54 protein-coding genes (1 of these 54 cut by a window edge) are annotated in these 55,969 nt (G+C 59.8%); 12 read left to right on the forward strand and 42 right to left on the reverse strand.

From position 1 onward, the window contains the following. Window positions 1–275: 275 nt before the first annotated feature. The 5 genes from RDK48_RS07700 to hisI all read right to left on the reverse strand — a co-directional run bounded on the left by RDK48_RS07700 (window position 276) and on the right by hisI (window position 4,889). Window positions 276–1,007: a hypothetical protein gene (locus RDK48_RS07700; RefSeq protein WP_298995110.1), complete on the reverse strand. Its 732-nt coding sequence runs from the start codon at window positions 1,005–1,007 to the stop codon at window positions 276–278. Between the two features lie 2 nt (window positions 1,008–1,009). Beyond that, complete coding sequence (locus RDK48_RS07705; RefSeq protein WP_298995107.1) at window positions 1,010–2,272, reverse strand: sulfite exporter TauE/SafE family protein; 1,263 nt, start codon at window positions 2,270–2,272, stop codon at window positions 1,010–1,012. A 379-nt stretch (window positions 2,273–2,651) separates the two neighbouring features. Then, window positions 2,652–3,425, reverse strand: coding sequence for a YkgJ family cysteine cluster protein (locus tag RDK48_RS07710; protein ID WP_298995104.1), 774 nt, complete (start codon window positions 3,423–3,425; stop codon window positions 2,652–2,654). Between the two features lie 141 nt (window positions 3,426–3,566). Further along, a complete protein-coding gene (hisG, locus tag RDK48_RS07715; RefSeq protein WP_298995101.1) occupies window positions 3,567–4,460 on the reverse strand; it encodes an ATP phosphoribosyltransferase in 894 nt (297 codons plus the stop codon). 12 nt (window positions 4,461–4,472) lie between these two features. Beyond that, window positions 4,473–4,889, reverse strand: a complete 417-nt coding sequence (hisI, locus tag RDK48_RS07720; protein WP_298995098.1) for a phosphoribosyl-AMP cyclohydrolase — start codon at window positions 4,887–4,889, stop codon at window positions 4,473–4,475. Window positions 4,890–5,143: 254 nt separating this feature from the next. Between hisI and RDK48_RS07725 the strand changes: the two genes are divergently transcribed. Genes RDK48_RS07725 through RDK48_RS07740 form a run of 4 tightly spaced genes read left to right on the forward strand, consistent with a single transcriptional unit; the run spans window position 5,144 to window position 9,266 of the window. Then, window positions 5,144–6,889 carry a DEAD/DEAH box helicase gene (locus RDK48_RS07725; RefSeq protein ID WP_298995095.1) on the forward strand — a complete coding sequence of 582 codons (1,746 nt, stop codon included), beginning with the start codon at window positions 5,144–5,146 and terminating at the stop codon, window positions 6,887–6,889. Between the two features lie 42 nt (window positions 6,890–6,931). Further along, window positions 6,932–7,429, forward strand: a complete 498-nt coding sequence (locus RDK48_RS07730; RefSeq protein ID WP_298995091.1) for a hypothetical protein — start codon at window positions 6,932–6,934, stop codon at window positions 7,427–7,429. A gap of 41 nt (window positions 7,430–7,470) precedes the next feature. Then, window positions 7,471–8,397 (forward strand): bifunctional riboflavin kinase/FAD synthetase, encoded by a 927-nt coding sequence (locus tag RDK48_RS07735; RefSeq protein ID WP_298995088.1) that lies wholly within the window; start codon window positions 7,471–7,473, stop codon window positions 8,395–8,397. A 26-nt stretch (window positions 8,398–8,423) separates the two neighbouring features. Then, window positions 8,424–9,266: a histidinol-phosphatase gene (locus tag RDK48_RS07740; protein WP_298995085.1), complete on the forward strand. Its 843-nt coding sequence runs from the start codon at window positions 8,424–8,426 to the stop codon at window positions 9,264–9,266. A gap of 103 nt (window positions 9,267–9,369) precedes the next feature. Here RDK48_RS07740 and RDK48_RS07745 read toward each other — a convergent pair whose 3' ends face one another. The 27 genes from RDK48_RS07745 to RDK48_RS07875 form a co-directional block, all read right to left on the reverse strand. Beyond that, entirely contained in the window at window positions 9,370–9,987 is a 618-nt protein-coding gene (locus tag RDK48_RS07745) for a nitroreductase family protein (protein WP_298995082.1), read from the reverse strand. Between the two features lie 113 nt (window positions 9,988–10,100). Beyond that, window positions 10,101–10,958 (reverse strand): tRNA (adenosine(37)-N6)-threonylcarbamoyltransferase complex dimerization subunit type 1 TsaB, encoded by an 858-nt coding sequence (tsaB, locus tag RDK48_RS07750; protein ID WP_298995079.1) that lies wholly within the window; start codon window positions 10,956–10,958, stop codon window positions 10,101–10,103. Continuing rightward, complete coding sequence (gene rseP, locus RDK48_RS07755) at window positions 10,958–12,112, reverse strand: RIP metalloprotease RseP (RefSeq protein WP_298995076.1); 1,155 nt, start codon at window positions 12,110–12,112, stop codon at window positions 10,958–10,960. The genes tsaB and rseP overlap by 1 nt, the downstream gene beginning before the upstream one ends. Continuing rightward, entirely contained in the window at window positions 12,106–13,434 is a 1,329-nt protein-coding gene (gene dxr, locus RDK48_RS07760) for a 1-deoxy-D-xylulose-5-phosphate reductoisomerase (RefSeq protein ID WP_298995073.1), read from the reverse strand. Before dxr ends, rseP begins: the two co-directional genes overlap by 7 nt. 204 nt (window positions 13,435–13,638) lie before the next feature. Next, a complete protein-coding gene (locus tag RDK48_RS07765) occupies window positions 13,639–14,454 on the reverse strand; it encodes a phosphatidate cytidylyltransferase (protein WP_192112229.1) in 816 nt (271 codons plus the stop codon). Further along, the gene (locus RDK48_RS07770) at window positions 14,444–15,166 is read right to left on the reverse strand and encodes an isoprenyl transferase (protein ID WP_298995069.1); all 723 of its coding nucleotides are present in this window, start codon (window positions 15,164–15,166) and stop codon (window positions 14,444–14,446) included. Before RDK48_RS07770 ends, RDK48_RS07765 begins: the two co-directional genes overlap by 11 nt. A gap of 116 nt (window positions 15,167–15,282) precedes the next feature. Beyond that, window positions 15,283–15,843, reverse strand: a complete 561-nt coding sequence (gene frr, locus RDK48_RS07775) for a ribosome recycling factor (RefSeq protein WP_298995066.1) — start codon at window positions 15,841–15,843, stop codon at window positions 15,283–15,285. Between the two features lie 21 nt (window positions 15,844–15,864). Further along, window positions 15,865–16,578, reverse strand: a complete 714-nt coding sequence (pyrH, locus tag RDK48_RS07780) for a UMP kinase (protein ID WP_022657672.1) — start codon at window positions 16,576–16,578, stop codon at window positions 15,865–15,867. Window positions 16,579–16,773: 195 nt separating this feature from the next. After that, complete coding sequence (locus RDK48_RS07785) at window positions 16,774–17,082, reverse strand: DUF4911 domain-containing protein (protein ID WP_298995062.1); 309 nt, start codon at window positions 17,080–17,082, stop codon at window positions 16,774–16,776. Continuing rightward, entirely contained in the window at window positions 17,082–17,432 is a 351-nt protein-coding gene (locus RDK48_RS07790) for an AzlD domain-containing protein (RefSeq protein WP_298995059.1), read from the reverse strand. The genes RDK48_RS07785 and RDK48_RS07790 overlap by 1 nt, the downstream gene beginning before the upstream one ends. Beyond that, complete coding sequence (locus RDK48_RS07795; RefSeq protein WP_298995056.1) at window positions 17,429–18,229, reverse strand: AzlC family ABC transporter permease; 801 nt, start codon at window positions 18,227–18,229, stop codon at window positions 17,429–17,431. The genes RDK48_RS07790 and RDK48_RS07795 overlap by 4 nt, the downstream gene beginning before the upstream one ends. Before the next feature lie 307 nt (window positions 18,230–18,536). Further along, complete coding sequence (locus RDK48_RS07800) at window positions 18,537–19,076, reverse strand: HPP family protein (RefSeq protein ID WP_298995053.1); 540 nt, start codon at window positions 19,074–19,076, stop codon at window positions 18,537–18,539. 75 nt (window positions 19,077–19,151) lie between these two features. Next, window positions 19,152–20,540: a 4Fe-4S binding protein gene (locus RDK48_RS07805; RefSeq protein ID WP_298995051.1), complete on the reverse strand. Its 1,389-nt coding sequence runs from the start codon at window positions 20,538–20,540 to the stop codon at window positions 19,152–19,154. A 67-nt stretch (window positions 20,541–20,607) separates the two neighbouring features. After that, entirely contained in the window at window positions 20,608–21,060 is a 453-nt protein-coding gene (locus tag RDK48_RS07810; protein ID WP_298995048.1) for a pyridoxamine 5'-phosphate oxidase family protein, read from the reverse strand. Between the two features lie 31 nt (window positions 21,061–21,091). Beyond that, on the reverse strand, window positions 21,092–21,673 hold the full coding sequence (locus RDK48_RS07815; protein WP_298995045.1) for a flavodoxin family protein: 582 nt from the start codon (window positions 21,671–21,673) through the stop codon (window positions 21,092–21,094). 168 nt (window positions 21,674–21,841) lie between these two features. Then, on the reverse strand, window positions 21,842–22,528 hold the full coding sequence (locus tag RDK48_RS07820) for a Crp/Fnr family transcriptional regulator (RefSeq protein ID WP_298995042.1): 687 nt from the start codon (window positions 22,526–22,528) through the stop codon (window positions 21,842–21,844). Between the two features lie 475 nt (window positions 22,529–23,003). Further along, entirely contained in the window at window positions 23,004–23,957 is a 954-nt protein-coding gene (locus tag RDK48_RS07825; protein ID WP_298995039.1) for a 4Fe-4S dicluster domain-containing protein, read from the reverse strand. Beyond that, window positions 23,950–24,333 carry a hydrogenase maturation nickel metallochaperone HypA gene (locus RDK48_RS07830; protein ID WP_298995036.1) on the reverse strand — a complete coding sequence of 128 codons (384 nt, stop codon included), beginning with the start codon at window positions 24,331–24,333 and terminating at the stop codon, window positions 23,950–23,952. Before RDK48_RS07830 ends, RDK48_RS07825 begins: the two co-directional genes overlap by 8 nt. A gap of 26 nt (window positions 24,334–24,359) precedes the next feature. Beyond that, window positions 24,360–25,442: a nickel-dependent hydrogenase large subunit gene (locus tag RDK48_RS07835; RefSeq protein WP_298995033.1), complete on the reverse strand. Its 1,083-nt coding sequence runs from the start codon at window positions 25,440–25,442 to the stop codon at window positions 24,360–24,362. Beyond that, window positions 25,435–25,974: an NADH-quinone oxidoreductase subunit C gene (locus tag RDK48_RS07840; RefSeq protein WP_022657683.1), complete on the reverse strand. Its 540-nt coding sequence runs from the start codon at window positions 25,972–25,974 to the stop codon at window positions 25,435–25,437. The genes RDK48_RS07835 and RDK48_RS07840 overlap by 8 nt, the downstream gene beginning before the upstream one ends. Window positions 25,975–25,997: 23 nt before the next feature. After that, a complete protein-coding gene (locus RDK48_RS07845) occupies window positions 25,998–26,576 on the reverse strand; it encodes a 4Fe-4S dicluster domain-containing protein (RefSeq protein ID WP_022657684.1) in 579 nt (192 codons plus the stop codon). A gap of 1 nt (window position 26,577) precedes the next feature. Then, complete coding sequence (locus tag RDK48_RS07850; protein WP_034604940.1) at window positions 26,578–27,012, reverse strand: NADH-quinone oxidoreductase subunit B family protein; 435 nt, start codon at window positions 27,010–27,012, stop codon at window positions 26,578–26,580. A gap of 25 nt (window positions 27,013–27,037) precedes the next feature. Continuing rightward, entirely contained in the window at window positions 27,038–28,009 is a 972-nt protein-coding gene (locus RDK48_RS07855; RefSeq protein WP_192112241.1) for a respiratory chain complex I subunit 1 family protein, read from the reverse strand. After that, complete coding sequence (locus tag RDK48_RS07860; RefSeq protein WP_298995026.1) at window positions 28,009–31,722, reverse strand: complex I subunit 5 family protein; 3,714 nt, start codon at window positions 31,720–31,722, stop codon at window positions 28,009–28,011. The genes RDK48_RS07855 and RDK48_RS07860 overlap by 1 nt, the downstream gene beginning before the upstream one ends. Before the next feature lie 768 nt (window positions 31,723–32,490). Beyond that, window positions 32,491–33,486 carry an NAD(P)H-dependent glycerol-3-phosphate dehydrogenase gene (locus tag RDK48_RS07865; protein ID WP_298995023.1) on the reverse strand — a complete coding sequence of 332 codons (996 nt, stop codon included), beginning with the start codon at window positions 33,484–33,486 and terminating at the stop codon, window positions 32,491–32,493. 7 nt (window positions 33,487–33,493) lie between these two features. Continuing rightward, window positions 33,494–35,059, reverse strand: coding sequence for a M99 family carboxypeptidase catalytic domain-containing protein (locus RDK48_RS07870; protein WP_298995020.1), 1,566 nt, complete (start codon window positions 35,057–35,059; stop codon window positions 33,494–33,496). A 299-nt stretch (window positions 35,060–35,358) separates the two neighbouring features. Next, the gene (locus tag RDK48_RS07875) at window positions 35,359–35,556 is read right to left on the reverse strand and encodes a heavy-metal-associated domain-containing protein (protein ID WP_298995017.1); all 198 of its coding nucleotides are present in this window, start codon (window positions 35,554–35,556) and stop codon (window positions 35,359–35,361) included. A gap of 80 nt (window positions 35,557–35,636) precedes the next feature. Here RDK48_RS07875 and RDK48_RS07880 point away from each other — a divergent pair, with 80 nt between their 5' ends. Both RDK48_RS07880 and RDK48_RS07885 read left to right on the forward strand, forming a co-directional pair. Further along, window positions 35,637–37,970, forward strand: a complete 2,334-nt coding sequence (locus RDK48_RS07880; RefSeq protein WP_298995014.1) for a cation-translocating P-type ATPase — start codon at window positions 35,637–35,639, stop codon at window positions 37,968–37,970. 166 nt (window positions 37,971–38,136) lie between these two features. Further along, the gene (locus RDK48_RS07885; protein WP_298995009.1) at window positions 38,137–39,333 is read left to right on the forward strand and encodes a nitrate/nitrite transporter; all 1,197 of its coding nucleotides are present in this window, start codon (window positions 38,137–38,139) and stop codon (window positions 39,331–39,333) included. 52 nt (window positions 39,334–39,385) lie between these two features. Here RDK48_RS07885 and RDK48_RS07890 read toward each other — a convergent pair whose 3' ends face one another. From RDK48_RS07890 to RDK48_RS07915, 6 genes are all read right to left on the reverse strand, one after another. Further along, entirely contained in the window at window positions 39,386–39,712 is a 327-nt protein-coding gene (locus tag RDK48_RS07890; RefSeq protein ID WP_192112247.1) for a multidrug efflux SMR transporter, read from the reverse strand. After that, window positions 39,709–40,593: a tRNA (adenine-N1)-methyltransferase gene (locus RDK48_RS07895; RefSeq protein ID WP_298995005.1), complete on the reverse strand. Its 885-nt coding sequence runs from the start codon at window positions 40,591–40,593 to the stop codon at window positions 39,709–39,711. Before RDK48_RS07895 ends, RDK48_RS07890 begins: the two co-directional genes overlap by 4 nt. A 68-nt stretch (window positions 40,594–40,661) precedes the next feature. Continuing rightward, the gene (ade, locus tag RDK48_RS07900) at window positions 40,662–42,383 is read right to left on the reverse strand and encodes an adenine deaminase (protein ID WP_298995003.1); all 1,722 of its coding nucleotides are present in this window, start codon (window positions 42,381–42,383) and stop codon (window positions 40,662–40,664) included. A 182-nt stretch (window positions 42,384–42,565) separates the two neighbouring features. Then, on the reverse strand, window positions 42,566–45,004 hold the full coding sequence (locus RDK48_RS07905; protein ID WP_298995001.1) for a penicillin-binding protein 1A: 2,439 nt from the start codon (window positions 45,002–45,004) through the stop codon (window positions 42,566–42,568). Between the two features lie 204 nt (window positions 45,005–45,208). Continuing rightward, a complete protein-coding gene (locus RDK48_RS07910; RefSeq protein ID WP_022657697.1) occupies window positions 45,209–45,526 on the reverse strand; it encodes a TusE/DsrC/DsvC family sulfur relay protein in 318 nt (105 codons plus the stop codon). 257 nt (window positions 45,527–45,783) lie between these two features. Continuing rightward, on the reverse strand, window positions 45,784–46,434 hold the full coding sequence (locus tag RDK48_RS07915) for a CBS and ACT domain-containing protein (protein ID WP_298994998.1): 651 nt from the start codon (window positions 46,432–46,434) through the stop codon (window positions 45,784–45,786). Between the two features lie 142 nt (window positions 46,435–46,576). Here RDK48_RS07915 and RDK48_RS07920 point away from each other — a divergent pair, with 142 nt between their 5' ends. The 3 genes from RDK48_RS07920 (at window position 46,577) to RDK48_RS07930 (ending at window position 49,411) form a co-directional block, all read left to right on the forward strand. Continuing rightward, window positions 46,577–47,737 carry a LarC family nickel insertion protein gene (locus tag RDK48_RS07920; protein WP_298994996.1) on the forward strand — a complete coding sequence of 387 codons (1,161 nt, stop codon included), beginning with the start codon at window positions 46,577–46,579 and terminating at the stop codon, window positions 47,735–47,737. Between the two features lie 160 nt (window positions 47,738–47,897). Then, entirely contained in the window at window positions 47,898–48,326 is a 429-nt protein-coding gene (locus RDK48_RS07925) for a hypothetical protein (protein WP_298994994.1), read from the forward strand. Between the two features lie 275 nt (window positions 48,327–48,601). Beyond that, window positions 48,602–49,411, forward strand: a complete 810-nt coding sequence (locus RDK48_RS07930; protein ID WP_298994991.1) for a DJ-1/PfpI family protein — start codon at window positions 48,602–48,604, stop codon at window positions 49,409–49,411. A 137-nt stretch (window positions 49,412–49,548) separates the two neighbouring features. Here RDK48_RS07930 and RDK48_RS07935 read toward each other — a convergent pair whose 3' ends face one another. The 4 genes from RDK48_RS07935 to RDK48_RS07950 all read right to left on the reverse strand — a co-directional run bounded on the left by RDK48_RS07935 (window position 49,549) and on the right by RDK48_RS07950 (window position 53,128). Beyond that, the gene (locus tag RDK48_RS07935; protein WP_298994988.1) at window positions 49,549–50,754 is read right to left on the reverse strand and encodes an FprA family A-type flavoprotein; all 1,206 of its coding nucleotides are present in this window, start codon (window positions 50,752–50,754) and stop codon (window positions 49,549–49,551) included. A gap of 98 nt (window positions 50,755–50,852) precedes the next feature. Next, window positions 50,853–50,990, reverse strand: a complete 138-nt coding sequence (locus RDK48_RS07940; protein WP_022657703.1) for a rubredoxin — start codon at window positions 50,988–50,990, stop codon at window positions 50,853–50,855. A gap of 80 nt (window positions 50,991–51,070) precedes the next feature. Beyond that, entirely contained in the window at window positions 51,071–51,451 is a 381-nt protein-coding gene (locus tag RDK48_RS07945) for a desulfoferrodoxin (RefSeq protein ID WP_192112255.1), read from the reverse strand. Between the two features lie 222 nt (window positions 51,452–51,673). After that, on the reverse strand, window positions 51,674–53,128 hold the full coding sequence (locus tag RDK48_RS07950; protein ID WP_298994983.1) for a phosphodiester glycosidase family protein: 1,455 nt from the start codon (window positions 53,126–53,128) through the stop codon (window positions 51,674–51,676). A 172-nt stretch (window positions 53,129–53,300) separates the two neighbouring features. Between RDK48_RS07950 and RDK48_RS07955 the strand changes: the two genes are divergently transcribed. The 3 genes from RDK48_RS07955 to RDK48_RS07965 form a co-directional block, all read left to right on the forward strand. Beyond that, window positions 53,301–54,173, forward strand: coding sequence for a methylenetetrahydrofolate reductase (locus tag RDK48_RS07955; RefSeq protein ID WP_298994980.1), 873 nt, complete (start codon window positions 53,301–53,303; stop codon window positions 54,171–54,173). A gap of 127 nt (window positions 54,174–54,300) precedes the next feature. Continuing rightward, window positions 54,301–55,680, forward strand: coding sequence for an MFS transporter (locus RDK48_RS07960; protein ID WP_308587879.1), 1,380 nt, complete (start codon window positions 54,301–54,303; stop codon window positions 55,678–55,680). A gap of 164 nt (window positions 55,681–55,844) precedes the next feature. Then, a protein-coding gene (locus RDK48_RS07965; protein ID WP_298994974.1) for a DVU0524 family FlgM-associated protein crosses the window boundary here: on the forward strand, window positions 55,845–55,969 show its beginning. 310 nt of this gene lie beyond the right edge of the window; only the first 125 of its 435 coding nucleotides appear in the window; the start codon lies at window positions 55,845–55,847; its stop codon lies off the right edge, out of view.

Here is a 55,969-nt window from a genome sequence, read left to right on the forward strand (position 1 = left end):
GATTGCTGGCCGCGTTGATGGCATCAACGCTCAGAAGGCCGTCTTCCACAGGAAGGCGGCTGCCAACGGGAATAAGAGTCCATCAATCTGTCGCGACGGCGCGGTCAAGCCGCGACCTGCTCCAGATTGCTGGCCGCGTTGATGGCATCAACGCTCAGAAGGCCGTCTTCCACAGGAAGACGGCCTTCTTCAATATCCAACCAGGCAAAGCCGGCATATCCCCATTTTTTAGCAGACGCGAGCTATGGGGATGTGTGCGTCTCCGGTTTTATGCCTTAGCCTTCTTTTTTGACTTTGGACTTGGTCATGGCAAGGCCAATACCTTCGAACAGTTCGAAAATGGCAAAGCCATACCACAGGGTGTAAAGCACATAGAAAACCAGCATGCCAACCATCAACAGAACGTGCTCGGACACCTTGGCGGCGGTCACGCTGTAGAAGTTGTTGCCCGGTTCAATGGCGCGGCGCAGCACATGATCCACTACCTGCGACTCGGCAATCAGGCGCTGCTTTTGCAGTTCCTTGATGCTGGGCGAAAGCAGGTACCACCATGCGGAAGCTACTTTAAGGGCATTTTCTCCACCGTATTTCTGCGAAACCTTGTCCGTATCGTTGTGATACAGGGCATCGGAATCGTCAGTGGCGGAGGTGAGAATCTTGCCCAGGTCGCCGGTAAAGGTAACCTTGCCGTCAGTAGCGCTCACATCCGTGGCACCCGCAGTTTGCAGGACCATGGCGGCAACGGGGGCAAGGGCGGCCTTCTTGAGCTTGACAGTAATCGTCACTACCTTGCCGTCAACTTTTTTCAGGTTCTCACGAACGCCGGGGATAAAGTAGGACGAACCCTTGGAGAGTTCGTTAAAGACGTTATCGGCGTATTCAAGGCCGGTAACGTGCTTGCCGTTTTCGTCACGCAGGATGGGCATGAGCAGGGTGGCAAACAGAACCAGAAACGAAATAAGCATCAAGCTGCCCCGGAAGAACGGGGCTTTGGCATGAATAAGCATGATCAGGCCTCCCCTCTAAGCTTGCCGAGGTTGAAGAAGAACTTGCTGAACACCCAGATGCCGAAGAAAGCAACGACAACCCAGAAAACTACGTTGCCCACATCTTCAATAATGCCCACCACACTGGGCGACCAGTTCAGCACTTCAAGCTCAACGAGCTTCTTGGGCAGGGTGGCCGCACGGTTGATGAAGCCGGCAATGATGGAGATGGCGTAAAAACCGCGAATGTGGATGCCTTTGACTACCTTGGTGGTCAGAGCGCCCACCTGGATGCCCAGCAGCGAACCAAGCAGCATGCCGACAGCCAGCGTGTAGAACACGTAACCGTAAATGGCGTACTGGCCGATGGAGGCAAAACCAGCGGTAAAGATAATCTGCAGAATGTCGGTACCAACGGTGGTCATGGACGACACGCCGAAGATGTACACGAACATGGGGAAGGTGACGAAACCGCCACCCACGCCCATGATGGCGGCCAGCATGCCCACGATGACGCCGCCCGCGGCAACGATCCAGCCGGAGATCCGGCGGCCGCCGGGAATGAGGTCTTCGTCAAAGGTGATCATGGGCGGCACGGCCAGAGCCTGAAGCTTCAGGGCAACGCCTGTCATACCGGCGCTGCCGCCGTGCGCGTCCTGATTCGCCGCGGCGGCGCCGCGGGAGCTCTTCAAAAAGTCAAACAGGGCATAAAAGCCAAGAAAACCCAGCAGCACGGCGTAAATGGTGCTGATGAACAGTTCGGAAAGCAGCGGGTCAGCGTTGTACAACCCTTTGTTGATCGCGCCGCCAATAACTGTTCCCGCGCCGGAGCCTACAAGAAAGGCGATGGCCAGCTTGGTGGAAACGTTGCCCAGTTTTTTGTGCACCGTGGTGCCCATGATGGCTTTGGCGAAAATGTGGAACAGGTCAGTACCCACCGCCAAAATGCCTTTCACGCCCGCCGCCATAAGGGCAGGAGTAATGATGAAGCCGCCGCCAGCACCGATACACCCGGTGATCAGACCGGCTGCAAGGCCAACGGCAATGGATGCCAAAAAGATTGTGTTGGTGTAAAAAGCCGGGGCATAGGCGGATTTTCCGCCCAGCATTTCGTGATACTCATAGGCTTCGGCAAAGCAGCCCGCCAGAATGGGAACTGCAAGTGCCAACAAGATGAGCAGCTTTTTCCTGCTTTTGAGAATGGAAGTGGAGACTTCCAAATCCCATTTGGCATAAGCCTGGGAGCTGCTCAGCAGAAACTCATACACCTGTCTGCCAAAACTCATACTCTCCTCCAATACGATTGTTCCGGCCAATGGCCGAGGTCGTGGCCCCAATACAAACAAACCGTCTAAGGCAATGCCGTGCGTCGCGTCACACACAGCTGGGTTCTGTCAGTAGATATGCTTGAATTCTTTGGTTTTTTATTAATTCCCAGCTCAAAATATCCTGTACCCAGTCACTCTGACATATTAGCCGGAATTTGTAAAAGAAATTTATCACGAGCAAGGGCTCTCGAACCGTAAAGTTCTGAAAAATAGCCCCGGCATTCGCCATTTTTTGCTATGCTGGAATGCTCAATAACCTCGGCAAGATATGAAAAAGCGCTCCCGCGCATCACTGTGGGGGGCGCTTTTTCGCTATATTTGTGAAATTTAAAACAATCTATTTTTTTGTCAGGCCCTGGCTCTGGCCAAAGATGACAAGCTCCATCCAGTCCAGCCCGAAATCAAGCGCGGCCTCATCGCCGTGCTGGCTGTCTTGCATGATGTCCGCCTTGCGCTGGTCGCTTATGTCCACATGCGAGAACACGCGCATGTTTGTGATAAGCTCGCGGAACTTGTCGATCTGAAACAGGCATAGCACTATCATAGTTACCAGCCGGGGTTCAAGTGGCTGACCCGTTGCCCGTACCATGGCCATGAGGCGCATATAGCGGTCGTTGGAAGTGTTGAAGGGCCTTAGCTCCTCGTTTTCCAGCCACTGATGGGGGGTGCGCACGGTGCCTTTGTCAAAACCAAGGCAGTGGGGCTCGCGCACCACAAAGAAGCGTTCTGAAACGCCGTTTGCCGCCATTTTTGTGCCGCGCCCCAAGGGGTAGTAGCGGCATGCGCCGGGCCTGTCTTCGTACACTGAGCAGCCCGCAGGGGTCACAAAGGGGCAGGGTTCGTCCGGGCCGTCAAGCATGCGCAGCATGGGCAGGGGAAAGCCTGTGTCGGGAAACGAGCGCAAGGTGGTAAAGGTGCCAAGAAAGTCCTCGCTGCCAAGGCCCAGATTACGCCGCAGGCGTAGCACGTCGTAAGGGGTCAGGGGCAGGGTCAGCTCTGCGCAGCAACGGTTGAAACAGGGGACATCTGGGTTGCAGTCAAAGCAGAATGTTTCGTCAGGTTTCAGTTCGGGCAGGCTGTCGAGAAGTTCACGGCTGGCATCAGAGGACATGGGCGCTCCTGGTTGCGTGCCCGTGGCGCGGCGGCGCGGGGCGAGGAAACAATAAATGCCCGCCGCGCGGGCAGAAAGCGGCCCGCTTGCGCAGGCCGCCTTGCCGTTATGTTGTGCTGCCGCCTGTGTGGACGGCTAATGCTAAATGACCTTGTTCAGCGCGTATTCAATGATACCTTCCGCGCCAGCGAGGCGCAGGCGGGGAATCAGATCGCGCACCACATCAATCTGCACCACGGATTCCACCGAGAGCCAGTGGGTGTCGCGCAGGGGCGAAACCGTGGGCGAATTGAGCGAGGGCAGCATTTCAAGGATGGCGGCCAGATTATTCGCTGGCGCGTTCATCTTGAGGGCCACCAGATTTTCTGCCTTGAGCGCACCCTGGAGCAGCAGGTCGAGCTGTTCGATTTTGGCGCGCTTGGCGGGATCTTCCCAGGCTTTCTTATTGGCAATAAGCACAGGGTAGGAAACCATGACCTCGTCAATAATGCGCAGCCCGTGAGCGCGGATGGTGGTGCCGGTTTCGGTCACTTCCACAATGCCGTCAGCCAGGCCTTCCACCACCTTGGCTTCGGTCGCGCCCCAGGAATAGAATACGTCAACCTTAACGCCTTCGCGGTCAAAATAGCGCTGCGTCAGGCCTTGCAGCTCGGTGGCGATGCGCTTGCCCGCGAGGTCGGCGGCCTTTTGATAGGGCGAATCGCCCGCCACGGCCAGCACCCAGCGGCAGGGGCGGTTGGAGGTCTTGGAATATACAAGGTCGGAAACGCGTACTACTTTGTCTTCGTGGTTGCGTTCGGTCAGCCAGTCGAGGCCGGTGATGCCCACGTCCAGCACGCCAGCTTCAATGTATTCGCCGATTTCCTGTACACGGCAGAGCGAAGCGGTGATCTGCGGGTCGTTGATGTCGGGAAAATAGTTGCGCGTATGTTTGCGGATTTTCCAGCCCGCGCGTTCAAAAAGGTTGATGGTGGCTTCTTCCAGCGAGCCCTTGGGCACGCCAAGCTTGATGATGGGCATGGTATCCGCGCTCATGACAGTTTCCTTCTATCGACCGTAGACTTTTTTGGGGTCAAAAACCTGCGGGGAGCATTCCCGCACCGAACCTTGCTTCAATTCCCTGTAAAAGCAGGAGCGCCGTCCTGTATGACAGGCGGCCCCGCCGATCTGCTCAATAAGCAGCAATATTGTGTCATTGTCACAATCAAGCCGCAGGGAACGCACTTTTTGTACATTGCCCGATGTGCCGCCCTTGTGCCAAAGCTCCTTGCGGCTGCGGCTCCAGTAATGGGCCTCGCCGGTTTCAAGGGTTTTACGCCATGCGTCTTCGTTCATATAGGCCAGCATGAGCACTTCGCCGCTGTCGCAATCCTGGGCGATGGCGGGCAAAAGCCCCTTGCTGAAATCGGGCTGAAAGCCGGGGTTGCCTTCCAGAGCCGCGCTGCCTTCAGGGGTAGCGGACATGGGGCCTCCTTTGTTGTGTCGGCTGGCAGGGCTGTGCGCGCCTGCGAAGTGCCAACAAAATACGGTGTCTAATAGTGCGGTTTGTTCCGCGCAAACAGTTAAATCTACCTGCAAGAGCCGCAGGACGCAAGAGCTGCGTTCCTGAGACGGCATGGTCTGCCGCAAAAGCGCAACTTGCGAATCCATGCCGGGTGTGGCATGCTGGCACGTTAGCAAAACTCTTAGTTATGGCGGGTGTGCCGCCGGGAAAATACATGGCCGATTACGATTCCACTGTGAATGATTGTGCGGATTCCGCTTCTGATGCCGTGCTGCACGGCATTTCCATCAGCGAACCCGATGATGCCCTGCCCAGGGTGACTCTTGACGAATTGCCCGAAACCGTGAGTGCGGCCTGCCGCCGGGCCGGCTGGCAAAGCCTTATGCCCGTGCAGTCGCTGGCCTTGCCCTATCTGCTGGCCGGGCGCGACATCATGGTGCAGTCCCGCACTGGCAGCGGCAAGACGGGCTGCTACCTCTTGCCCATGCTTCCCCATATTTCTGCCGACCTCAAGGCCCCGCAGGCCCTGGTGCTGGCCCCCACGCGCGAACTCGCCGTTCAGGTTGAGCGCGAAGCTGCTGTAATTTTTGCAGAAACTGGTATCCGCACTGCCGCTGTTTATGGTGGCGTGGGCTATAAAAAGCAGATGGATGCCCTGCGCGACGGCGCGCAGGTTATTGTGGGCACGCCTGGTCGCGTTCTTGACCATTTGCTGCGCCGCACCATGGAACTGCGCGACCTGCGCGTTCTGGTTTTTGACGAGGCCGATCGCATGCTTTCCATCGGGTTTTATCCCGACATGAAGGAAATTCAGAGCTATCTGCCGCAAAAGCGCATCCATACCTGCCTGTTCTCCGCCACGTATCCGCCCCATGTGCTCAAGCTGGCGCGTGAATTCATGGCGGAACCGGCCATGCTTTCCCTCTCGCAAAAAGAAGTGCACGTGGCCGAAGTGCAGCACCTCTTTTGCGAGGTGAAGCCCATGGATAAAGACCGCGCGCTCGTGCGCCTGCTGGAAACGGAAAACCCCGCCTCGGCCATTATTTTTTGCAATACCAAGTCCAACGTTCATTATGTGACGGGCGTTTTGCAGGGCTTTGGCTACAGCGCCGACGAGCTCTCCGCTGATCTTTCGCAGTCGCGCCGCGAGGCCGTGCTTGAAAAAATCCGGGCGGGCAAGCTGCAATATCTTGTGGCTACAGATGTTGCGGCGCGCGGCATTGATATTGCGCAGCTCTCGCACGTTTTTCTTTATGAGCCGCCGGAAGATCACGAAAGCTACATCCATCGCGCAGGCCGCACAGGCCGTGCGGGTGCAGCCGGTACGGTCATCTCGCTGGTGGACGTGATGCAGCGCATGGAGCTTGACCGTATCGCCAAGCACTACAAGATCGGCATAATCCCCCTGCCTCTGCCTTCTGACGAAGACGTGGCCCGGGTAGCCGGGGCCAGACTGACCGCCATTCTTGAAGGGCGGTTCCGCAATCTGACCGGGCTTGAACGCATGCGCGTTGGGCGCTATGCCCAGCTTGCGCGCGATCTGGCCACGCAGAGCGATGAAGAAGACAACGTGCTGCTTCTGGCCATGCTGCTGGATGCCTGCCATCAGGAAAGCCTGTGCGAAACACGCTTTCCCGATGGACGGCCCCGCGCCTCCGAAGGCCAGCAACGTCCGTCGCGCCAGCCCCAGCAGGGGCGTTCCCGTGGTGCCCGGCCAAAGCCGTCCGGTGGCCGCAGTGCGGACGCCGTGGAAGCCAGGCCCGCTGCCCCTGAAGGGCAGAGCGGCGAATCAGCCCCGGATTCCGGTTCTGATTCTGGCGCTGACGATGGCAAATCTTCGCATTCCGGCAAACGCCGCCGCCGTTCCTCGCGACGCCGTGGCGGCAATGCAACCGAGGGTACTGCAGGGCAATCTGCCGATGGGCAGGGCCAGGGTTCGTCCCAAGAGGGCGAGGGCTAGGCATTTTGGGATCTTACGAGCAAACAGTTAAGTGTGACAGCCATGCAGAACAGTGACGATCTCACCACGCAGGAGGCATCGACAGACGGTGCCCCGACTGAAGCCGCGCGCGCGGCTTTGGAGAATTTCAAGGCATTGCTGGCCGATGCCGACTTTACCCTTGAACTTGAACTGCTGGGCGTAAAGCGCATGCAGTTTATGCGTCGCCGCCAGATGCAGTCGGAACTCATGGGGCTTTACATGGCCCTGTGGCGACTGGCGCTGGCGCGGTCTTTTCCTGTTGATGCTCCGCGCATGTTTGAGCTTTTTCAGCAGGAATACGTGCGGGCGCACAAGGACAAGCACAGCAGTCATATTGTGCAGCGGGCCAATGAATACTGGGCCATGCTTGAACCGCGTGGTGATGGTGACTTCAGCGAGCTTGCTCGCCACCTGTGCTCCTTTTCCACGCTGGATCCCGGTCAGGCCAAGAGCATCAATCTCAAACTGGTGCTGCATATCCGCAAGATTTACAAACTCGTTTTCGACCGGCTCATCTAGCCGCCGGGCGTGCGCTATTTGTTCGGGAATCGGCATATCTAATGAAAATCGTCCATTCAGTTGACGCGCTGGGCACCCTCGCGGGTTCAGCCGTCACCATCGGTAATTTCGACGGCGTCCATCTTGGGCATCAGGCTCTTATCCGCCGCACCCTTCAGGTTGCGGCGCAGGAAGGCCTGACCCCGGTGGTCATGACCTTCTGGCCGCATCCCCGCCAGGTGCTGTTTCCCGAGCGCGGGCACATGCCCCTCACCACGCGTGAAGACAGGTTCGCCCTGCTTGAAGCGCTGGGTGTTCCCTTTGTGCTTGAGCTGCCCTTTACGCGCGAGCTGGCCTCGCTGGATGCCGGAACATTCGTGCAGACCATACTTGAACCCATGCATCTGCGCCGCCTTGTGGTGGGCTACGATTTTACGCTGGGCCGCAACCGTGGGGGGCAGGTCACCGTGCTGCGCGAGCTTGGCGCACTGACAGGCTTCACCGTTGAGCAGCTTGAACCTGTGCTGGTAGAAGGCATGGTGGTCAGCTCCACATCTCTGCGCGGGCTTATCGGCCAGGGTGATGTGGCGAGGGCCGCGCGCCTGCTTGGGCGCTTCCACGGTTTCAGCGGCGAAGTAATACACGGCGATGGGCGCGGGGCTGGTCTGGGCTTTCCCACCGCCAACCAGCGCAAGCCCGAAGTGGTGCTTCCTGTGGAAGGCGTGTATGCCACCCGCGCAACTCTGGAGGGCCACAGCTGGCCCGCAGTGACCTGTGTGGGTCGCAAACCTACCTTTGGCGACAACGAGCTTGGCGTTGAAACTTTTTTGCTGGAAGACGGCAAAAACCTTTATGGTCAAATGATGCGCCTGGAGTTTGTGGGTCGTGTGCGTGGTGAAGAACGCTTTGCCTCGGTGGATGCTCTCAAACAGCGCATTGCCCAGGATGTGAAGGACGCCCGCTCCCTGCTTGCACAGGCTGCTTTTTAGGAGGGCCGGGGGCGGCTGGAGAAACCATGATATGCGCCGACATTCATAACCATACCGTTGCCTCGCACGGCCTTGCCACAGTGGCCGAAATGTTTGCTGCCGCACAGGCGCGCAAGCTGGTCTGGTACGGTTTTTCAGAGCATTCGCCCTTGCCGCCCGGTTATTCCTGCCCTTTGTACAAGGGCGACCTCACCGTGACCTTCCCTGCCTATGCCGAAGAAGTACTGGCCTTGAGGGAGCAGACCTCCAGCCAAAAATCCGGCGCGCAGGCCCAACCGCGCGTACTGCTGGGCATGGAGCTTGACTGGCTGCCGGTCAACACCCCGTGGATGCGCGATATGGTCAGCCGCTACGCCTTTGACTACATCATCGGCGGGCTGCACTTTGTGGACGACGTGCCAGTGGGTTCTCCCCGCAGTTGGGGGCCGGAAGTGGAGCGCCAAGAGCGCTTTGCGCGTTACAATGCCTATTATGATGCCATGCGGTGGCTGGCTGCCAGCGGGATGGTGGATGTGGTGGCCCATCCGGATTTCATCAAGGTGTGCTGCTTTGATGATTTTCAGGCATGGCTTGCCCAGCCGGGCAGCACAGACCGCATAGCAGCCGTGCTTGAAGCCATGCGCGCCACAGATACAGCCATGGAAGTTTCTTCGGCTGGCTTGCGCAAGCCCTTTCACGAACCCTATCCCGGCCCGACCATCATGCGCTTGGCGGCGGATCTGGGCCTGCGCATCAGCTTTGGTTCAGACGCGCACAATATGGAAGATACTGGCTCGCATTTTACGGAACTGGCGGCCTATGCCGCGTCCTTTGGTTTTACGCGCAGCCGCATCTGCGTGGCCCGCGAGAGCAGGGAACTGACGTTCTAGCTCTATTAGCCCTTTTTGCTCACAATCTCTGCGTGTGCAAGATATGAAAAATCCCCGTTCTTCGCATGAAGAGCGGGGATTCGCTTTTGCGTCTGACAAAGTCTTACTTCAGCAGGCCCACCGTCTGGATGATAAAGACCTTCCAACCTTCAGGCAGGGGAAGTTTGCCGTCCAGCGCATGCAGGCCTGACACATGTACAAAGTTGCCCAGCCCTGCGGAGGCACAGAACAGCCCGGCATTCTGATACAGGGAGCCCACATGCGCCCCGCCCCATTCGTTGCCCTGCGGTATGGCGTAGAGCAGGGTGAGCGAGCCTCCGCCCATCTGGGCGCGCCAGTCGCCATCCATCACCTTGACGAGCGCGTGCTCAGGCTCATAGAGCCACACGCCGCTTTCAAGGGCCACGTACAGGCGTACATCCTGCCGGTTCATGGCCGTGGGGGCTGTTCTGCGGCCGCCGTCGCGGTTGACGCCCCAAGTGGCCCACAGCAGATCGCTCAACTGTTGGGGCGAAAGGGCTGCTCCGCTGAAGCCCGTTTTGATGGAGCGACGCTGGGCCAGGGCCTGCATCAGGGGCATGCCGCCGGTTTTATTGGGTGCGGGCAGTTCCATGCGGGCGGTGCTGTCCGCGGCGTTCACAGCTGTGGGCGCGGCGGGGATAAGGGCAAGAGCCGCCAATGAAAGCAATAGGGAAAGTGAGCGTCTGACGGTACGGATCATGGGTGTTCTCCGTGTGGTGGTTGGGTTTGTACCAGTAGCGGTTCGCTATGAAATACAGGCAAGATTGCAGTTTCGCAAACGCGCATGGTCAAGCACGCTTTGCAGCGGAATGTTCAGATTTCGCTTGTAGGGGAACGTTCCAGCATGGTGTCGAGCGCGGCAACCGCGTATTCGCCGGTCATGCCCATGCGCGGGGCCAGTTGGGGGAGATTTTCAACCGCATCGCAGGGGCGCACATAGAGCGGCTCCACATCTGCGTCAAAATAATCGCCGTGACGGGCCAGCAGACACAGCGAAGCCGTATCAGGGCAGACCAGCCGGGGCATGGCGAATGGCGAGTCGGTTTCCTCTTCTACGGGAACCATACGCATGCCTTTCAGAGCCGCAAAAACCTCTGCATTGCGGGCAAGGCCGCTGCCGCAAACATGTGTGCGACGGTGTTTGTCGGTGCCATCCGGCAGGGGCGCTCCCTGTGCGTTCTCGACACGCCGCAAGGCCTCCTGCGGCGCGCAGAGATCAACAGCCTGCGTGGGCAGGGCCGGAATCTGCGGCCCATACGACATGAAGGGCTGGCAGTGCACAAGATTGCGGCGGGCGTGGGTGAGCACCCAGACAGGCGTACCGTAAAACAGGTTGTGCTGGAGCACGGCGCTGGTGGCCAGAGCCTGCATGTAGTCCAGCCCCGCCAAGCGGGCCTGCCCCACGCGGCGCAGGGCTGCGGCGGTGGTCAGCACCAGCCGTATGCCCGTAAAGGAACCCGGCCCGCGCACGCAGGCAATGCGCCGAAAGTCGGCGGGCTTGATGCCAAGGCTGCTGCAAATCTCTGCAAGGGCCGGGGCCAGAATTTCCGTAGCCCTGTCGGCCTTGTGCCATTCCTGCACGCAGATCAGCCGTTCATCTTCGGTGACAATGATCTGGAGCACGCCCTCTGCGGCATTGAGGATAAGCTCAAGCCCGGTGCCGTTCTGCATTATGAGCCGCTCCCGAACCATCCGGTATTTTTGAGGATGCGCCACAGGTCGTTATAGGTGGCAAGCAGCATGAGAGCCACCAGCAGGGCAATGCCCGCGCGCATGGCGTAATCCTGCAAACGTGCGTTGAGCGGACGGCGGAAAATTATTTCCCACAGGCAAAACACAATCTGCCCGCCATCCAGCACGGGGATGGGCAGCAGATTCAGGATGCCAAGGTTGATGCTGATGAGCGCTGCCAGCGCCAGCAGCCCGGCAAGGCCTTCGTGGGCCTGCTTGCCCACCATCTGCATGATCATGATGGGGCCGCCCACCTGATCCAGAGGCACCACGCGCTCGGCCAGTTTTACAAAACTCTGCCACGTAAGTGAAACCATGTCTGCGGTCTGGCCCGCTCCGGCAATGGCCGCATCGGCAAAACCGTGCTGCACAAGCCGCACTGCGCCGGAATTACGGATGCCGATAAGCCAGGCGCTTTCTTCTTCGCCAAAGATTGTCTTGCGCGTGGAACGTTCAGGCGTGAGTTCCACGCTGATGATCATGCCCTGCTCGGGCTGCGCGGCTTCATCGGCGCGTGTTTGATCATCAGCCTGGGGGGCCATATCGGGGCGCGAAAGCGTGACGGCAAGTGTTTTGCCGTTGCTCTGCGTAATGGCGTCGGCCATGGCCTGCCAGTTGGCAACGGCAGCGCCGTTGATGCTCACAATGGTGTCGCCGGGCTGAATGCCCGCCTTGTCCGCAGGGCCGTTCTGCACAACGCCGCCAACCTGCGGCAGCAGCACGGGGGTGCCCCAGCCAAGGGCCAGGGTCCAACAGAGCAGCCACGCCAGAAGGATATTGGCGGCGGGGCCAGCGGCAACCACAAGCAGACGCTGCCATGCGGGGCGCAGGGCAAAGCTTTCTTTTTCGGTAAAGCCTTCGGGGATATCCTTGGGGTCGCTTTCACCCACCAGGGCCACATAACCGCCGAGCGGCACCAGCGAAAGGGCGTATTCTGTCTTGCCCTTGCGGTATTTGAGAATCTTGGGGCCAAAGCCCAGCGAGAACGTGGAAACGCCCATGCCAAGACCACGAGCCACGGCAAAGTGTCCCAGTTCGTGGAAAAAGATCAGGCCGCCAAGAACGACCACTACTGCAATAATTGTTGTCAGCACAAGGAACCTCCGTCACGGGCCAGTCCGTAGACCAGCTCGCGGCTCTGGCAGTCAAGACGCTGCATGCGCTCCGCCAGTGTATGCGCCTCGATTGTCAGTGCGGCTTCGCTATCAGTTGCGTAAGCTGCACCTTCAAGAGGCGCGCATAAAGGCTGATTGCCGGGGTTGGAAGCGTCATGCGCCTCCAGTGCGGCGGCTATAAGCCGGGGAATATCCATAAACGCGCAGCGGCCTGTAAGGAAAAGATCCACTGCGGCCTCGTTGGCGGCGTTGAGTACAACGCAACGTCCGCCACGGTTTTCCAGCACCTGTCTGGCCAGTCCAAGACAGGGAAAAGCGGTTTCGTCTGGATCATGGAAGGTAAGCTGCTTTGCCGTAAGGTCAAGGCGTGGCACATTTGCCGTTACACAGCGCGGCCAGAGCAGGCAGGCCGAAATTGCCATGCGCATGTCGGGTGTGCCCAGCTGCGCAAGCTGGCTTCCATCGTGAAATTCTACAAGCGAATGTACTACAGACTGTGGATGCACCAGCACTTTGATGCGCTCAACGGGCAGACCGTAGAGGTGAAAAGCCTCAATGACCTCCAACCCCTTGTTCATAAGTGTGGCCGAATCAATGGTGATCTTGGCACCCATGCTCCAGTTGGGATGCTTGAGTGCCTGCTCCGGCGTTACGCCGCGCAGTGCTTCTTGCGTCCAGCCGCGAAAGGGACCGCCTGATGCCGTAAGTATGAGCTTGTCCACTTCTTGCCCACGCCCGGCCAGACACTGAAAAATGGCGTTGTGTTCGGAATCCACGGGCAGCACCACGGCCCCGGTGCGGGCGCAAACGCGTCGCACAAGCTCGCCAGCCAGCACCAGCGATTCCTTGTTGGCAAGGCAGATGACCTTGCCTGCCAGGGCCGCCGCCAGCGTTCCGGCAAGGCCCGCCGCGCCCACCTGTGCGGAAAGCACGGTGGAGGCCTCAGGCAGGGAAGCAAGTTCTGCGTAGCCGTCGCTCCCCACAAGAATACGGGGGCGGTAGTCCGCAGGCAGCAGTGCGCGCAGTTTGGCTGCGGACTCTTCATCCAGCACTGCCAGATGCGGCGGTCTCCATGTAAGGGCCTGTTCCGCAAGGCGCTGCACGTTGCGGGCGCAGGCAAAACCCACCATGCGGAAGGCCTGCGGATGTACTGCGGCAACTTCCAGCGTGCTGCGGCCTATGGAGCCTGTGGAACCCAGCAGTACCAGACTGCGCGGCCATGTTTGCTGCCAGCTTTCACCGGGGGCGTCAGAAATGTAATTGATGGAAGGGCCGCCCAGGCCGGGCCAGAGTTGCGCCATGGTGACGTTGTCCTTTAATGGGCGCGCGCAGGTGCTCGCGGCGCGTGTGCGCATAAGATTGGTACTGCGGCAAAAAATTCAAGCTCCCCGGTGGGGGATAACCGAGGATTTCAAAATAAAAATGCTCTAAGGGCCATTAACACTATGAGAAGCTTCGCCCCCCGCCGCAAGCAGGGGGCAAAAGAGGCATAGCGTTACCAGGCCCTAAAAGAAGAAAAACCACTGGTCAACAACAGCCACCATGGGCATGGCAAACAGCAGGCTGTCGGCTCTGTCGAGGATGCCGCCGTGCCCTGGCAACAGATTGCCGGAATCCTTGATGTTTACCGAGCGCTTGAGGGCGGATTCAAAGAGGTCGCCCAACTGGGCGAAGGCATTGACCGCAATGCCCAGCAGCGCAAAGGAGAACCATCCTGTCTTGCCGTAAATTTCGCCGTAAATGGCGCAAAAGATCACACAGCCAACAAGGCTGCCCACCGCGCCTTCCGAGCTTTTCTTGGGGCTGACGCGGGGCCACAGCTTGTGGTGCCCAAAGCGTGTGCCCACAAAGTAGGCGGTGGTGTCTGAAATAGCCACCGCTGCAATAACAAAGATGAGCTTGGTGGTGGAAAGATAGGTCGCCGGAAGCAGCAGCAGGGGCACATAGGCCAGCCCCGCCATAAAGATGCCGCTGGAGGCAAAGGCATTGTCGTCTTCAACAACATCCCACCGGAAAAGAAAACTCATGGACGCCAGCACAAAGCCAGCGCCAAGGCAGACCAGAGCATCTTGCGGCCTGTGCAGCCACGTGAGGCAGATCATGCACCAGCCAAGCACGATGGCGCAGATGCGGCTGGGCACACGGCTGGAGCCCCAGAACAGGGAGTAGAACTCCCACAGGCCGAGGGCGCATACCAGCAAAATGACGAACAACAAAGGCAGGCCCCTGAACCAGAGTGCCAGCAGCAAGACCGCAGCAAGGGCAAGACCTGTGAAAATGCGGCGGATATCGATGGATTGCGTTGAAGGATCAATGGGCATCAATTTGCTCCTGTGTTTTGCCGAAGCGGCGCGAACGGGCGGCATAGGCGTCAAGGGCCATGCGGAGCTGCGCGGCGTCGAAGTCCGGCCATGGCACGGGCGTGAAATACAGCTCGCTGTAGGCGCATTGGTAGAGCAGATAATTGCTCAGCCTCTGCTCGCCGCTGGTGCGGATAAGCAGGTCAGGGTCCGGTTGCCCGGCAGTATACAGATGATCGGCTACGGTCTGTTCGGTCACGTCTTCAGGGCGCAGACCTTCGCGCAGCATGGTTTGCATGGCTCGTACAATTTCGCCCCTGCCGCCATAGTTGAGGGCGAGATTCAGAACCATGTCCTTACCGCCCTCGGTGCGTTTGATGGCATGGCGCAGGGCAGTGCGCTGGGCAAGGGGCATGGAGTCAAGATCGCCCAGAACGCGCATGGAAATGCCTTGTTCGACCATGCGCGGCACCTCGCGGCTCAGAAATTCCATCAGCAGGCTGAAAAGGGCGCTGATTTCTGTCTTGGGGCGGTTCCAGTTTTCGCTGGAAAAGGTGTAAAGCGTGAGGTGGCGTATGCCCAGCGACCGGCAATCGGTCACAATGTTGCGCACGGTTTCCGCGCCAGCGCGGTGGCCTGCTTCGCGGGGCAACCCGCGCGCCTGAGCCCAGCGGCCATTGCCGTCCATGATGATGGCGAGGTGTGTGGGCAGTTTGTCTGGATGATCCGTCATGCAAAAGCCTGTGGTGAAAAGTCCTGCGGGTCTGCGGCCTTGTCTGCGGCGGCAAAGCCGCGCCCCGCAATGTGCTTGCGGGGCGCGCGCAACCCGGGCGGAAAATCCGCCATGGGCTATATTTCCATGATTTCCTTTTCTTTGGCCGCGCACTTTTTGTCGGCATCAGCCACAAACTTGTCCGTCAGCTTTTGCACGTCTTCAGAAGCCTTCTTCTGTTCGTCTTCGCTGATGGCCTTGTCTTTTTCCAGCTTTTTCAGGCTGTCGTTGGCATCGCGGCGCACGTTGCGTACCGCCACCTTGGCGTCCTCGGTGTATTTGCGGGCAACCTTGACCAGATCCTTGCGGCGTTCTTCTGTCAACGGCGGTATCATGATGCGGATGACCTTGCCGTCATTGATGGGCGTAAGGCCCAGGTCAGACTTCAGAATGGCCTTTTCAATCACCGAAATGCCGCCCTTGTCCCATGGCTGGATTGTCACCGTGCGGCTGTCGGGCACGGCAACGGAGGCCATCTGGCTGATGGGCGTTGGGGTGCCGTAATAGTCGCCCTTGATGCCGTCCACCAGAGCGGTGGAGGCGCGGCCCGTACGCAGCTTGGAAAAATCGCGTTCCTGTGCGGCAAGGGCCTTTTCCATACGGTCTTCGGCGTCCAGAAGGATGCTGTCTATATCCATCAGTATTCTCCTTGGGGGGGCTCAGTTCTGAACGATGGTGCCTACGGACTCGCCAGTGACGGCGCGGCAGATGTCGCCGCCAAACATGCGGCATACGATGATGGGCACGTTGTTGTCGCGCACAAGGGCAAAGGCCGTGGCGTCCATGACGCCCAGATGGCGCGCCAGTGTTTCGTCATAAGTGATGCTGTCGTACTTGACGGCATCGGAATATTTGTTGGGGTCTTTGTCGTAGATGCCGTCAACCTTGGTGGCCTTGATGATGGCGTCGCACTTCAGTTCCATGCCACGCAGGGCGGCGGTGGTGTCAGTGGTGAAGTAGGGGTTGCCGGTGCCTGCGGCGCAGATGACCACGCGGCCCTTTTCCATATGGCGCAGGGCGCGGCGGCGAATAAAAGGCTCGCACACTTCCTGCATGGTGATGGCCGAAAGCACGCGCGTGGGGTAGCCCAGCTTTTCCAGCATGTCCTGCACGGCCAGCGCGTTAAGCACTGTGGCCAACATGCCCATGTAGTCGGCGGACGAACGTTCCATGCCCTTGGCCGAGCCGGAAAGCCCGCGAAAAATGTTGCCCCCGCCAATCACAAGGGCCATTTCCACGCCCATTTCGAGCACGGTGCCGATTTCACGGCAGATAGTGGCTACGGTTTCGGGGTCAATGCCGGTCTTGTTTTCTCCGGCCAGGGCCTCGCCGCTCAGCTTGAGCAGCACGCGCTTGTATTTCAGTGTGGGCATGAGTCCGCCTTGGTAAAGGCTGAGGTGTTGCGGGCTTTCGCCGGACGCAGGAAAAGGGCTGGGCTTTTGGCCCCGCCCCAAAACGAAAGAATTGTAACAGAACTTGCGCGCAGCTCAAAGTGTTTTTGCATCTGCAGTCCCGGCAGGGTTGAACTGCCCTGAGCAGATGCAGCTGGCGCAGTCTGGAAACGGCGATTACGCCTGTTTGGGCCATTCCTCAACGGTAAATGGCAGGCTTTGGGCCATCTGGGTCAGAGCCTCGCGCGCCTCTCGCTCTCTGTGAGGTGAAAAGATAACCCGCAGCAGGGCGGTCTTGTTTTCAAGTACGGTAAAATAGGCGATGTGCTCATAGGCTTCGAGCAAAAAGCGGAAGAGCCCCGTATGCTCCGGCGCAATACGCACCAAAAGGCTGGCGCTGCGCGTTGGCGGCGGTAGTGCGGGAGCCGGTTTGCGCCTTTCGCGCAATGAAGGCGGCCAGGAAGCGGAACCCCGTGCGCGCGGCATCAGTACAACCCGGCCCAGCGGGCCAGAATCACCAGCCCGATGCCAAAGGCAATGGTGAGAAAATAATTCTTTGACCACCACGCAACCAGCAGCGAGGGCAGGGCCACCATCAGAAACAGGTTGGAAGGCCCAGCGTTGAAATGCCCTTCGTAAAAGAACACGTCCGGCCCCACCAGGGCGGCCATGACGGCAACGGGCACAAAGGACAGCCAGTGCCGCAGCAGCGGGGGCAGGCTGTCGCCTTTCAAAAAGGTGACAGGCAGGATCTTTGGCAGAACCGTAACCAGAACACTGCCAAGCAGGCAGAGCATCAGGGCCGCATGGGTGCTGAACCATCCGCTTTCGTTCATGATTCGGCCTCCTCTGTGCGCTGTGTGTTCAGGCTCGCTGCTTCGCAGTCTTTGGCGGGTGTGTGCTCTGCGCAGGCAAGGTCAAGGGGCGCGCCCTCGTGCTGCGCCTTGCGCACCAGCAGCCATGTGCCAAGGCTTGCGCCCAGCACCGTGGCAACGGCAATATTCCACTGGGTCATGCCCGCAGCCTTGAGGCTGATGGAAAGCGTGGTGGTAAAGAGCGCCACCAGCACATGCAGGCGGCTGACGCACTGCGGCACCAGCAGGGCCAGAAACATGGCGGTGAGCGCATAATCAAGACCCAGCGGCTTGACATCACTCACCAGTTCTCCGCAGAACGCGCCGATGGCCGCGCCGGAAACCCAGCCCAGCTGCGCGGTCTGGTTGCAGACAAAGAGCGTGGTGAGGCTGCGCTGCCAGCCGTTCTGAAAAGCTGTGACGTGGACGGCAAAGGTTTCATCCGTGAGGCCGAGGCCCAGCAGAAAGCGTTGCCCGCGCGGCAGGCCCGCCAGCCAGGGGGATTCGGCGGCGGATTGCAGCAGATAGCGCAGGTTTACGATAAACACCGCCGCCATGATGGAGAGCGCGCTTGCGCCAGCGCCCCACATGCCCGCGAACACGAACTGGCCGGAGCCGGAAAACATGAGCACGGACATGGCGACAGCCAAAGAGGGCGGGATGTTGTTCTTGACGGCAAGAACCCCAAAAGCGAAGCCTACGGGCAGGTAGCCCAGCACAATGGGCAGGGCGCGCCGCAGGCCCTCCGCCAGGGGGGAAGCGGAAGATATGCCGGACATGTCATAACCTCGATAAAAGTAAGACAATGAGGCTACGCCCTTTGCCCCTGGCTGGCAAGCCGGAGCCGGGTCTTGGTTCCAAGCACGGCGGATGGCGGGAGTTCGGCTGATTCCCGTCTGGCATGAGGCAAGCAGAAGCAATGGAGAAGGCAATGCGGGGTGTTTCGGTTGCAGCCATCCATCCTCGAAGCGAAATTTGCCTGCCTTCGTGAGAAGGGGCGCGGGGCAGACTCCACGAAGGCAGGCAAACTGTTATGGCTCTGTGCTGCAAATATGAATCGTCAGCACCACGTTTTTTGTGAGATCTTTACCACCAGAACAGGGGATACCTCTTGCGGGCGGCGAGATTGTTGGCCGCATAGGCCAGGGCCAGCATGCAGATGGCCCCCGCTCCGCAGGGCAGGAGTACGTACCAGTAGCCAAGGCTGTGGATACCGGGGCCGCCGATGACGGCGATAAGGGCCGTTGCACCCCCAGGAGGATGCAGGGTCTGCGTTGCGTGCATGAGGGCAATGGCTGTGGAAACAGCAAGGCCCGAGGCCAGCACCGGATTATCGCTGAACAGGAGCTGGCAGGTCACGCCCACAAGCGCGGAAAGCACGTGCCCGCCCACAAGATTGCGGGGCTGGGCCAGCGGGCTGTGGGGCGCGCCAAAGGCAAGCACGGCGGACGCGCCGAACGAGCCGATAAGCAGGGGCAGATTCCACTCTTGCGAGCAGAGCTTTTCAAGCAGCGCAAGGCTGATTATGGACAGACAACTGCCTGCCCACGCCCAGAATATTTCATTCCAGTCGGCCCTGGGCGGGGCCATTGTGCCTGCCCGCAGGCGGCGCAAAACACGCATCATTGGCATCCTCGTTACTAGATGTTGTGAGAGTCGCGGTTGTGAAGCCGTGCTTCCCTGGTTGAATGGGCTGGCTGTCTATATCCGGGCCATGGCAAGAAAGGCCGCGTGCAGGGCGGCAAGCAGGGCAATAAGTGTTGGGCCTGCCCAGGCCTGCGTGCCGTGCATGCCGTAGCAGGTTATGGAGAGCGCCTTTTGCGGGCATACAGCTATACAGTCGCGGCACAGATTGCAGTCCGCATTGGGGCCTGATGTCGTCATGGGATCGCCCATGGCGTCCTGACGGCATACCCGCACGCAGGCCATGCAGCGGCGGCAGGGGCCTGTGCGGCGCACGCGCCAGGGGGTAATGCGCCCAATCCACTTTGCCAGCAGCCCCAAGGGGCAGAGGCCCCGGCAGTAGGCGGCGTATCCGGCTTTGCGGCTGACCAGCAAGGATACCGGTACAGCCAGCAGTCCAAGCAATAGGCCGCAGGCAAGGGCCGCTTCCAGCGGCGCACCCGAAAAACGCAAGAGCAGGGGAACGGCAAGGGTCAGGCCCAGCATGGCGAGCCGCAGATATGGCAGCCACTTGGGCGCACGTCTGGGAATAGGCGGAGCAACATTACCGGAATCGGTGTTAGCGGAGCCGGAATTTTTTATCGCAGTCAATCCACGCGGGCCACCGGCGCAGGATTTTGCGGCGCTGGCATCCCACACGCCAAAGTAGCAAAGATGGCTGCACCAGGCTGCGCCAGCAATCAGGGTGGAAAAACCGAACAACCCCAGCATGAACCAGCCGCCGCCACGATAGAGGGGCGCAGCGGCGATCAGCCCCGGAACAGGCAGATGCAGTTGCCCGCTGAGAAGAAAGCGGCTTTCCAGAGCGAGCCCAAGGACAAGCTGGGCGAAAAAGACCAGTGAAAAAAGCCGCCACAGGCGCATTCTGACCTGCGGAACCTTTTTGCCGCTCAGCCATCCGGCTGCGCAGGCCGCCCAAATACCCGCCAGCGCAAGTTGCAGTGATCCCCATTGGGGGAAAAACCGTTCTATAACCAGCAGCTGCGGCATCATAAGCCAGACCGGCAGCAACAGACCAAGGCAAAGGAGCAGCGCGGCCAGTTGGGTGCGTGCGGTCGTGTCGCCTTTATGGTAGCGGTGTCGTGCGGATTCGCGCAGCAGGGGCAGGGCGGCAAGCGCCGTCAGCAGGGCTACGCTCAGCAGGATAACAGCCAGCCTGTGCCACGGTTCGCCCATGAACATGCGCATTTGTACAAACTGGGCCGCAGCCCATATCCAGCGGGCGGCCAGCAGGGGCAACACCAGCAGCAGGAGCAAACGCACCCATGCGGCGCGGCCCCAGGCAAGCAGGGCCAGTGCAAGGCAGGCGGCAGCTAGACCGGGCTGTCCGCTGCGCCAGAAGTGCGCTCCGGCAGGCAGCAGGGCCAGAAAAGAAGGCAAGGGGATAAGGCGGGAAGCTCCGCGCATGTCAGACTTCCTTTACTTTCGGCATGTTATGGCGCTACTACGCGCCGCCGTGCATGGGGTGAGGCGTTTATTTGGGCAGTTTGCGCTTGCCCACCAGATCCACAATATCAATGCGTACCACGCCTGTGCGGGCAAGGGCCGCATCCGGCGTGGGCGTGGGGCAGAGGGCGGCGTAGCGCACTGCCAGGGCATCAAGGGCAAGGCCCTTTTCCGCCGGGTCATCCACAATCACGGCGCGGCCTGTGCCGCACAGCGATTTGTAATAGGTCGTGGATTTTTCCCTGTGGATGGTCACATCCGCGCACAAGGTAAAGGCCACATTGGGGTTGCGGCGGATGCAGTCCAGCTTGTGGCCTTCAAGGGCGCAGTGGATATAGATGCAGTTGCCCTGGCGCACAAAGTTGAGCGGAATCGCATAGGGAAATTCCCCGTCGTGCATGGCAAGGCAGAGGTCTTCAGCAGTGGAAAAAACTTCATCAAAAAATGCCGGGTCAAGGCATTCGCGGTTCTGTTTGCGCATTTGCGGCTCCTGATGCTGGTCTGCTGGCTGGTTACAGCGAGGTATTGCTGCCGATGGGTTCCGGCATGGATAAAATGTCTGTGGCAAGGCAAGGGGTTTGCCGCACAGGGACATTGGCAGTGTATTTTTGCAGGCTGCGTTGCCAGTGTAGCCGCGCCGCCGTGAGATCTGTCGCGTCCGGGTGGCGCTCTGCCTCGCGCAGGCGGGCCAGACGCTCGGGGCTCAGGGGATGACCGCCCTTGCGCTGCGATGCGGCAACCACCTGCGGATTGACCCGGCCCTGGCACAAGAATCCATCAACTACCGTATTGCCGCCAGCCTGTAAAATTTCATGTGTTGCAGCCACGCAGCGGCGGGCGTGGTCTGAATGGGGCCATGCGCCCAGCGTGCCGAAAAAAAATACGTGCTTGCCGCGTACACGCTCCATGTAGCGCAGGGCGCGGGCATCTGGCAGGCCTTTGCGCACCCAGAAGCCCAGGGCCAGTATATCAAAGTCATCCGGCTCAGGGGCGATGCGCACGGGAAAGCAGGGCAGGCCCGAGGTGTCGGCCAGAGCCTCAGCCACTCTGCGGGTATTGCCCGTACAAGAAGAATAAACAATGCAAGCGTTCATGCTGATCCTGGAAATTTGTTTTGAGAATTTTCATTCTCATCGCGTTTGGAGCGCTCTCTGGCGAGCGCGCACTCATAAAGGCGGTGCTGCCTGAGTGGCGGCATCTTCACTACATAACGGTCAAAGCTGCGCCTGCGGCCGACAGAGTGGTATCAAAATGAAATGAATCTATGCTTCTGCCCTTTCGCGCAGGGCGTTGGCATCAAGCAGAATGATGCGGCGGCGATCGCGGTCAATGAGACCGGCTGATGTCAGGGCACTGAGCTCCCGGCTCAAACTCTCGCGGCTTATCCCCATCTGTCGGGCAAGGGTTTCCTGGGTAACGCCCATGCTCAGGGTGGCACTTTTTTCCATTTTTGCACGGTGCAGCAGCCACGCCGCTACCCGGCCCGAAACGGAAATGCGACCCTGCGACCCCGCAATCTTGTTGATGAACAGGCGCTGGCGCAGGCTCATGGCCGCCAGCATGGCGACCCCCAGGGCCGCATCGTTGCGCAGGGCTTCAAGCAGTGCCTTGCGTTCCAGCCGCAAAACTACGCCGTTCTGCACGCCGATGGCCGTTGCGGGCAGGCCTTCTTCATAAAAAAGCACCCCTGCGTCCAGCATTCTGCCGCAACGCACAAGGTGCAGCACACATTCCTTGCCCTGAGCCGAGTGGCGGCACAGTTTGACCATGCCCGAGAGCAGCAGCATGGCATCGGCAGTGGCTTCGCCTTCGCGAAAAAGTGTCGTGCCCTGGCTGAATGGCTGCACACGGGCGTGCAGTGCCAGCTTTTGGCGTTCAGTATCCGACATGGCCGCAAAGGGGCCGGTTTGCAAGGCAGCATGGATGGTTTGCAGGTCGCTGTTTTCCATCTTGTCTCCCCTCAGACCGCAGCATGTGTGCGGGCGGTCTGGTATTGCAGTTTTGCTTACGTCTGAACGGAACGCCTCAGTGCCATGGCTGACAGTAAGGCCTGTTGTCAGCAACACTGGCAATACACCAGAAATGCCCGGGATGTTCTGTGACCGAGATCACAAAAACTTGCAATTCAAAGCCGCATTTCAGGCTCAATCAAAGCAACATGCTGTATGTTAAGGTGATTTTGGAACAGGGGGCAAATGAAATGAATTAATTGCTCCGCAAGGACGTTCCCGAAAATCCTTGCCACGAAATGCGAGCAGGCAGGTTTTTGGCTGGTGTAAGCGAGCATTTCAAGTGCTAAAGGTTATAGAGGCTGCAATCTGCGGGAAATGTGCGGCCTTTGCATAAAGCGCAAAGCCTCGGCGCAGAAGCCGGAATATTCCGACTGCCGCGCCGAGGCCTGAATGTGCAGATTGGCAGAAGCGCTTACTTCTTGCCGCCCTTCTTGGTGCTCTTTTTGTTGCTCTTGGCAGGCTTGGAGGGCGCTGCCGGAGTAGCTTCGGGCTTGGTTTCAAGCGGTGTTGCCGCAGCTGCGGGTTCCGTTGCCGGAGCTTCCGCTACCGGAGCGGTATTGGCTTCGGCAGGGGCTTGCACAGGGACTTCCACAGGAGCCTCAGCCTTGGTTTCCTCGGCTTTGGGCGCGGCGGGAGTCTCTGCCTCAGGTGCCGGAGCCGCCGCTTCCGCCACAGGGGCGGCAGGGGCTTCAACCTTGGCTTCTTCAGCCTTGGTTTCCTCAGCCTTAGCTTCTTCAGGGGCGCGGCCAGCAGCGGTCACGGATGCACGGGGGCCAGGTTCGGCCACGGGAGCGGCGGGTTTTTCCGGCGCGCCTTCAATGGCGGGCTTCTTTTCCGGCGCAGGGGCTTCCACCACAGAGCCGTCTGCCAGCACCAGCGAAAGGGCGTGGGCCGGGCAGGCTTCCATGCAGGCGGTGATGCGCTTGCCGTTTTCCATGCGCCATGCGCGGCACATGTCGCAGCGCACGGCCACTTCGCGGCGGGCGCGCTGGGCCAGGGTTTCACCATCGTCGCCATCCACGGAGGGCATGCCGATGGTGTCAAGGGTGATGGTGCCGTAAGGGCATGCAGCGATGCACATCTTACAGGCAACGCAGTATTGTACGCGCATGATGATGCGGCCATCGGCATCCTGCTGCAATGCGCCGGTGGGGCACACGTTGGCGCAGGGCGCGTGGTCGCACTGGTGGCAACGCACGGTGGTCTTGAAGCCTTCGGCCTTGACCACCTGTACGCGCGAAACCAGTTCGTCGCGGTGTTTCATGGCCTCTTTAAAGCTCATGCCGTGGTGGGCGGCAATGCAGGCCACTTCACAGCGGCGGCAGGCGCGGCATTTGTCGGGTACGACCTGGATATGTTCAGTCATGGTCCGTTTCCTCGGATGCAACGTGCAGGGCCATAAGCGTCATCCCATGACCCCCGTTGAAGTGGATGTTTTCGCCGCCGCAACTGGGGCAGACGAAATGCCGTTGCGTCAGGCTGAATTCATGTCCGCACTGATTGCAGGTACAGGCCAGGGGCGCGCAGGCAAGCGTAAGCTTTGCGCCCTCGGCAAGGGTTCCTTCCGCCAGCAGTTCAAAGCAGGCGGTGAGCGTTTGCGCTTCCACGCAGGCAAGCAGGCCCAGTTCGCACTGGAACTCCACGATACGGCTGACCGGAGATTCCGGGTGCGCCTTATTGTGGTCTTCCACAGCCTTGATGGCCATGTTCAGCAGTCCCTGAACCAGCGTTGCCTCATGCATGGATCAAACTCTCCGACCCTTCGCGCCTAGCGTTCGGTGCAGGAAACGCATGGGTCGATGCTGTTGGTTATCAGCGCCACATCGGCCACCTTGCAGTCACGCATCATGACGCCCAGAGCCTTCCAGTTCATGTAGGAAGGCACGCGCCATTTGAGGCGCGAGGGCATATCCGTGCCATTGGTGCGGATGTAGTAGAACACTTCGCCGCGCGGGGCTTCGGTGCGGGCGCAGGCCTCTGCCGTGCGGATCTGGCGCATGGGGGCGGTGACTTCGCCCTCGGGCATCCTTTCGATGCATTGGCGGATGAGGCTGAACGATTCAAATATCTCGTGCAGCCGTACCATGGTGCGTGAGTTCACGCAGCAGCCGTGCTCAAGAACCGAGTTGAAGTTCAGCTTGCCGTAGGCGGCGTAGGGCGAATCCTTGCGCACGTCGATGGCAACGCCGGAACCGCGGGCCACGGGGCCAACCACGCCAAGGTGAACAGCGTCTTCCTTGGGCAGCAGGCCAAGGCCCTTGGTGCGGCCAAGAACCATGCCGTTGGTAGCGTAGATTTCGCGGATTTCATCCACCTGCGGTTCAACCTTGGCAAGGGTCTTGAGCATGTAATCCAACAGATCGGGCGTGACATTGTATTTTACGCCGCCGATACAGTTGGCCGCCAGGTTCATGCGGTTGCCGTAAACGGTTTCCTTGAGGTCCTGCATCATTTCGCGCACTTCCATCACGTGCATGAACAGCGACTTGAAGCCGATGATATGCGCCTGAATGGCGGTGTTGAAGAGATGCGAGGCAATGCGCTTGATTTCTTCGGCCACCACGCGCAGGTAGCAGGCGCGCTCGGGAATGGTGATGCCGAGCACGTTTTCCACCACCATGCTGTAGGTGAAGGAGTGGCTGTTGGAGCACAACGAGCACACGCGTTCGGTAAGGGTGACGTTCTTGACGAGATTGCGCTGGGTAGCCATGGCTTCCATGCCGCGGTGCACGTGACCGGAGGTCAGCTCCACGTGGCGAACCGTTTCACCCTCCACCGTGAGGTGGAAATATACCGGTTCCTCGAGGGCCACGTGTACGGGGCCCAGAGGCATGGTGAAGGTGTTACTCATGGTTGCGCTCCTTGTCATTGAGAATGCGTTCCCAGAGGTCGGTGGTGCAGGCCCCGTTCATCATGATGGACAGGGGCACGGCCTCGTTGAGAATGCCTGCGTCAAGCTCTTCATCCAGAAACAGGCGCGTGGGATTGGGGTGGCCTGTAACCTGAATGCCGTAAAGTTCCATCATTTCCCGTTCGTGCCAGTCGGCATTGGCAAACAGGGGGGTAATGGAGGGCACGGTGGGCCATTCGCCGTTAAGGGTCACGGTCATGTTGTAGACCACGCCGTCCAGCTCAAAGTGGTAGCAAACTTCCTGCATGGGTTCGCTGAGCTGGCGGCGGTTGTAAGCGGTGGTCATGCACAGACGCGCCTTGGCTTCGCTCATGATGGCGGCGGCATCCTGCAACATGCGGGGCGTACCCAGCCTGAACCAGTGAAAAGCGTTACCGAAGCTATCCGTGCTGTGGTGTACGGCGTCGTCTTCGGTACACAGGGCTGAAAGCCCCTCGATGACTTTGGCGTTGCCGTTAATTGTCTCTTGCATATGTTCTCCGCGGGTATGAACCGCTAATCCTTGGTGGGAGCGGCAGAAGTGACGCTGGTCGCCGCTGCCTCGCCGCTTGCGGCAGGCAGAACGCAGGCATTGCGTTTGGCGTCCTCAAGCTGGCGGCATTTGGGGCAGAGCCTGCGCGTCAGATCCCTGTCGATTTCATCATTATAGGCATAGAGCTTTTCGGCCAGCTTTTTGGGCAGGGGGCGCATAAGCTCGCCGCAACCGGCGCAGGGTTCGTAGCGAATCGTCTGCTGTTCGATGCGGTTGAATTTTTCCGATTCCGGATGCGCGGTGTGCCAGTCGGTCGTGATGCTCATGGCCCCGGTGGGGCAGTAATGGCGGCACGAGGCGCACAGGCAGCAGGAGTTTTGCCATATGGTGATGGTAAAACCCTTGCGGTCAGGCAGCGGCGAGATGTTGATGGCCCCTGCCGCGCACGAGTGACGGCAGATGCCGCAGCCCATGCACAGGTCGGGATCCACAACAGCCTTGCCGCGCAACCTTTCGGGGGTGAAGGTTTCGCCCAAGGGGAAGGGGTCGGTACTTGGACCTTCCAGCAAATTGCGGAACAGAACTTTTAGAAAGCCCGCCATATCACTCCTCCACGCCCAGTTTTTTCAGCCAGATGGAACGCGCCAGCACCACAGCCTCAAGAATGGCCTGCGGGCGAGGCGGGCAACCGGGCACGTTGACGTCTACCGGGATGTAACGGTCCAGCGGGCCTTCAATGGAATAGCCTTCGCGGAACACACCACCCGAGATGGGGCAGATGCCCACCGCCACAGTGACCTTGGGTTCGGGAATTTCGTTCCACACTTTAAGCACGCGGTCGCGCACCCTGGTGGTCAGAGGGCCTGTTACAAGCACAATGTCTGCATGGCGGGGGCTGCCGCAATAGCGGCAACCCAGACGTTCCACGTCGTAGCGAGGAATGCATGCGGTGGTGGCCAGTTCCACGTCGCAACCGTTGCACGAGCCAGCGTTGATGCGGAAAAGCCACGGCGACCGCACGGAGAGTTTTTTAAGCATGTTATCCAGCGACACGTCGGCCTCCTTACATCACCCAGACCAGTATAAGGCTGCACAGCGCAAGCGCCGTGGGCACAGTTATGTAAAAGCGAAAGGCCTGGTCGATGCGGAAGCGCCCTGTGGCCGATTTGACCAGCGTAAGCGAGACCAGCATGAGGCCAAGGCACTTGAGCAGGAACCAGACCAGATTCACCAGCCATATGTCAGATATGGTGCCGGGGAAGAAAAGCGCAACCCCCAGGCCCAAAACTACAAAGGTCTTGAGCGCGGACGTGATCTGGAACAGGGCCAGCAGGGGACCGCCGTATTCCAGCAGCGGGCCTTCAATCAGTTCAGTTTCCGCCTCGGGGATATCAAAGGGCACAACGCCCATGGTGCCGGGCAGGAAGATCAGATAGGCCAGCAATGCGGGGATCATGGTCGGGTTGAACCCGAAGGAACCCACCTGCTGCTGCATGGCGACGATCTTGAGCAGCGAGAATTCCGCGCCCCAGGCACCGCCGCTCAGCACCTTGCCCGTAAGCATGGCGACAGAGAGCAGAATCATGAGCAGCGGCGTTTCATAGGCCAGCATCAGCATCATTTCGCGCGAGAAGCCCACAGCGCCGTATGGCGAACTGGAGGCGGAGCCGCCCAGCATGATGGCCATGGCCGGGATGGGCAGCAGGTAGAAGATCACCAGCAGGTCGCCCATGTTGAACAGGCCGTTGAACACGCCGGGGATCGGTATGAAGGCCGCGCACACGGCCATACCCGTGAAACCGAACACCGGGGCCATCAAAAAGGCCGAGCGGCAGGCGGTTTTGGGGATAAGGGTTTCCTTGGTCAGCAGCTTGGCTATGTCGAGCCAGGGCTGGATCAGCGGGGGGCCGACGCGGCGCTGCAGCCGCGCCTCGACCCGGCGGTCAAGTCCTTTGAAGAACATGGCCACCAGCAGGGCAAAGGCCCCGCCGGGGAAGATGCACATGTGCAGTATGGCAAGCAGGGTGTCGCTCATCAGCGGTTCTCCTTGGCGGGCTTATTGCCGCCCATAAGGCCGAGGATTTCCCCGAAAATGCTGGAGGGCTTCATGCGGCTGGTGGACGTTTCGACCGGCAGACCGCAGGTATGGACGTCAATTTCGCGCAGGCGGGTAAAGCGCAGCACGAACCAGCGTCCGCCAGCAAATGCAAGGGCCATCATGACGAACATGCCTGTGGCGTTCCATGCGCCGGGGCCGGAAAGCACGCCGGACAGGCCCACGTTGAGCGGCATAAAGCCGTATTCAGCCAACACGTTGTTGATGGGCCCAAGAGCCAGGCCGGGGAATACGCCCGTGATCACGCAACCGGCAGCAAGAATGCCCATGGGCGCGCGCATGATCAGCGGGGCCTCATGCACATCGTGCAGGTTGGGTGAGGGTTGGCCCAGGAATGCCGCATGCATGAACTTGGCGATGTAGGCCATGGTCAGCACGCTGCCGATCAGGGAGAGCAGCGCCAGGAAGGGCTGGCCCGCTTCCATGAGGGCATGGTAGATAAGCCATTTGGACGAGAATCCGCTGGTGGGCGGTACGCCCACAACCGAAAGCCCGGCAATGGCGAACATGGCAAGGGTAAAGGGCATCTGGCGGCCAATGCCGCCAAGGTCTTCCAGCGTTTCCCTGTGGGTGGCAAACATGACTGCGCCGCACACAAGGAACAGCAGGTCTTTGAAGAACACGTGGTTGATCACGTGCAGCATGCCGCCCGCGTAACCCAGCGCGCCGCCAGCGGCAACCGCCAGCACCATGTACCCAAGCTGGCTCACCGTGGAATAGATGAACACAAGCTTGATGACGTTGGTTCGCAGGGCCTGCACGGCAGCCATGATGATGGTGATGCCGCCGATCCACATGGCAACGGTGCTGATGATGTTTTGCTCCATGCCGCCCAGCACGCCAGCCAGCATAAAGCCGCCGCCCATGAGCATGAATAGCTTGATGAGGCCGAGGATGGCACTCTTAAGCAGCACGGACGAGATGTAGCCGGAAACTGGCGTGGGGGCCAGGGCCGGGTGCATCTGCCAGTCAATGCGGAAGGGCAGCTGGGCCGCCTTCATCAGGAAACCGGCAGCCAGCAGGGCCATGCCGAGCCATGCCGCGCCGTGGGGAATGTAGGGTGCGGCACCCGTGAGCAGTGTGGCGTTGAAAGGCGTTAACGGCCCCACAACGCACAGGCCCAAGAAGATGAAGCCCGCGCCGAACACGTTAAAGATAAAGTACTTGAAGGCCTCGCGGAGCGAGTCTTTGTCGCCCTCATGGGCAATGGCCAGATACAGCGTCCACGAACTCATGATTTCCCAGAACAGGAAGAAGCTCAGCATGTACTGGCTGGCGGCCATGCCGACCAGGCCGCCGCACATGGCGGTAAAGGCGCAGTAGAAGCGCCACTGGCGGTGGCTGTGTTCCATGTAGCCAAGGGCATAGGCCATGTTGACCGCGCCAAGCACAGGAACCAGCAGGGCAAAGCAGAAGGAAAGCGTATCCAGATCGCGGCCAAACAGGATGACCAGCAGCGCGGTAAACAGCATCACGCCCACGCTGGCCCATCCGGCCTTTTTGCGGTCACGGTAGAACAGGGCGGGCAGCACTGCGCCAAACACGGGAACAACCACGAAGATGGGCCAGGACACATTCATGGCCAGGAGCACATCGGGGTCGTTGAGGTTGGGCGTAAAGCACATGGAGGCCACCGGCACCACAAGGTTCATGGCGAGCTGCGGGGCAAGACCCATGATGACGCAAATGCCCGCCAGAATGATCAGGCCGATCTGCATGCTGCGCGGCGCTTCGGTCACGGCGGGCAGGTCGGCGGGGCGTTCTTCGAACACAAGGGTTTTCAGAATGCGCGTGTAGTAGATCAGGCCCACCAGCGAGCCGCCCAGAATCAGGGCCGCCAGCCAGATGTGCCCGGCGGTGGTGGCCGCCTGAATCATCAGGAACTTGCTGTAGAAAGCGCCAAACGGCGGCAGGCCCATGATGCTCACAAGCCCGATGCCCATGCATGCAACGGTCACGGGCATCTGGCGGCCAAGGCCGCGCAGATCTGCAAGCTTGCGGCTGCCCGCGCGCATGATGAGAGCGCCGGCTCCAAGGAAGAGCAGGTCTTTCATGATGGCGTGGTTGAGCATGTGCCACAGCGCGCCGGTGGTCGAAAGCCACGTGCCTACGCCGAGCACCAGGGCGATTTCACCAATCTGCCCGAGGGTCGAATAGGCCAGCATGCGTTTGATGTCGTCCTGGCGCAGAGCCATGATCTCGCCAAAGATCAGGGTTGCCGCGCCCATGGCCACAAGGCCGGTGCCCAGCCAGGAAAGACCGAACAGGCCGGGCATGCCCATGATCATGGGCCGCATGAGCAGCACTGCCACTATGCCGAACACGCCCATCTTGGTGATGATACCCGAAAGGGGACCAGACACCGAGGAAGGCGCGGCGGGGTGGGCGTCAGGCAGCCAGGAGTGCAGGGGCACAAGGCCCATCTTCACGCCAAAGCCAGCCAGGCAGAGCACAAACGCGCCCTGCATCAGCCCGAACGAAAGCGAAGGATCGCCCAGCAGCAGAAGGCCGGGCAGCATGAACAGCGCACCGCCCGCGCACATTACATAATATTTGAGGCCAGCATTGTAGGCGCTACGGTTGTTCTCATGCACCACCAGAAAGTAGGAGGCGAAGGTCATGAGTTCCCAGTAGCCGTACATGCTCGCCGAGTCGGCGGCGGAAACAATGCCCGCCAGCGATGCGAATGTCAGCAGCAGGAAGAACCAGTAGCGGCCCTGGCGTTCGTGGATATAGCTCAGCGAGTAGATGCTGACCACCAGACCCACAACGGCGATCATAACCAGGAAGAGTTTGGCCGTGGGGCCCGCCGGGGTGGCGATGGTGGTCGCCAGCGCCAGAGCGGAGAAGGCCACGCCCACCAGGGGCGCGCGGTCGAACTTTGCCAGGAATGCGATGCCGGTCAGGAACGCACCGGCGTAATAACACCAGTATGCCGGGTGCGTTGCCGAATGCGGAACAGCCACATTGTAGGAAGAAGCGAACAGTTCGGTGATGGGGCCTCTGAACAGGCCCAGCAGTGCCACAACTACCGCGAGGCCCAGCATCACAACGACATTGCCGGAAGGCGCTGCCCATGAAGCCGGGGTTTCTTCGCCTGTGGTGTCCAGCACGGCAATGCGCACTGCTTCCACATGCAGCCAGATAAGAACTGTGGTGGCGAGGGCCATGCACAGGAGCGCCGCCATGGCGCCGGGCATGCTGTCCAGAATGCCAGAACTGATGAACATGCGGGCTTCAGGCACCAGGAAGGGCGAACCGCCCACCGCAGCCAGCATGCCAAGGCCGAAGCAGGCTGCTGTCCAGGGTTGACGTTTGCCAGTGGCGCGCAAATCCTGCAGCTGCACCGGTGCGTTGAGCGCCGGGGGGGTCAGCCGTGAAAGGGCGGCCCAGGCTAGCAGCCGTGCGGCTGCCTGGAACAGCACAAAAAGCCACAGGCCCGTACTGTTGATGCCGCCGCTTGCTCCAAGACCCAGGCAGAAAATGCCTGCATCATGCAGCGAACCCCATAGGATCAGGCTGCGGGGATTGTTGCGCTGTCGCACGGACTGCGCCGCGCCATACAGCATAAGGGCCATGCCCACGAGAAGCGGCACAAGAAAGCCGCCTGCCGAAAACAGTGATTCCGTCATAGTTTGCCCCGTGGTTTGCGGGTCTCTCGGATGTACCCGGCGGATCAACCCGGTCAAGTCCGGGCCGCACTTCCTAAATGGCATCGTGGTATCACCACCATACCATGTCGTGAAAAAATGATCTTAAAAAGTTTTTTTGGCTTAGCCCACTTTGCAAACCGTTGCAAGCAACAACTCTTCCAAGAAGAACAGGTAGATTGCAAAAAATGGTATCAAAATGGGTAATGTGAGGGTGGGAGCAATAAACGGTTTGCTATTTGCGCGATTTTGGGAGGCTGTGAAATCGGTATGTTAGTCTTGATTTAACTGGTTGCACAAACAAATTGTGCAAAAAAGCGCTAATGCATTGTGCAACGTTGTGAAATTCAATGACAACGACACGTTAAAATGTGATTTTTTGAACTACCGCTAAAATGGGATGATCGCGCAAAAAAGGAAGTAATACAAATTTAAAAAACGTGTTAAAATTGCGCTGGAATTGATAACAATTCCATTGCGCGCAGTCACCTTTTTTGTGATTTATTTTACCAGTGTGTGGGCGGCACAAGAAATGTGAAATAAAATTTTGAAGCCGTGAAAAAAAAGAAAAAATTTTTTGAAGAGGAAAAAAGAGAGGGTAGAGCGGGCAAAAGCAGTGTTCTTTGGGTCGAATTTGCGACTGCCGAAAAACTCAAGAACTTGCTGCATCAGAGAAAAGGAAAACAGCATTTTGCACTGCAAAATGCATGTTATATGGAATGGTGCAAAGCTGATGTGGAATGTACTGCGCTATTCGTCACGCAGGCGGCGGGACATAAGATTGTGCAGCACCTCTTGAGGATCGCTGTCTTCATACAGGATGCTGTACACCGCGTCTGTAAGCGGCGCGTCAACTTCAAGCCTGCGGGCAAGCGCGTGAATGGCGGCTGTGGTTTTAACACCTTCGGCCACCATGCCAAGGCTGGTCGTGATATGTTCAAGCTTTTCACCGCGACCCAGCCGCAGGCCTACCTGACGATTACGCGAAAGGTCGCCAGTGCAGGTGAGGGTGAGGTCGCCAAGGCCGGAAAGCCCCATGAAGGTATGCGGCTGCGCCCCGCGGGCAACACCCAGCCGGCTCATTTCTGCAAGCCCACGGGTAATGAGCGCCGCGCGGCTGTTGTGCCCAAGGCCGAGGCCGTCGCAAACGCCAGCAGCTATGGCCATGACATTTTTGACCGCGCCGCCCATTTCAACGCCCATCACATCGGTGCTGGAGTAGCAGCGAAAGGAGTTGCCGGAAAATATCTGTCGCAGCAGGTGCCCCAGGGCTTCGTCCGCCGTAGCCAGAACCACAGCCGTGGGCAGACCGCGCAGAACGTCCGCCGCAAATGACGGCCCGGAAAGCGCCGCGTAGCGGGGTGCAAGATGCCCAAGGCTCTGCTCCGTCACCTCCGCGCACGTGGCGAGGTTTGCGGTTTCAATGCCCTTGGCGGCGTTTACCAGCACCACGTTTTTGCGAAAAAAGGAGGCGTTGGCGGCAAGCCAGCCCCGCAACTGCTGGCAGGGAACTGCCAGCACAACGATTTCCCGGCCCATGACAGCAGGGTCAGTGGTTGCGGCAAGGTTGGGATGCAGGGCAAAGCCCGGCAGATAGCGCGGGTTTTCGTGGCGCTTGCACACAGCCTCGGCCACTGCGGCATCGCGCAGCCAGAGGCTGGTCTTGTAGCCGTTTGTTGCCAGCAGGTGGGCCAGGGCCGTGCCCCAGCTTCCGCCGCCCGCAACGCAGATTTCAGGATTGGACATGGTCGGCTCAGAACCCCAGATTTGATTCCTGCCCCGGTTTGTCGGGCAGTCTGTCCGTGGGAATGGACGGAGTTTCCTTGCTTGTCAGGCGGTTGCTGCCTGAACCAAAGCGCACCAGAAACATGCCGCTGAAGCGCTGGTCTTTGTACACTTCAACGCGATACAGCCTGCCCTGGCGGTCAACAGAAAAGCGGGACTGAAAATCCTTGAGGGTCATGACCTCGCCGCTTTCGTCCTTGCGGCCGCTGTCATAACCAATGGCGTTGACGCGGTAGCCTTCCGCTGGCTGCACGAGCAGGCTTTTGGTCACTTCCAGCACCTGCCCGAAGGGGGCCTCGGTCTCCCGCCCGTCCACCAGCACCCGCATGCCCGTTATGCTGTGATCCATTTCGCGCCAGTCGGGTCGGATAAGCGTGATCATGCGGTTGCCATAGTGCACGCAGTACTGGCCTTCCTCGCCCTTGGCGCAGGGCAGCACTGCCATGATGGGCTTGGATGTGACGGCCTGCGCGGGAGCATCCTTGGAAAGCGGCAGCAGATTGATGGCCGGGCGCACGTCTTCCAGCGGCAAAAAAACTTTGTTTTCTGCAAAAGTAACGTCCAGCTTGTCCAGCAGGGCGTCGCGCACTCCCTCGGGCGTAAGCGCAAAGCCGCGCGTAAATTCCACTCCAGCCTGCGCAAGAAACGATTCCACCATCAGCAGATGGTAATATGCCCTTACTTCAACAGAAAATTCCTTGCTGGCTTCCAGCCCAAAGGCTGCCTTTCCCTGCCGCACGGCGTAATAGGAAAGGCTTCTGTCCATCTCGTGATCGCCCTCGGCAGTCCTGGTATTGTGAACATGCAGGGCGTGTTGCGGGGAGAGCAGCTTGCTGTTGGCTGATTCTGCGGCCTGCCGGGCCTCGGCGCCCAAATCCCCCATGAACACGCCGTCAAGCGCTTCCTGGTCAATGATCACAGACTGCCCCCAGCGGTTGGGGTTGCGCAGCTTGTCCTCAAAGGAGGGGCGGTAATACCCGCTGCCATCATGCAGGTTGAGCACCAGCGCCACGCGGGGGTGGCTTATGAGCTCCTGAATGCGGCGCACAGTGCCAAATTCGGGGTCGCGGTCGTCAAGTTTGGCAAACTTGCGGTTCATGTCGCCGTGCAGCCCGCGCGACCTTTTGATAATGCTGGGAAAATTGAGATTCGGCACCACCCACAACACGCCCTTGCGGATGGTGTAGTGCGTGGTCAGCAGGGTCGCGGCAGAAAATCCGCCCGGTTCGTCACCCTGAATGCCGCCAACCACCAGCACCACTGCCGAAGCCGGAGCCGCCATTTGCGCGGCGGCATTAGTATCGGCGTTTGCAGCAACACTGTCGTCAGTGCGCACAATTGCGGGGATGGCCTGCGCCAGTTCCGGCGCTTCGTCGCCCAACCGGACGGTTGTAAAGTCCAGCGTAAAGTTGCCGGGTGCCGCCACTGACGGAGCAGCCACAAAAAAACAGCACAGGAAAAAGAACAGAAGGGTTTGAAAACGGCTCTTGCCGCCGCAAAATATGCTGATGATGCGTGTGGTTTGTGTTTGCATGCCTGTGGTGTTTCGCGCTGAAGGTGCAGAGGATCAGTGACCGTATTTGCCTGCCAAGAACTACGCTATTCGGCAGAAAACGGCAAGATGAACGGGGTCTGAACGGGCAAGGCTGGGGCAACTGGCAACGTGATGTCATAAGGAATTTTGTGCGGCCATGCCTGCGCGGCGTCTGCACAAAATGTCATAGGTGGCAGCATGAAACAAAGGCGCGCTGCCGTGCCTGGTCTGAAAACCAGCAATCGGGCAGCGCGCCGTGAATGGTGCAGCCCTGTGATGGCTATCACAGATTCATACGCTTATTCCGGGTCAAAACCAATGTTGCTGATGGCGGTTTTCAGGGCCTGCATATCTACGGGCCCTGTTTCTTCAAAGCGCAGCTCTTTATCCTCAAGGTTGACCTGGGGATTGGCAACGCCAGATATTTTTGCCGCAGCTTTTTCTACAGCGGCCTTGCAGTGGCCGCAACGCATGCCATTGACTTTCAGGGTTTTCATCATATCCTCCATGCAGGAAAGAGTTTTCATTTTCATCTACAGCTTACTCGCCGCCATTCGGAATGACAAGTGGAGAACCCATGAGCACAACTACGGATAAAGCCTGCCCTTTGCGTTTTGACATCAGCGGCATGCACTGCGCTGCCTGCTCCTCGCGCATTGAGCGGGTAGTGGGACGCATGGAAGGGGTGGAAAAAATCAGCGTGAACCTAGCTGCGGCCAGTGCTGAAGTGTGGCCCGGCGATGGGCAGGACAGCGACTTGCAGCAAAGGATAATGGAGCGCGTGGCCACCCTTGGGTTCAGTGCGGCTCCCGCTGCGGATGATGACGTCCCCCGCCAATTTGAAGAAGGCAAAGCCAGAGCTGCGGCAGACATTCAGGCCCGTTTGCACCGTCTGCTGCCCATGGTTGCCTTTGCCGCACCTCTGCTGGTTATCTCCATGGGCCACATGCTCGGCCTGCCATTGCCGCAGGCGCTTGATCCGCACCTTTCGCCACGCGCCTTCATGCTGGCGCAGCTTGTACTCACTTTGCCCGTAGTGTGGCTGGGCCGCCATTTCTATGTGGACGGCATCAAGGCCCTCCTGCGCAAGGCCCCGGCCATGGATAGCCTTGTGGCCGTTGGCACGGGCGCGGCCTTTTTGTTCAGCCTTGGCAACACCCTGCTGGGGCTTGCCGGCAGTGAACCTATGACACGCGCCATGAACCTGTATTATGAATCCTGCGCCGTACTGCTGACCATGATTGAATTCGGGCAGTATCTGGAGGCCGTTGCCAAGCGTCGCGCCGGTGACGCCATGGGCGCGCTTATGAGCCTGACGCCGGAAACCGCTTTGCGGCTCAACCCTGCCGATGCCGCCGCTGCGCCGGAAGAAACGCCTTTGGCTCAGGTGCGCGTGGGAGATCATCTGCTGCTGCGCCCCGGCGGGCGTGTGCCCGTTGACGGCACCGTGCTGACCGGCAAAAGCGCTGTTGACCTGTCACTGCTCACGGGCGAATCCATCCCTGTGCCCATCGGGCCGGGGGACAAGCTGGCGGCGGGCAGTGTAAACGGCGAAGGCTCACTGACTTTTGTGGCTGACGCTGTGGGCGGCAACACCCGTCTTGCCCGCATCATAAAACTGGTGCGCGAGGCTCAGGGAAGCAAGGCTCCCATCGCCCGGCTGGCCGACAGGGTAAGCTTTTATTTTGTGCCCGCCGTCATGGCCATTGCCCTTGTGGCGGCCCTTGCATGGCTTGTGTTCAGCTCTGAACCCATTACAACGCCGCTGACGATTTTTGTGGCTGTGCTGGTCATGGCCTGCCCATGCGCCATGGGCCTTGCCACGCCCATGTCCATCATGGTGGGCACGGGGCGGGGCGCACAGCTTGGCGTGCTGATCAAGAACGGCGCTGCTCTGGAGCAGGCCGGGCACATCAGCGTGCTGGCCGTGGACAAGACAGGCACCCTCACCACGGGCAAACCCGTGCTGACTGGCGTGACCCTGCTGAGTGCTCCTGCGGGTATGGACGAAAATACGCTGCTGGGCATGGCCGCCTCGCTGGAGGCGCGTTCCGAGCATCCTCTGGCTTTGGCCCTTGTGGGGGCGGCCAGGGAGCGCAATCTGGCATCCCTCCCGGTGGATGATGTGCAGGTAGCGCCCGGCATGGGTATTTCGGGCCGGGTGAAGCTGGATGGCGTGGACTATGGCCTTGCCGTGGGCAACAGAACATTCATGACTGAGCGTGGGCTCTCCGTGTCGGAAGAAGCGCAGCAAAGGCTGGCTCTGTTGGCCGAGGCCGGGCAGACGCCCTTGCTGCTGGCTCTTGAAAACAATGGCAGCACAAGCCTTGCGGGTATTCTGGCCCTTGCGGACGCCTTGCGCCCCGAATCCGCCTCTGTGGTGGCGGCCCTGCGCGGCATGGGCGTGCGCGTGGTTATGCTGACGGGTGACAATGAGCGCACAGCAAAAGCCGTGGCGGCGCTGGCTGGTGTGGAGGAAATTGCCGCTGGGCTGTTGCCCGCGGACAAGGCCGCCTATGTGCGGCGTATGCAGGATGAAGGCCACGTGGTGGGCATGGTGGGCGACGGCATCAATGATGCCCCTGCCCTGGCTGCCGCCAATGTGGGCATGGCAGTGGGAACTGGCGTGGACGTGAGCGCCGAGGCGGGCGATATCGTGCTCATGCGGGACGGTATGGAGGCCGTGCTCACGGCTCTGGCGCTCTCGCGCGCGACCATGCGCAACATCCGCCAGAATCTTTTTTGGGCATTCGGCTACAACGTGCTTGGCCTGCCTGTGGCGGCAGGGCTGCTGCATGCTTTTGGCGGCCCCATGCTTTCGCCCATGCTGGCGGGCACGGCCATGGCGCTGTCTTCCGTTTCTGTTGTTACCAACGCCCTGAGGCTGCGTTTTTTCAAAATCATACGCTAGCCGGGTGCCTGTTTCAGACATTGCGGATCAGCGTCCAGAAGTATACATCCACACGGTTGCGTTCCATTGGGGCGCAACCTTATTTTTTTAGAACTGTTACCGCCTGAAATAGCTGTTTGACTGCGGGCAAAACCCGCCTGCTCCTGTTTCGCGGCAAGGACGCTGCATGGTTCCCGTTTATTACTGGCTTCCTGCTCTGGGCTGTCTGGGCATGGGTTTTATGTTTCTGAACGTATCTGCCGTGGCGGAGCAGTTCAGGAGTCTTTTCAGCCTCAATTACGCAGGGCTTGGTGTTTTTCTCAGCGCGCCCTTTTGGGCGCACACGCTGGTGCAGGTTCCTGCGGGCCTTGTGGTGGACAGGCTGGGCACACTGCGCACACTGGCTCTCTCGGCTCTTTTGTGCGCCGCTGGCGGCTTTGTGCCATTGCTCCTGCCGCATAGCATGGTTCTGGCCGTGTGTATGCGCATGCTCATCGGGCTGGCTACGGGCTTGCTGTTTCTTTCAATGGTTTCCGCCGTCAAGACCCTGTGCCCTCCGGCCTTCATGAGCCGGGCGCAAGGCTTGCAGGGCGCGGCATTCAGCCTGGGAACAATGGTTCCCTTTATCGTGCTGCCATATTTTGGCGAAAACGGCTGGGCGGCGGCCTATATTCTGGGTGGCCTTATGTCCGTGGCCTTGCTGGCTTCGCTCTTGTGCCCGCCCCTTGCGCCGCTGCGCCGCGAAACCGGAACAAAACCAAGCTCTGCGGGCAATGTGCTGCGCGTGATGGGGCAGGTGGCGCGCAACAGGCGGCTGTGGTTTATCGGCTGCTGCCACGGATTTTCTTTCGGCACCATCACGGCTCTGGGCAACTGGCTTTCCATGATGCTGGCAGACAGTGCCAGTTCTGGGGCCGTTGCAGGCAGCAGTGGCGCAGAAGCCTGGGCATTGCCCACAAGCCTTGTGCTGCTGGCGGGTACAATGGCGCGGATTGCTGGCGGCGAACTTGGCCGCGCCTTGCCCAAGCAGAAACTGCTTGTGGGTCTTGTGCTCGGCATCGGGCTTTTTTATCTGCTTCTGGCTCTGGCGGGCAGCACATGGATGCTGCTGGCCTGCGCCTTTGCACTGGCCGTGTGCTGTGGCGGCACCTATGCCTCGGTTTTTACCCTGACCATTGAGGCCGCTGGGGCCAGCCATACGGCAACAGGCATTGGCTTCATGTCCATGCTTGCCAACTGCGTGAATGTGGGCCTGATTCTGCTGCTGGGCGTGGTGCGCGAATACTTGGGCGGCTTTGCTCCGGCGCTGGCGCTTTGCAGCGTGTGCGTGCTGCTCCTGCTTTTGTGGGGTCGCTCCATCAAGTGGCAATGCCGGGAAGAGTAAAAACGAAGGCCCGCCAAATGGCGGGCCTTCGTTTTATGCAATACTTGCGGGATCAGGGCGTCATTGCTTTCAGCACAACAACGCCGCCGATAATCATGGCAACGCCCAGCGCTCGGCCCCAGTTGAGGGCGTCGCCAAACACAGCAACGCCAAGAATGAATGTCCCCGCCGCGCCTATCCCCGTCCACACGGCGTAGGCCGTGCCCATGGGGATCTGCTTTTGAGCCAGAAAGAGCAGCCAGCCGCTCAGGGCCATGCTGGCAACGGAAAGCGAGATAGCTGCCATTCGCCATGCGGGTGCTGTTTGCGCCACCTTGAATCCGAGGGGCCAGCCTATTTCGCACAATCCCGCTGCAATGAGCGCTACCCAGGGATTCATTCCATATCACCCTCAGGAGCTTCAGGGGCTTCGTCAGTCAGGCCAAGGCGGGCCTGACGGGCGGCTTCCTGCTTGCGCTCACGTGTGCCCATGGGCTTGCGCGAATCAAAATCCGCGCTGCGATTCTGCTGGCGGGCAAAAACCAGAAAACCCGTGTGGGCTGTCATGCGGTCTTCGGGGCGCAGGCGGTCAGCCACGGGCTTCCAGCGGCGAATAAGAATCTCGCACACTTCCACATCGGCAAAGGGGCCGCGCTCAAGGCCCAGCAGCAGCTTGCTCACCTGATCCACCGTGGGCAGCAAAAAGCCGAAGCTTGCACCGGGGCGCACAGCGGCCAGGGCGTGGTCGAGGTATTCCCAGGGAGTGCGCACATCAAGGAACAGCGCGTCCGCGCCAGTTACGGCAAATCCTTCGGCCACATCGCGGTTGTGCAGCTCCACATTTTCGCCTACGCCCGCCCACTCAAGGTTGCGGCGCGCCAGCTTCATGAATTCCTCGCGGGCCTCGTGGCTCACCACGTGTCCGGTAGGGCCGCAAAACCACGAAAGCCCCGTGGTCAGGCCGCCGGAACCGCAGCCCGCCTCAATGATGGTACGGCCAGGCCCGGCGCCGAGGCGCAGGCAGATATAGGCGATATCCTTGGGGTAGATGATCTGCGTCTGACGCTTGAGGCCCTTGAGGCGGTCATACAGGGTGGCTTCCATCACCTGAATGGGCACATTCTGGTTGGTGTAGACCACAGAGCCAAGATCGGCCTGCGCCACATCGGCGGAAACAAGGGTGCCATCGTTGCTGTGCCAGTCCTGGCCTTCAACGAGGCGTTTGACATAGCGGCGGCCCTTGGGGGTTACATAGACGACAAGCGTACCGAAGGGAATCATGAGGTTCCTTTATTAGCTGCTTCAGGGCCGCGCAAGTGGCGCTTCCCTCAGGTGTCAGAAAAAATGCCTCAGTGCCGCGCTGCCGCGTCTACCGAAACAAAGCGCCAGTCGGCAACGGAAAAAAGACCGCGCGCGGTCAGCTTGAGTGAGGGAATCACGGGCAGGGCCATGAAGCTCAGAGCCATGAGCGGAGCCACATTGGCCGGAATTCCGTGCCCGTGCAGCAGACCGTGGATGGCATCCAGCGCGCGTACAACAGTTTCCGGGGCTTCGTGGGTCATCAGCCCGGCCACGGGCAGGGGCAGCTCCTCCAGAATACGGCCCTCGCTTGCAACGGCGATGCCGCCGCCCATGGCAGCCACGCGGCGCACGGCGGCCAGCATGTCTGCATCGTTATCGCCGCAGACCACAATATTGTGCGAGTCGTGGCTTACAGAGGTTGCCACTGCCGCGTTGCGCAGGCCGTATCCGGCCAGGATGCCCACGCCCACCTTGCCCGTGGCCTTGTGGCGTTCCACAACGGCCAGCTTGCACAGGCCATCGGTCTGGCGGGCGTCAAAAAGTCCATTGGTGCAGGTGACATCGTGCTCTTCGGCATCCGTCACCAGCGAGCCGGGATGCAGGCGGATAACCCGCGCACGGCCCGATGGCAGGGGCAGCGCAAACACTTCATCCGGCAGGGGCGCAAGCCGCACCGTATTGGTCAGGTCGTTCAGTGGCGGATCTGCCAACAAGGTGAGCATGCGGCCTTCTGCGGCGATCTGCCTCCCGCCCGCAAAGGTCATGCGCACATTGAAGGACGCCAGATCGTCAACCAGCACGCAGTCGGCGTCATAGCCGGGGGCAATGGCGCCCTTGCCTTGCAGTCCCTCGGCCTCGGCGGCGTTGAGGGTGCACAGGCGTACGGCGGTGACGGGATCCATGCCCAGAGCCACGGCCTTGCGCAGCACTTCATCCATATGGCCCGCCGTCAGCAGCTCGGAGGCGTGGCGGTCGTCGCAGCAGAAGGCGCAGCGGTGGCAGTTGCCGGGCGTGACCAGCGGGGCCAGCGCAGGCAGGTTGCGCGCTGCGGAGCCGTCACGCAAAAAGATGCGGCAACCGCGCATGAGGTTCTGGTGAAATTCTTCAGCCGTGGTGCATTCGTGCGTATTGGCAATGCCCGTGCACAGGTAGGCGTCGAGTTCCCTGCCCAGCAGGGCCGGGGCGTGTCCGTCAACGGGCTTGCGCCGTGAACGGCTCAGGGCAATCTTTTCCAGCACTTCCGGGTCTCCGCTGAGCACGCCGGGGTAGTTCATCATCTCGCCCAGCGAGGCAACGTGCGGGTCGTCCATGAAGGGTGCCAGGTCTTTGGCTTGCAGCACAGCGCCGCTGTCTTCAAAAGGTGTGGCCGGAACGCATGAAGGCAGTGCCAGAAAGATGCTCAGGGGCAGGGTTTGGGCGCTGGCAAGCAAGAAGCGCAAGGCCGCGGTGCCGCATACGTTTGCCAGTTCGTGCGGGTCGGCCACCACGGATGTGGTGCCGTGGGGCAGGGCCATTTCGGCAAAGCGCGCCGGAGTGACCATGCTGGATTCCAGATGAATGTGGGCATCGATGAAACCGGGCAGCAGATAGGCCCCCTGGGCATCCACCACTTCGCGGGCTTCGCGCTGGCCGAACCCCAGAAAAACGCCGTCTCCGATGGCTACGGAATCCTGCCGCACCAGACCGGAAAAAACATCAACAACTCTGGCGTTTGTGATGAGTATATCCGCCGGTTCGCTTCCGGCGGCCATGTAGATGCGGTGCTTCATGGCGGTCTCCGCCCCGCAGGGCAGGCTGCACCACGCCGGGGCGTTTGCAGGATGGAAATTTCGGCTTTTGCCGGGTGGTCTTGTCTGCGCCGCGTCACGCACGGGAATTGCATCGCCTTTCTGGCTGATGCAATTCCCGTGCGTGACGGTGGCTTTAAATGTCTGGCTTCTGAGTTCTGCGCTTAGAACATCTGGCGCATCAGGTCTTCGCCGCCTTCCGAGGTATCCACTGCCGTCCCATCGGCTGTGGTGGGGGAGGTGGCTGATGCGCCCTGCATGGGCTGGTCGGCCTTGAAGGCCAGGCCATCGGCCATCACAATGCCCTCGGGCATTACAAAGTCGTCCTTGGGATACCGGTCTTCCACCTCACTGCGGTAGTAGCGGAAGATGGGGGCGGCAGTGCGCCCGCCCTGCTCAAGACGGCCAAGGCTTTGCACCTGATCGTAGCCCACGTAGACGCCGGTCACGAGATAGGGCGAAAAACCCATGAACCACGCATCGCGTTCATCGTTGGTGGTGCCGGTTTTACCCGCTATGATGCGCCCTTCGATCTTGGCGCGTCCGCCTGTGCCGGAATTGACAACTTCCTTGAGCAGGGTGTCCATAATATAGGCGTTCTGTGGGCTGACGGCCTGCCAGTGTTCCACTTCCTGCCTGTAGAGCACCCGGCCCTGCGGGTCGCTGATGGAGGTGATGATGCGCGGGCGCACCCCCAACCCCTGGTTGGCAAAGGCTGCGTAGGCCTGCGTAAGGTTAAGCGGCGACACGGCCACAGCGCCGAGGCTGATGGCCAGCTCCTGCGGAAAGTGCGGTTCAAGCCCCAGAGCCTTGGCGCGCTGCACGACATTGGCTATGCCAACCTGCTGCGCCACGCGCACGGTGCAGGTATTGCGCGAAAGGGCCAGAGCCGTGTGCAGGGGCAATTCGCCCTTGTAGTTATGCTCGTAGTTTGAGGGCCGCCACACTTCATTGGTGTAAGGGTTCACATACACAAAGGGGGCGTCCAGCACCGTGGAGGCGGGCGTAAAGCCAAAGTCCATGGCCGTGGAATAGACCACTGGCTTGAAGCTGGAGCCGGGCTGACGGCGTGCCTGGGTTGCGCGGTTAAAGTGGCTGTCGCCAAACTGGTAGCCGCCGATAAGGGCCACAACGTCGCCGCTCTGCGGTTCCACGGAGGCAATGGCCCCCTGCACCAGCGGGTCTTGCTGCAAGCGCAGATGGATGGGGGTATTCTTTTTGACCGCAGAGGAATCAAAAGGAATGGTTTTCTGCTCTTTACGACCCTTGGCATTGGTTTCCGTAACCGTGATTTCTTCGGCGGAAACCCATATCACATCGCCAACCGCCACCACCTGTCGAGGGTCTTTGATGGCTGGCGCGTTGGCAGCCGCAACCTTGGGGTTGGGCTTGCGCGCCCAGGACATGGCCGAAACCGGCACAATACCCGTATAGCCCTGGCCCAGAGCCACTTTGACTTCCTTGGTGTCCACGGCGGTCACGAGGGCTTTCACCCAGTCGCCGCCAGCGAGATCAAGGGGAGAAAACTGGTTCTTCGCCAGAAATTCTTTTTGTTTTGCAGAATCAAGCTGCTCCACAGGGCCGCGCCAGCCCTGGCGTTTATCCAGATCTTCCAGCCCACGGCGCAAGGCCGCGCCAGCCGCGGTCTGATGTGCAGGATCCATGGCGGTTTGCACGGTCAGGCCCGCTTCATACACGTAATCCGCACCGTACTTGGTGGTTTCCACCCCCAGAGCGCGGAGGTTGGATTCCGTAAAAAATTCCACCAGCAGGCGGCGGGCTTCTTCAAGATACCACTGCGCCGCACCGCCCATGCCCTCGGGCATGCTCCAGTAGACCAGCGGCTCGGCCACGGCCTGATCATACTCGGCCTGGGTGATCCATTTGAGGTCGCGCAGACGGCCAAGCACGTACATCTGCCGGTTCTTGGCTTCTTCCGGCCTGCGGAAGGGATTGTAAGAACTGGGGGCCTTGGGCAGGCCCGCGATGACGGCGCTTTCGGCCAGGGTGATGTCAGAGGCGTGCTTGCCAAAATAGGTACGGGCAGCCGACTCCACGCCAAAGGCGTGTTCACCTAGGTATATCTGGTTCAGATATATGGTAAGGATCTGATCCTTGGTGAAGTTCCTTTCAAGCTGATAGGCCAGAATGGCCTCTTTCATCTTGCGGGTATAGCTGCGCTCGGATGTGAGCAGCAATTGCTTGATGAGCTGCTGTGTAATGGTGCTGCCGCCCTCACCCTGACGCCCCTTGCGGAAGTTGTTGATGGCGGCGCGCGCGATGGCTACGGGGTCAATACCCATGTGCCTGTAGAACGCGTCGTCTTCCGCAGCCAGAAAAGACATGGGCAGATAGCGCGACATGTCCTTGAGTCCAATGACAAAGCGCTTTTCGTGATAGAGGGTACCAAGGGTTGAACCGTCGCGCGCCAGAACGACAGTAGCCTGCGGCTGCTTGTATTCGGCGATACGGTTCAGGTCGGGCAGGTCGCGCGAGGCCCAGTAAAAAAGCATGGTCACCGCACCGCCGCCCAGAAGGCCGCAGACTATAACGATGCCCATAAACCAGAGGGCGCATTTTTTCAGGGACAGACGAATTTTCATGGCAGGGCGATACCGTTTTTTTGGCCCGGCGTAAAGGGAGGGAAGAGTAGCGCGGGCTGATGAGAAGATATGAAATGTTGCCAGAAAGGCAAGCCCCGGCGGGCGCGCCGCACGGTATGGGCGGTGCATGCCCGCGCAGGGCGGTGTGGGCAAAAAAAAGCGGAAGGTTTCCCTTCCGCTTTTTTCCAAAATGTTGCGGCTGGACTACACGCAGCCAGTGGGCTTGGGCAGGCCGGCCATTTTGCAGGCGCCTTTGCCGGGGCCGGAGGGGAAGAGTTCGTACACTTCCTTCAGCTTGTAGCCGGTGTTCTTGGAAAGAATACGGACCATGGGGGCGATGCCGTTCTTCTTGTAGTAGTCCTGCAGGAAGTCAAGGATCTTCTGGTGATCAGCATTGATCTCAGAGATGCCTTCGGATTCCTTCACATAGTCCATCCATTCGGGGCACCAGTCGTCAAAACGCAGAAGGAAACCGTCTTCGTCAACTTCAAAGCTTTTACCTTTATAGGTGATCTCAGCCATGCGTGTGTCCTCCTTGGACAGCTATTGCTCAACCTCGCCGGGGCGGACGCCCAGGCGTTTCACAACCGGATATTTCCGGCCGAATTCCTCCGTTGGGCGCGAAAGCATACCGCAATCACAACGAGAGTCCTTATGACACAAATAATTTTTGATGGCAAGTCCTGTGCATCTTTTTTGCTCTTGCCCCACTTTTTTTGTTGCGGCTTTTGTTGAGCAATTCAGATGTCATAGGATAAATATGATTAAATTGTAGGGATTTAGTGCTGGCAATAGAGCACTTTGCCGAGCTTGCCGACTCCGTCCATAAGTTCCTGCTCGGCCTTGGAATTTTCAAGGTCGCGCACACGGATGAACAGGTGGCGGTTGCCATCGGCATTGGAGACGGTCAGCACCGAGAGCAAACGGGCATTGTGCGCGCGCAGCAGGTCAAACAGGGGGCGCGCCGTGCCGGGCTGGTCGGGCAATTCTATGGCAAACTGCAAGCCGCCCATGCGTGCGCCGGTGATGTCGACCAGAGCCTTGAAAACATCGTGGTCAGAAATGATGCCCACAAGCTTGCCGCTGTCGTCCACCACGGGCAAGCCGCCAACCTTGTTGTCCAGCATGATCAGGGCTGCCTGCTCGACAGTGTCGGTCGGTTTGACGGTGATGGGCTTGGCCGTCATAATGTTTTTGGCCTTCAGCTCGGCCAGCAGATAGTGCATTTCGTACATGTCGAGCGTGGTGGCCTTGGAGGGGGAGGCGTCGCGCACGTCGCGGTCAGAAATAATGCCAACGACCTGACCGTTTTCATCAACAACCGGGATGCGGCGGATGTGGTGATCCTTCATGAGCTTGCCCACTTTGAGCAGCGATGTATCGGGGCCAACGCTGACAACATCGGTGGTCATCCAATTCTGTACAGGCATGCTTCCCTCCGGGGGGATATGTTTCAGGTTATAACGGCGTGGTCGCAGCGACCCGCACGATCCTTTTATACACCAATGTGCCGAGGCTGCACAAGTGCGCGTGCTCAGTTTGCGCGCGCAGACACATTTGGAAGGGGCCGATATGCTTTTATATCTTGATTGCTCTGGCGGCATCAGCGGGGATATGACCCTTGCGGCCCTTGCGCACCTTGGGGTGGATTATGCCCCGCTGGCTGCTGTTCTGGCCCGCGCTGGCGTGGATTGCCGCATTGACGCCCGGGGCGAAACACGGTCCGGCGGGCCGGGTCAGATGGTTGCCGTAAGCTGGAATGCCGGAGGGCAGCCTCTACGGCATCCGGCGGATATCGCCGCCATATTTGAAAAGGTTGACGTTTCGCCCGGTGTGCGCAGCCGCGCGCTGGCAGCCCTGAACGCGCTGACCGAGGCCGAGGCGTACGCGCACCAGATTGCCCCGGCTGAGGTGCACTTTCACGAGGTGGGGGCCATCGATACCCTTGTGGATATTCTGGGTGCGGCATATGCCGTGGAGGCCTTGGGCGTGAACCGGATATGTGCCTCGCCGCTGCCCTGGTTTTCCGGCAGTGTGGAGTGCGCCCACGGGCGCATCCCGCTGCCAGCGCCCGCAACGGCCTACCTTATGCGCGGCAAGCCGGTTTTTGCCACAGATGCGCGCGAGGAGCTTGTTACGCCCACGGGCGCAGCCCTGGTGCACGCCCTGGTAGACCAGTTTGTTCCCGGCCCGGATGGCATTGCCGTTGCGCTTGGCACAGGCTACGGCTCCCGCCCCGCGCCCACGGGCCTGCGGGCGTGGCTTGTGGAAGACGGCGCAGGCGGCGCTGACCATGTGCTTGGCGGGCGCGAGAAGGTTATGCAGTTCGAGAGCCATATTGATCACCTCAGCGGCGAAGACCTGGGTATGGCGCTGGAGGCGCTCTCCGCCATGCCGGAGGTTCTTGACGTGCTGTGGCTGCCGGGTGTGGGCAAGAAAAACCGCCCAGCCGGATTGCTGCGAGTGCTGTGCCTGCCCGGGCAGAGAGATTGTGTGGAAAATGCCGTGTTGCGCCACACCCATACGCTGGGTCTGCGCGAACAGACGCTTGATCGCGTGGTTGCGCCGCGTCGCGCCGTTTCAGTGGAGATGGCGGGGCAGAGCCTTGCAGCCAAGGAGTATTCTATTGAAGGGCAAACGTATGTGCGCCCCGAGGCAGACGCGCTCAAGGCCGCAGCCCGGCTTAGCGGCGTGGGCGTCCCGGCCCTGCGCAATGCGTGCGCCAAAAACTGATGGGCCTTTTTGCGGTGCAAGTTCTGCTCCTTGTATCCTGCGGGTTGGCGCGCTAACGGCTTTTTAACATAAAGTTCCGTAGCATGGCTGCCATCTTGCGCACAGGCTCGAGCTGGCGTAAGGAGGCAATGGGCGAAATGCCCACCCAAGGAGGAACTTTATGCGTATGAAATATGTGTTGAAACCGTTGGCGCTGAGCGCCCTTGCCGTGGGCCTGCTTTTTGTGGGCACCCCTGCCGTGCAGGCGGCCCAGAATGGAGATGCCCCGCAAGGGTACAAACAGAAGGGCGACCGTGACGGGCGTCAGGACGCTGATCGTGGCGGGCGGCATGATGACCGCAAGGACAGCAAGAACCACCCCAATGGGCGCATGGACGGACGCCACGACAACCGCAGCGCACAGGGCGAAAAAATGGGCAAGCCCCGCTACGACAACGACAAGGGCGACCGCCGCAGCTCCCGTGGCGACGAGATGGGCCGCCCGCGCGATGACCGCCGTCCCCCGCGCGACATGCAGCAGCGCGACTCCCAGAAGGGGCAGCGCCCCGCTGCGCGCCCTGCCGACAATGACGACGACGTGCGCAATTAGTTCCGGGGTGCTCCCCCGCTGATAATGGGCCGTGCGCTCTGCACGCCGCCCGATTATGATAAAAGCCTTCCGCTTCGGAGGGCTTTTTTGTTTGGTTTGCGCTCCCGTCTTCTGGTGCGCGTCCGACACTCCTTTTCCGCATGGACATGCATGCTGTCAGCGTTGGCAGAAAGACCAGGTTTATTGTCATTGTTGCCAGCCGCTGCCATGCCCTAGGATGCGTGCATAACTTCAACGCCGGGGTGTTCCATTATCCGGCAAACAAGGAGATGTGTATGCACCAGAATATTCAGCGACGTCTGCAACCACTGGCCCTTTTGTTGGCGCTGCTTGCAGCGTTCTGGCCCATTGGCGTGCAGGCGCAAGCCGGGCAAGCATCCGCTCAGGTGGAAAATGGCGATATGTATGATGCCGTTCCCAAGCCTGCCTCAAGACATCTGACACTTGGCGTTTTGCTCTTCCCCGGATTTGAAATGCTGGATGCCTACGGCCCCATGGAAATGTGGGGCAGCCTCAAAAACGCCCCTACCAGGTTTTGGGGAGAAGAATCAGACCGTGTGGACATCAGGCTCGTGACTGTGGCAGCGCAGAAGGGGGCGGTGGCTTCCAATCAGGGGCCAAAAACACTGGCGGAGTACAGCTATGCTGACGCCCCTGCGCTGGACTATCTGCTTGTCCCTGGCGGCATAGGCGTCATCCCCTTGTTGCAGGACAAAGCAACCCTGAGCTGGGTACGGGCGCAGGCCAAAAACACCAAGCTCGTCATGTCTGTGTGCAACGGGGCTTCGCTGCTTGCCGCCGCAGGGCTGTTGGACGGCAGACTCGCCACCACCAACAAGATGGCGTTCAAGGCTTCCATTGCCCCGGGGCCCAAGGTGCGATGGGTCGCCAAGGCCCGTTGGGTTGACGGCGGTTCTGTAGTGACGTCGTCGGGAGTTTCTGCCGGTATGGACATGACCATTGCGGTCATAGCCCGCCTGTTCGGTCAGCCGCTGAGCGACTGGGTGGCGCTTGTGACGGAGTACGAGCCCCACCGTGACCCTTCCTGGGATCCTTTTGCCGCAAAGGCTGGGTTGGCGGAATAGTATGGTCTGATTAACGTGTGCCGCAGCCAGGCGCTTGGGCCTGTGCGACTGACAATAAACCGTTCAGGCGGCGCACCATAAAAAAGCAGCAGCGTCCTTTTGGGGACGCTGCTGCTTTCAGTCAGGGCAGCCTGGGCTTAACCCTGGCATTTCTTTTTGAGGGCCTCGGCAATGGTGACGCCCATCTGGTGGCAGGCCTTGAGGGCCTCGTGATCAGGCCGCCAGTTGCACTTCACGGGTTCAGCGGGCATTTCCATGTTCATGGAGGCAAGCTGTTCGTGCAGATACTTGGGGCCTTCGCCCGACCAGCCGTAGGAGCCGAACGCGCCGCCAATGCGGTTCAGGGGGCGCAGGCCCTTCATATAGGTGAGCTGGGCGGCTACGAGCGGCAGCACGGTGTTGTTGTGGGTGGGCGAACCGGCAATAACCGCACCGCAGTCGGCCAGTTCGGTCATGACGGCGCTGTGGTGGTTCTGCTTCACGCTCATAATGCGCGTGGGAACGCCGTTTTCTTCCAGGCCGCTGCAAATGGCGTAGGCCATGGTTTCTGTGGACTGCCACATGGTGTCGTAAAAAACGAGCGCGCGCTGCTGGGGCTTCTGCTCGGCCATGGCGCGATACATGTCGATGATGCCGCGCACGGCCTTTTCACCCCTGTGGATGAGGCCGTGGTCAGGGGCAATCATGTCGATATCAAGTTTTTCCACCACGGGCAGGGTCTTGAGAACCATGGGGGAGTAGGGCAGCACGATGTTGAAGTAGTATTCCTTGACGCGGCGCGTGTACTCGCCGTCGTCGCCGAATTCATCAACAAAGCGGGCAGAGCTGGCGATGTTCTGGCCAAAAATGTCGTTGCTGACCAGCAGCTTGTCTTCAGGAATGTAAGAAACCATGCTGTCGGGCCAGTGCAGCATGCGGGTTTCCTGAAATACGATGGTGCGCTTGCCGATGTTGATGCTGTCGCCGCTTTTCACGGCCTGCACGGGCCAGTTTTTGCAGTCAAAGTAGCCAGCCATGGATTTGAGGCCGGTCTGCGACACAAAAATCTTTTCCGGCTTGCAGCGCTCAATAATGGCTTCCAGCGCGCCTGCGTGGTCCAGTTCCATGTGGTTGCAGATGATGTAGTCGATTTTTTCCGGCTCAAGCACCTGGGCCATGCGGCACAGCAGGGTGCCCTCGCAGCCCGAGGCGACGGTATCAAGCAGGACGTTTTTTTCGTCCTTGATCAGGTAGGCGTTGTAGGTCGAACCGTCAGGCGAGCGGGAATAACCGTGAAAATCCCTGTGATCGTAGTCGACAAAGCCGACCCAGAAAATATCTTTTTTTATTTCTACTGGCTGCATAGTGTGTCTCCGCAGTGTTGGGGAATCCCCTTCTATAAAAATCCCCGCCCTGCCTTAGGGCAAGGCAAAGCGGGGGAAAGAACGGGGAAAGGGAAAAATTAGGCAGGGGTGAACTGGTCTTTACCCACGCCGCAAACGGGGCAGGTCCAGTCATCGGGCAGATCTTCAAAAGGCACGTTGTCGTTTTCAGCGGGGTCGTATTCGTAGCCGCAAACGCCGCAAACATACTTTTGCATGGCATGTCTCCTGAATATATAATTGTGGCTTGATGCCGTTGTAACAAATGGGAACCGCTCGGTTCCTGCATCAGAAAAAACTAGTTTTCCGCCTTCCAGTGACCGTGTAGATTGCAGTATTCACGGGCGGTAACCTTGGCAGCGTCAATGGCAAAGAAGGCTTCGGGCGCATCGCCGGGCTTCAGGAACTTGGTGTAGCTCCTGCCGTCGGCCAGCAGCTCGATCCATTCAATGTAGTGCTTTTCTTCCATGGGGTGGGCAACGCTGCCGACCTTGACCATGTAGCCGCCTTCAACCTTTTCAATAACAGGCACGTGCTTTTCAAGCGCGCCGTCAGTTGCGCCTTCGACCATCAGCTTCATGGGGTCGCCACAGCAGACGATGTCTGCGCCGCCGCCGTGGAGAACTTCAACGATATTGCCGCAGTGGGTACACTTATACACTTCGAGTTGCGTGGGCATGAGTCCCTCACTTGTTTTGACAGGTTAGCCTGGGGGGAGGCGGCTGAGCATGCCGCAATCAGCGCGTTCAGCCCCTTACCAAGAAATATTGTGAAAGAAGTGGCCCCCGATGTAAAGTCTTTTTTTTAGCATTGATAATCACTATCAATAAAGGAACAATCAGGGGGAGTCTGCGAGAAGCGCATGAAAAGCCAATTTTCAGGAACCGAAGTTAGCCGAAAACTACTTGTTCGCCCTCTTCGGCAAGCTTGCGCCTTCAGGGCCAGATGGGGGATGGGCAAGGGACGTTCCCGGTACTGTGAGCGGGGCATCAGGGGGAGCCGATTCTAGCGGGGAAACCTTGGGTGCTTCAGGCGCGGCAGGGGCGCTTGTTGCTGCGCCCTGGGCTTGCGCAGGCTGTGTTGCGTTTGCCGGAGCCGCCACCGCATCAGAGGCGGCTGCTGGCTTGGTGGGTGCAGCCACGTCGGGTGTTGTGTCTGAAGGAGCTTGCCCGGAGGGATTGGTCTGTGACGGTTGCGCAGGCGCGTCGGTTGCGGGCTGGGCCTGATCCGCATTTGCTGCGGGTGCAGGCGCAGAAGCGGGAGGCGCTGGCGTTTCCACAGATGCTGCGGGCTTTGTGTCCGCGCCGCCGAAGTTTCCCTCAGCATTTTTGCGGCGCGCGCCAAGCACATTGGGCAGCACCGCCCGCAGATCGCCAGTCACCAGCAGGCCGCTGGGGCTCAGGCCCACAAGCTCGCGGGTCAGCGCTGCGGAACGGACCAGCAGGCCAGCCTGACCCCCGCCTTCCACATACATGACGGTGCGCACGTTGAGGGGCAGGTGCAAGACCTGCTGCGCAAAGGAATAGGCCTCCACGGGCTGGCGGCAGTGCATAAAGAGAATCTGCCCATCACCGTCCTGCGCCACTGCGGAAATGGAGTAGTGCGGGCCGCCGGGCGACCAGAGGATGCGCCTGTCGGCATTGATCATGCGGTAGTTTTGAATCACAAGATCATAATGATCCATCTGCTGCCGCCACAGGGGGCTATCGCGGTCAAGAATGGCTGCCTTGGGCAGCGTAGGTTCGTCCGGCCCGGCCACAAAAAAGGCGCCGAAACGCTGCACCACGCGCCCGTTGTTCACATGCGAACCCTGACGCATGTAGCCTGTGCTGGTGGCAGCGTCAGGCAGGTACATGCTGGCATTGATGGCCGCAACAAGGTTGTACTGTTCTCCCCACTGGTTCAGCTGGCGGGAGGGGCCGCCATCTTGCGAGCGGGAGCAGAGGGTAAAGTCAAATGCGGCAGGGTCAATACGCAGGACGGTGAGGCGGGCATCGCCTTCGTCGAGCTGAAATTCGCCAAACAGAAGACCCGGTTCAAGCTCCCGCCAGTCGGCACGGCCCTGAGCGTCCACGCCGCCTTTGGCGGCTGCGGCGTCAGCGGGCTGCATGGCGTGGGAGTCAGCGGCAAGCAATGCCGGGGCGGCAGGCAGCACAGACGCGTGCCCCTCGGCGGGCAATACCGCGCCGGGGGACTGATTGCCCTGCTGGTCTGGCGCGGCAAGGCCGGGCCGGGGCATGGCTACGGTGCAACAGACAATCAGGGCCGCCAGCCATGTGGTCGGCAGACTGCGGATTACCCGCCATGCGGGCCGGATTGCGTCCGTTGCTATAAAGAAAAACTGCCGGGTATTCATGTCTTGCCGTCTATTTTTATTGTCCGTAACCTGCATTACGACCGCTTTTGCCATTTGGCAAGGTGCGATGGCACATTTTTATTGACATATCAACTTATCTTGATATAAACATAAACAGTCACGCCGCAGTAATTTATCGGGCTGCGGGCATATCGCGCCAAGGAGTCTTTCCATGCATATCGGCAAAATGATCAGGGAACTTTCGGTCCCTTTTTACTCTTTGGAGTTTTTTCCTCCTTCTGACACGGCCCAGTTGCCTGATTTTTATGCCACGGTGGACCGCCTGCGCGCACTCAACCCCCTGTTTGCGTCAGTAACCTACGGTGCGGGCGGCGCGCGGCAGCAGAATACCCTTGCCGTCACGGCAGAGCTGGCGCGGCGGGGCATTACTGCCATGGCGCATCTCACATGCGTGGGCGCGGATCCCCAGTCCATCGCCACATTTTTGCACGATTTGCAGGCTTCTGGCGTCAACAATGTGCTGGCCCTGCGCGGCGATCCGCCCGCCGACAAACCGTGGGACTGGAACAAAGCCCACTTTCACAATGCCTCTGACCTGGTGGCCTTTGCCCGCGAGCAGCAGCCCGGCCTGGGCATAGGCGTAGCTGCCTATCCCGCCCCGCATCCCGAATCGCCCACCTTTGCGGAAGACAGGCGCTGCACGGCCGAAAAAATGCGCGCCGGGGCGGACTTTGCCCTGACCCAGTTGTTTTTTGACGCCCGCGAATATGAAGACCTGGTGAGTCATTTGCGCGGGAAGGGCATTACCACGCCGATCATCCCCGGTATTCTGCCCATTCAGAGTTTTGACTCGCTGCGGCGGGTGCTCTCGCTGTGCGGGGCCAATATTCCGGGCAAGCTCTACCTTGCCCTTGAGAAGGCCAATAACGATGGCGGGGCGGAAGCCGTGCGGCAGGTGGGCCTTGATTACGCGGTGCGGCAGATACGCAGCCTGCTTGATGCTGGCGCACCGGGCATCCACCTGTATACATTGAACAAGGCAGATATGTGCCTGCGGCTGGCCGAAGCCGTCGGTACGCTTTAGACCTGTTGCCTTTGAGAATATGCGTTTTCAAAGATTCAGGGTGTTCGCTCTGGTTTTGAAAAGTTCAAATTGACCGGGCATGCGGGGCGTATTGACCACCCCGCGTGCTCAAGGCTACTCTGCCGCCATGAGTTCATCCATCGAAAAAGGACACGGCTGGCTGCTTGTGGCCGTGTGTACCTCCCTGTTTTTTATGCCGTTCATGATGGCCGGAGTGAACGCCGTGCTGCCGCCGTTGGGGCAAAGCCTCCATGCCAGCGCGCGCGAACTGGGTCTCATGGGGGCCTTTTATTCCATGGGGCTGGCTGTGTTTCAGCTGGCCAGCGGCAGCATGGGCGACATCTGGGGGTATCGGCGCATATTCTTGTGGGGCATCGCCCTGTTTGCGCTGGCCGGAGCCTTGCTGGGTTTTGTCAATTCCGTGCCGCTGTTTCTGCTGCTGCGTTTTGTGCAGGGGATGGGCGGGGCCATGTTCAACGCCTGCGGTCTGGCCCTGCTGGCCTCGGCGGCTCCTGAGGGGCGGCGCGCTTCCTATCTTGGCTACAGCGGATCGTCAGTTTACGCAGGTATTGCCTGCGGGCCGCCTGTTGCGGGCTTTGTGGCCGGGTGGCTTGGCTGGCAATGGCTGTTCTGGGGTAGCGCCCTGGCGTCCGTGGGTGTGCTGCTGCTGATGAAATACCGCGTCAAGCTTGAATGGCGCATGGCCAAGGGCAAGCCTTTTGACTGGAAGGGCTGCTGCATCTATGCGGGAGCAATGACGGCCCTGACTTTTGGCTCGTCCGAGCTGGCCGATGCTCCGGCCCTGGCTGGCGGCCTGCTGGTGGCCTTTGTGGGGCTGATGGCTGCTTTCTGCGTCAAGGAACTCAAGAGCGACTATCCCCTGCTTGATCTGCGGCTGCTTGCCCGCAACAGGGTCTTTGCCCTGTCTTCATTGGCTGCGTTCATCAACTATAGTTCTTTTTTCGGCATCGTGTTTTTTTTCAGCCTGTATCTTCAGTTCGGGCGCGGTATGACCGTGCAGCAGGCCGGGCTTTTTCTTGCGCTCCAGTCTGTAATGCAGGTCATGACCACCCCTGTTGCCGCGCGGTTGTGCGGCAGGTTTGAGCCGGGCAAGGTCAGTGCGGCGGGCATTGCCCTGTGCGGGCTGGGCCTTGTTGTGTGCGGGCTTTTGCGGGTGGATTCGCCCATGTACGTGCTTGTTCTGGCCCAATGTCTGCTCGGCGTTGGTATCAGCCTGTTTGCGCTGCCCAATACCACCATTATTCTTGAGAGCGCGGGGCGCGATCGGGTGGGGCAGGCCGCAGGGCTCACGGGCGCTGTGCGTACGGGCGGCCAGTTATTCAATATGGCGCTCATAACCTTGACCCTCGGGCTTTTTCTTGGCAGCGAACCAGCTGGAACGCATAATATTGATGCCTTTATGGGGGCCATGCGCGTTGACCTGATAATCTTTGGCGTGCTCAACCTCCTGGCTGTGGGCTGCGCATTGGCCCGCAACCGCCGTTGATCGCCATTTTTATCGCCCGTTGATATCGCTGATCACCTGCCCCCTCGCGGACAGTCATGCCGCACCTTTTGCAAAATGAGGCAGGTCCGCAGAGAAAAATGCCTCGGGGTAAATCTAAAGTTTTTATCTGTTCCGCCGAAAAAGGTTGAAGGACGGATAACGCAATGGCCGACGCAACCTCCGCGCAACTGCGCATGATGCTACAGGGGTATGAACAGCAGCTGCTGGCAGCCCGGCGTCTTGCAAGGCTCAGAATGCGGCGCAGAGTTGCCGAAGGCGATGACCCCAG

The organism is uncultured Desulfovibrio sp. (assembly GCF_902477725.1).
Classification (GTDB): domain Bacteria; phylum Desulfobacterota; class Desulfovibrionia; order Desulfovibrionales; family Desulfovibrionaceae; genus Desulfovibrio.

Excerpts from the sequence above, each read along its gene's own strand:
- pyrH (WP_022657672.1), bottom strand. The coding sequence starts at position 16,578 with ATGCCCACACTGAAATACAAGCGCGTGCTGCTCAAGCTGAGCGGCGAG.
- RDK48_RS07835 (WP_298995033.1), bottom strand. The coding sequence starts at position 25,442 with ATGAGTAACACCTTCACCATGCCTCTGGGCCCCGTACACGTGGCCCTC.
- RDK48_RS07860 (WP_298995026.1), bottom strand. The coding sequence starts at position 31,722 with ATGACGGAATCACTGTTTTCGGCAGGCGGCTTTCTTGTGCCGCTTCTC.
- RDK48_RS07730 (WP_298995091.1), top strand. The coding sequence starts at position 6,932 with ATGCAGAACAGTGACGATCTCACCACGCAGGAGGCATCGACAGACGGT.
- RDK48_RS07870 (WP_298995020.1), bottom strand. The coding sequence starts at position 35,059 with ATGCAAACACAAACCACACGCATCATCAGCATATTTTGCGGCGGCAAG.
- RDK48_RS07845 (WP_022657684.1), bottom strand. The coding sequence starts at position 26,576 with ATGGCGGGCTTTCTAAAAGTTCTGTTCCGCAATTTGCTGGAAGGTCCA.
- RDK48_RS07735 (WP_298995088.1), top strand. The coding sequence starts at position 7,471 with ATGAAAATCGTCCATTCAGTTGACGCGCTGGGCACCCTCGCGGGTTCA.
- RDK48_RS07890 (WP_192112247.1), bottom strand. The coding sequence starts at position 39,712 with ATGAATCCCTGGGTAGCGCTCATTGCAGCGGGATTGTGCGAAATAGGC.
- RDK48_RS07785 (WP_298995062.1), bottom strand. The coding sequence starts at position 17,082 with ATGCCGCGCGCACGGGGTTCCGCTTCCTGGCCGCCTTCATTGCGCGAA.
- RDK48_RS07765 (WP_192112229.1), bottom strand. The coding sequence starts at position 14,454 with ATGCCCATTGATCCTTCAACGCAATCCATCGATATCCGCCGCATTTTC.
- RDK48_RS07865 (WP_298995023.1), bottom strand. The coding sequence starts at position 33,486 with ATGTCCAATCCTGAAATCTGCGTTGCGGGCGGCGGAAGCTGGGGCACG.
- hisI (WP_298995098.1), bottom strand. The coding sequence starts at position 4,889 with ATGTCCGCTACCCCTGAAGGCAGCGCGGCTCTGGAAGGCAACCCCGGC.
- ade (WP_298995003.1), bottom strand. The coding sequence starts at position 42,383 with ATGAAGCACCGCATCTACATGGCCGCCGGAAGCGAACCGGCGGATATA.
- RDK48_RS07790 (WP_298995059.1), bottom strand. The coding sequence starts at position 17,432 with ATGAACGAAAGCGGATGGTTCAGCACCCATGCGGCCCTGATGCTCTGC.
- RDK48_RS07945 (WP_192112255.1), bottom strand. The coding sequence starts at position 51,451 with ATGCCCACGCAACTCGAAGTGTATAAGTGTACCCACTGCGGCAATATC.
- RDK48_RS07705 (WP_298995107.1), bottom strand. The coding sequence starts at position 2,272 with ATGAGTTTTGGCAGACAGGTGTATGAGTTTCTGCTGAGCAGCTCCCAG.
- RDK48_RS07820 (WP_298995042.1), bottom strand. The coding sequence starts at position 22,528 with ATGGAAAACAGCGACCTGCAAACCATCCATGCTGCCTTGCAAACCGGC.
- hisG (WP_298995101.1), bottom strand. The coding sequence starts at position 4,460 with ATGAGCGCGGATACCATGCCCATCATCAAGCTTGGCGTGCCCAAGGGC.
- RDK48_RS07840 (WP_022657683.1), bottom strand. The coding sequence starts at position 25,974 with ATGCAAGAGACAATTAACGGCAACGCCAAAGTCATCGAGGGGCTTTCA.
- RDK48_RS07700 (WP_298995110.1), bottom strand. The coding sequence starts at position 1,007 with ATGCTTATTCATGCCAAAGCCCCGTTCTTCCGGGGCAGCTTGATGCTT.
- RDK48_RS07950 (WP_298994983.1), bottom strand. The coding sequence starts at position 53,128 with ATGAATACCCGGCAGTTTTTCTTTATAGCAACGGACGCAATCCGGCCC.
- RDK48_RS07960 (WP_308587879.1), top strand. The coding sequence starts at position 54,301 with ATGAGTTCATCCATCGAAAAAGGACACGGCTGGCTGCTTGTGGCCGTG.
- RDK48_RS07800 (WP_298995053.1), bottom strand. The coding sequence starts at position 19,076 with ATGATGCGTGTTTTGCGCCGCCTGCGGGCAGGCACAATGGCCCCGCCC.
- RDK48_RS07815 (WP_298995045.1), bottom strand. The coding sequence starts at position 21,673 with ATGAACGCTTGCATTGTTTATTCTTCTTGTACGGGCAATACCCGCAGA.
- RDK48_RS07920 (WP_298994996.1), top strand. The coding sequence starts at position 46,577 with ATGCTTTTATATCTTGATTGCTCTGGCGGCATCAGCGGGGATATGACC.
- RDK48_RS07905 (WP_298995001.1), bottom strand. The coding sequence starts at position 45,004 with ATGAAAATTCGTCTGTCCCTGAAAAAATGCGCCCTCTGGTTTATGGGC.
- RDK48_RS07925 (WP_298994994.1), top strand. The coding sequence starts at position 47,898 with ATGCGTATGAAATATGTGTTGAAACCGTTGGCGCTGAGCGCCCTTGCC.
- RDK48_RS07810 (WP_298995048.1), bottom strand. The coding sequence starts at position 21,060 with ATGCGCAAACAGAACCGCGAATGCCTTGACCCGGCATTTTTTGATGAA.
- RDK48_RS07955 (WP_298994980.1), top strand. The coding sequence starts at position 53,301 with ATGCATATCGGCAAAATGATCAGGGAACTTTCGGTCCCTTTTTACTCT.
- RDK48_RS07710 (WP_298995104.1), bottom strand. The coding sequence starts at position 3,425 with ATGTCCTCTGATGCCAGCCGTGAACTTCTCGACAGCCTGCCCGAACTG.
- RDK48_RS07805 (WP_298995051.1), bottom strand. The coding sequence starts at position 20,540 with ATGCGCGGAGCTTCCCGCCTTATCCCCTTGCCTTCTTTTCTGGCCCTG.
- RDK48_RS07880 (WP_298995014.1), top strand. The coding sequence starts at position 35,637 with ATGAGCACAACTACGGATAAAGCCTGCCCTTTGCGTTTTGACATCAGC.
- RDK48_RS07795 (WP_298995056.1), bottom strand. The coding sequence starts at position 18,229 with ATGTCCGGCATATCTTCCGCTTCCCCCCTGGCGGAGGGCCTGCGGCGC.
- RDK48_RS07930 (WP_298994991.1), top strand. The coding sequence starts at position 48,602 with ATGCACCAGAATATTCAGCGACGTCTGCAACCACTGGCCCTTTTGTTG.
- RDK48_RS07825 (WP_298995039.1), bottom strand. The coding sequence starts at position 23,957 with ATGACTGAACATATCCAGGTCGTACCCGACAAATGCCGCGCCTGCCGC.
- RDK48_RS07850 (WP_034604940.1), bottom strand. The coding sequence starts at position 27,012 with ATGCTTAAAAAACTCTCCGTGCGGTCGCCGTGGCTTTTCCGCATCAAC.
- RDK48_RS07745 (WP_298995082.1), bottom strand. The coding sequence starts at position 9,987 with ATGATCCGTACCGTCAGACGCTCACTTTCCCTATTGCTTTCATTGGCG.
- RDK48_RS07740 (WP_298995085.1), top strand. The coding sequence starts at position 8,424 with ATGATATGCGCCGACATTCATAACCATACCGTTGCCTCGCACGGCCTT.
- RDK48_RS07895 (WP_298995005.1), bottom strand. The coding sequence starts at position 40,593 with ATGATTCCCTTCGGTACGCTTGTCGTCTATGTAACCCCCAAGGGCCGC.
- RDK48_RS07910 (WP_022657697.1), bottom strand. The coding sequence starts at position 45,526 with ATGGCTGAGATCACCTATAAAGGTAAAAGCTTTGAAGTTGACGAAGAC.
- dxr (WP_298995073.1), bottom strand. The coding sequence starts at position 13,434 with ATGGCGCAACTCTGGCCCGGCCTGGGCGGCCCTTCCATCAATTACATT.
- RDK48_RS07770 (WP_298995069.1), bottom strand. The coding sequence starts at position 15,166 with ATGACGGATCATCCAGACAAACTGCCCACACACCTCGCCATCATCATG.
- RDK48_RS07935 (WP_298994988.1), bottom strand. The coding sequence starts at position 50,754 with ATGCAGCCAGTAGAAATAAAAAAAGATATTTTCTGGGTCGGCTTTGTC.
- RDK48_RS07885 (WP_298995009.1), top strand. The coding sequence starts at position 38,137 with ATGGTTCCCGTTTATTACTGGCTTCCTGCTCTGGGCTGTCTGGGCATG.
- RDK48_RS07940 (WP_022657703.1), bottom strand. The coding sequence starts at position 50,990 with ATGCAAAAGTATGTTTGCGGCGTTTGCGGCTACGAATACGACCCCGCT.
- RDK48_RS07875 (WP_298995017.1), bottom strand. The coding sequence starts at position 35,556 with ATGAAAACCCTGAAAGTCAATGGCATGCGTTGCGGCCACTGCAAGGCC.
- RDK48_RS07855 (WP_192112241.1), bottom strand. The coding sequence starts at position 28,009 with ATGAGCGACACCCTGCTTGCCATACTGCACATGTGCATCTTCCCCGGC.
- frr (WP_298995066.1), bottom strand. The coding sequence starts at position 15,843 with ATGGATATAGACAGCATCCTTCTGGACGCCGAAGACCGTATGGAAAAG.
- RDK48_RS07915 (WP_298994998.1), bottom strand. The coding sequence starts at position 46,434 with ATGCCTGTACAGAATTGGATGACCACCGATGTTGTCAGCGTTGGCCCC.
- RDK48_RS07830 (WP_298995036.1), bottom strand. The coding sequence starts at position 24,333 with ATGCATGAGGCAACGCTGGTTCAGGGACTGCTGAACATGGCCATCAAG.
- RDK48_RS07725 (WP_298995095.1), top strand. The coding sequence starts at position 5,144 with ATGGCCGATTACGATTCCACTGTGAATGATTGTGCGGATTCCGCTTCT.
- tsaB (WP_298995079.1), bottom strand. The coding sequence starts at position 10,958 with ATGCAGAACGGCACCGGGCTTGAGCTTATCCTCAATGCCGCAGAGGGC.